The 43,577-nt window shown below is 41.2% G+C and carries 44 protein-coding genes, 1 tRNA gene and 1 pseudogene (1 of these 46 only partly in view); 32 read left to right on the top strand and 14 right to left on the bottom strand.

What is annotated here, in order from left to right:
• The first annotated feature begins 162 nt into the window (after positions 1-162).
• The 12 genes and pseudogenes from HM003_04310 to ftsY all read left to right on the top strand — a co-directional run bounded on the left by HM003_04310 (position 163) and on the right by ftsY (position 6,830).
• Positions 163-284 (top strand) — tRNA-Leu (locus HM003_04310).
• Positions 285-414: 130 nt separating this feature from the next.
• A pseudogene (locus HM003_04305) lies at positions 415-1,756 on the top strand (B12-binding domain-containing radical SAM protein).
• Between the two features lie 220 nt (positions 1,757-1,976).
• Positions 1,977-2,303 carry a ribonuclease P gene (locus tag HM003_04300; GenBank protein ID MBX5328560.1) on the top strand — a complete coding sequence of 109 codons (327 nt, stop codon included), beginning with the start codon at positions 1,977-1,979 and terminating at the stop codon, positions 2,301-2,303.
• Positions 2,300-2,581: a YhbY family RNA-binding protein gene (locus HM003_04295; GenBank protein MBX5328559.1), complete on the top strand. Its 282-nt coding sequence runs from the start codon at positions 2,300-2,302 to the stop codon at positions 2,579-2,581. Before HM003_04300 ends, HM003_04295 begins: the two co-directional genes overlap by 4 nt.
• Positions 2,582-2,638: 57 nt before the next feature.
• Positions 2,639-3,106 (top strand): 30S ribosomal protein S19e, encoded by a 468-nt coding sequence (locus HM003_04290; protein MBX5328558.1) that lies wholly within the window; start codon positions 2,639-2,641, stop codon positions 3,104-3,106.
• A 1-nt stretch (position 3,107) separates the two neighbouring features.
• Complete coding sequence (locus HM003_04285) at positions 3,108-3,440, top strand: DNA-binding protein (protein MBX5328557.1); 333 nt, start codon at positions 3,108-3,110, stop codon at positions 3,438-3,440.
• A 1-nt stretch (position 3,441) separates the two neighbouring features.
• Positions 3,442-3,597, top strand: coding sequence for a 50S ribosomal protein L39e (locus HM003_04280; protein MBX5328556.1), 156 nt, complete (start codon positions 3,442-3,444; stop codon positions 3,595-3,597).
• 270 nt (positions 3,598-3,867) lie between these two features.
• Positions 3,868-4,161: a 50S ribosomal protein L31e gene (locus HM003_04275; protein ID MBX5328555.1), complete on the top strand. Its 294-nt coding sequence runs from the start codon at positions 3,868-3,870 to the stop codon at positions 4,159-4,161.
• Between the two features lie 412 nt (positions 4,162-4,573).
• Positions 4,574-5,257, top strand: coding sequence for a translation initiation factor IF-6 (locus HM003_04270; protein ID MBX5328554.1), 684 nt, complete (start codon positions 4,574-4,576; stop codon positions 5,255-5,257).
• Positions 5,254-5,502: a 50S ribosomal protein L18a gene (locus HM003_04265; protein ID MBX5328553.1), complete on the top strand. Its 249-nt coding sequence runs from the start codon at positions 5,254-5,256 to the stop codon at positions 5,500-5,502. Before HM003_04270 ends, HM003_04265 begins: the two co-directional genes overlap by 4 nt.
• Positions 5,486-5,932, top strand: coding sequence for a prefoldin subunit alpha (locus HM003_04260; GenBank protein ID MBX5328552.1), 447 nt, complete (start codon positions 5,486-5,488; stop codon positions 5,930-5,932). Before HM003_04265 ends, HM003_04260 begins: the two co-directional genes overlap by 17 nt.
• A complete protein-coding gene (gene ftsY / locus HM003_04255; GenBank protein MBX5328551.1) occupies positions 5,925-6,830 on the top strand; it encodes a signal recognition particle-docking protein FtsY in 906 nt (301 codons plus the stop codon). Before HM003_04260 ends, ftsY begins: the two co-directional genes overlap by 8 nt.
• A gap of 4 nt (positions 6,831-6,834) precedes the next feature.
• On the opposite strand, the gene HM003_04250 is transcribed toward ftsY, so the two are convergent.
• A complete protein-coding gene (locus HM003_04250; protein MBX5328550.1) occupies positions 6,835-7,749 on the bottom strand; it encodes an ornithine carbamoyltransferase in 915 nt (304 codons plus the stop codon).
• 111 nt (positions 7,750-7,860) lie between these two features.
• Here HM003_04250 and HM003_04245 point away from each other — a divergent pair, with 111 nt between their 5' ends.
• From HM003_04245 to HM003_04220, 6 genes are all read left to right on the top strand, one after another.
• Positions 7,861-8,685: a D-tyrosyl-tRNA(Tyr) deacylase gene (locus tag HM003_04245; protein ID MBX5328549.1), complete on the top strand. Its 825-nt coding sequence runs from the start codon at positions 7,861-7,863 to the stop codon at positions 8,683-8,685.
• Positions 8,686-8,817: 132 nt separating this feature from the next.
• Positions 8,818-8,994, top strand: coding sequence for a protein translocase SEC61 complex subunit gamma (locus tag HM003_04240; protein ID MBX5328548.1), 177 nt, complete (start codon positions 8,818-8,820; stop codon positions 8,992-8,994).
• A 13-nt stretch (positions 8,995-9,007) separates the two neighbouring features.
• Complete coding sequence (locus HM003_04235; protein MBX5328547.1) at positions 9,008-9,496, top strand: transcription elongation factor Spt5; 489 nt, start codon at positions 9,008-9,010, stop codon at positions 9,494-9,496.
• Between the two features lie 2 nt (positions 9,497-9,498).
• Positions 9,499-9,987 (top strand): 50S ribosomal protein L11, encoded by a 489-nt coding sequence (locus tag HM003_04230; protein ID MBX5328546.1) that lies wholly within the window; start codon positions 9,499-9,501, stop codon positions 9,985-9,987.
• A 58-nt stretch (positions 9,988-10,045) separates the two neighbouring features.
• The gene (locus tag HM003_04225; protein ID MBX5328545.1) at positions 10,046-10,699 is read left to right on the top strand and encodes a 50S ribosomal protein L1; all 654 of its coding nucleotides are present in this window, start codon (positions 10,046-10,048) and stop codon (positions 10,697-10,699) included.
• A gap of 13 nt (positions 10,700-10,712) precedes the next feature.
• Positions 10,713-11,570, top strand: coding sequence for a 50S ribosomal protein L10 (locus HM003_04220; protein ID MBX5328544.1), 858 nt, complete (start codon positions 10,713-10,715; stop codon positions 11,568-11,570).
• 40 nt (positions 11,571-11,610) lie between these two features.
• On the opposite strand, the gene HM003_04215 is transcribed toward HM003_04220, so the two are convergent.
• Together HM003_04215 and HM003_04210 are read right to left on the bottom strand one after the other, a co-directional pair.
• Complete coding sequence (locus HM003_04215) at positions 11,611-11,973, bottom strand: hypothetical protein (GenBank protein MBX5328543.1); 363 nt, start codon at positions 11,971-11,973, stop codon at positions 11,611-11,613.
• 243 nt (positions 11,974-12,216) lie between these two features.
• On the bottom strand, positions 12,217-12,456 hold the full coding sequence (locus tag HM003_04210; protein MBX5328542.1) for a hypothetical protein: 240 nt from the start codon (positions 12,454-12,456) through the stop codon (positions 12,217-12,219).
• A gap of 183 nt (positions 12,457-12,639) precedes the next feature.
• Here HM003_04210 and HM003_04205 point away from each other — a divergent pair, with 183 nt between their 5' ends.
• Positions 12,640-12,963, top strand: coding sequence for a 50S ribosomal protein P1 (locus HM003_04205; protein ID MBX5328541.1), 324 nt, complete (start codon positions 12,640-12,642; stop codon positions 12,961-12,963).
• 43 nt (positions 12,964-13,006) lie between these two features.
• Here HM003_04205 and HM003_04200 read toward each other — a convergent pair whose 3' ends face one another.
• A complete protein-coding gene (locus tag HM003_04200; protein ID MBX5328540.1) occupies positions 13,007-14,011 on the bottom strand; it encodes a hypothetical protein in 1,005 nt (334 codons plus the stop codon).
• A gap of 32 nt (positions 14,012-14,043) precedes the next feature.
• Complete coding sequence (locus tag HM003_04195; protein MBX5328539.1) at positions 14,044-14,898, bottom strand: RNA-binding protein; 855 nt, start codon at positions 14,896-14,898, stop codon at positions 14,044-14,046.
• A gap of 120 nt (positions 14,899-15,018) precedes the next feature.
• Between HM003_04195 and HM003_04190 the strand changes: the two genes are divergently transcribed.
• Entirely contained in the window at positions 15,019-16,131 is a 1,113-nt protein-coding gene (locus HM003_04190) for a bifunctional phosphoglucose/phosphomannose isomerase (GenBank protein MBX5328538.1), read from the top strand.
• 5 nt (positions 16,132-16,136) lie between these two features.
• Here the strand turns inward: HM003_04190 and HM003_04185 are convergent, their stop codons facing one another.
• Positions 16,137-17,201, bottom strand: a complete 1,065-nt coding sequence (locus tag HM003_04185; protein ID MBX5328537.1) for an inositol-3-phosphate synthase — start codon at positions 17,199-17,201, stop codon at positions 16,137-16,139.
• Positions 17,202-17,850: 649 nt separating this feature from the next.
• On the opposite strand from HM003_04185, the gene glyS reads away from it, so the two are divergent.
• The 3 genes from glyS (at position 17,851) to endA (ending at position 20,926) form a co-directional block, all read left to right on the top strand.
• A complete protein-coding gene (gene glyS, locus HM003_04180) occupies positions 17,851-19,608 on the top strand; it encodes a glycine--tRNA ligase (protein ID MBX5328536.1) in 1,758 nt (585 codons plus the stop codon).
• Between the two features lie 84 nt (positions 19,609-19,692).
• Positions 19,693-20,352: a DUF47 family protein gene (locus HM003_04175; GenBank protein MBX5328535.1), complete on the top strand. Its 660-nt coding sequence runs from the start codon at positions 19,693-19,695 to the stop codon at positions 20,350-20,352.
• Positions 20,353-20,380: 28 nt separating this feature from the next.
• Positions 20,381-20,926, top strand: a complete 546-nt coding sequence (gene endA, locus HM003_04170) for a tRNA-intron lyase (protein MBX5328534.1) — start codon at positions 20,381-20,383, stop codon at positions 20,924-20,926.
• 124 nt (positions 20,927-21,050) lie between these two features.
• On the opposite strand, the gene HM003_04165 is transcribed toward endA, so the two are convergent.
• The gene (locus HM003_04165; protein MBX5328533.1) at positions 21,051-21,524 is read right to left on the bottom strand and encodes a hypothetical protein; all 474 of its coding nucleotides are present in this window, start codon (positions 21,522-21,524) and stop codon (positions 21,051-21,053) included.
• A gap of 2 nt (positions 21,525-21,526) precedes the next feature.
• Positions 21,527-22,798, bottom strand: coding sequence for an NDP-sugar synthase (locus HM003_04160; GenBank protein MBX5328532.1), 1,272 nt, complete (start codon positions 22,796-22,798; stop codon positions 21,527-21,529).
• Between the two features lie 117 nt (positions 22,799-22,915).
• Between HM003_04160 and HM003_04155 the strand changes: the two genes are divergently transcribed.
• From HM003_04155 to HM003_04135, 5 genes are all read left to right on the top strand, one after another.
• Positions 22,916-23,764, top strand: a complete 849-nt coding sequence (locus tag HM003_04155) for a geranylgeranylglycerol-phosphate geranylgeranyltransferase (protein MBX5328531.1) — start codon at positions 22,916-22,918, stop codon at positions 23,762-23,764.
• Positions 23,765-23,773: 9 nt separating this feature from the next.
• Complete coding sequence (locus tag HM003_04150) at positions 23,774-24,490, top strand: phosphatidate cytidylyltransferase (GenBank protein ID MBX5328530.1); 717 nt, start codon at positions 23,774-23,776, stop codon at positions 24,488-24,490.
• Complete coding sequence (locus HM003_04145) at positions 24,487-25,056, top strand: thymidylate kinase (GenBank protein ID MBX5328529.1); 570 nt, start codon at positions 24,487-24,489, stop codon at positions 25,054-25,056. Before HM003_04150 ends, HM003_04145 begins: the two co-directional genes overlap by 4 nt.
• A gap of 80 nt (positions 25,057-25,136) precedes the next feature.
• Positions 25,137-25,583 (top strand): ArsR family transcriptional regulator, encoded by a 447-nt coding sequence (locus HM003_04140; protein MBX5328528.1) that lies wholly within the window; start codon positions 25,137-25,139, stop codon positions 25,581-25,583.
• 74 nt (positions 25,584-25,657) lie between these two features.
• Complete coding sequence (locus HM003_04135; protein MBX5328527.1) at positions 25,658-27,514, top strand: hypothetical protein; 1,857 nt, start codon at positions 25,658-25,660, stop codon at positions 27,512-27,514.
• Positions 27,515-27,519: 5 nt separating this feature from the next.
• On the opposite strand, the gene HM003_04130 is transcribed toward HM003_04135, so the two are convergent.
• Positions 27,520-28,887, bottom strand: coding sequence for a cation diffusion facilitator family transporter (locus tag HM003_04130; protein MBX5328526.1), 1,368 nt, complete (start codon positions 28,885-28,887; stop codon positions 27,520-27,522).
• A 252-nt stretch (positions 28,888-29,139) separates the two neighbouring features.
• On the opposite strand from HM003_04130, the gene asnS reads away from it, so the two are divergent.
• Positions 29,140-30,432, top strand: a complete 1,293-nt coding sequence (gene asnS / locus HM003_04125) for an asparagine--tRNA ligase (protein ID MBX5328525.1) — start codon at positions 29,140-29,142, stop codon at positions 30,430-30,432.
• A 134-nt stretch (positions 30,433-30,566) separates the two neighbouring features.
• Positions 30,567-33,233, top strand: coding sequence for a bifunctional acetate--CoA ligase family protein/GNAT family N-acetyltransferase (locus HM003_04120; protein ID MBX5328524.1), 2,667 nt, complete (start codon positions 30,567-30,569; stop codon positions 33,231-33,233).
• Between the two features lie 87 nt (positions 33,234-33,320).
• On the opposite strand, the gene acs is transcribed toward HM003_04120, so the two are convergent.
• The 4 genes from acs to HM003_04100 form a co-directional block, all read right to left on the bottom strand.
• Positions 33,321-35,360, bottom strand: a complete 2,040-nt coding sequence (gene acs / locus HM003_04115; GenBank protein MBX5328523.1) for an acetate--CoA ligase — start codon at positions 35,358-35,360, stop codon at positions 33,321-33,323.
• A 160-nt stretch (positions 35,361-35,520) separates the two neighbouring features.
• Positions 35,521-36,183, bottom strand: a complete 663-nt coding sequence (locus tag HM003_04110) for an acetate uptake transporter (protein MBX5328522.1) — start codon at positions 36,181-36,183, stop codon at positions 35,521-35,523.
• Between the two features lie 73 nt (positions 36,184-36,256).
• Positions 36,257-39,082, bottom strand: coding sequence for a cation-translocating P-type ATPase (locus HM003_04105; GenBank protein ID MBX5328521.1), 2,826 nt, complete (start codon positions 39,080-39,082; stop codon positions 36,257-36,259).
• A 100-nt stretch (positions 39,083-39,182) separates the two neighbouring features.
• Entirely contained in the window at positions 39,183-41,231 is a 2,049-nt protein-coding gene (locus tag HM003_04100; protein ID MBX5328520.1) for a sodium-translocating pyrophosphatase, read from the bottom strand.
• Between the two features lie 530 nt (positions 41,232-41,761).
• On the opposite strand from HM003_04100, the gene HM003_04095 reads away from it, so the two are divergent.
• Positions 41,762-42,871 carry a 2-oxo acid dehydrogenase subunit E2 gene (locus HM003_04095; protein ID MBX5328519.1) on the top strand — a complete coding sequence of 370 codons (1,110 nt, stop codon included), beginning with the start codon at positions 41,762-41,764 and terminating at the stop codon, positions 42,869-42,871.
• Positions 42,872-42,876: 5 nt separating this feature from the next.
• Here HM003_04095 and HM003_04090 read toward each other — a convergent pair whose 3' ends face one another.
• Entirely contained in the window at positions 42,877-43,224 is a 348-nt protein-coding gene (locus HM003_04090) for a hypothetical protein (GenBank protein MBX5328518.1), read from the bottom strand.
• A gap of 167 nt (positions 43,225-43,391) precedes the next feature.
• Between HM003_04090 and HM003_04085 the strand changes: the two genes are divergently transcribed.
• Positions 43,392-43,577 carry the 5' end (the start) of an alcohol dehydrogenase catalytic domain-containing protein gene (locus tag HM003_04085; GenBank protein ID MBX5328517.1) on the top strand. Its footprint extends 840 nt past the window's final position, so 186 of the gene's 1,026 nt are visible here — the first part of the coding sequence; it begins with the start codon at positions 43,392-43,394; its stop codon lies off the right edge, out of view.

The following is a 43,577-nucleotide window of genomic DNA, read 5'->3' as shown; positions in this document are numbered from 1 at the left end:
TGGGATTTGAACCCACGACCGCCGACTTAGGAGGCCGGTGCTCTATCCGTACTGAGCTACCCGCCCACACAAGCATACCTACTCAAAATGTGAATTTTAACTTAATGCATGCACAGCACAAAAAACTTAAACTGCACAAAACAATCAACAATACGCGGTGCGGCGGGGGTACCCGAGCCAGGTCTAAATAGGCGTGGGTCAGAAAACACATAAGCCTAAGATAAGGGGGAGGACTTAAGATCCTCTGGCGTAGGCCTTCGTGGGTTCAAGTCCCACCCCCCGCACTATTTTTTGGAATCTTTTCATCAATAGAGTATAATTGCGGATTTTTGTGGCGGAATTTGCTTAACGTATTCTTTGAAGCTTTATAATGGTCTATTCGTAATTCTTTCACAGTTATGGAGACGAAGGAAAATGTCAAAGAAATTGCTACTTATCAATCCAGTTAAAACCAGCCGCGTAGGGTTAGCAGTGAATCCAAGCTCTCGCTTTCAACCATTGGGGCTGGGAATAATTGCCGCATTAACACCGCATGATTGGAAGGTCGAAATTGTTGACGAAAATTTCACTTCTTTTAGTTTTCAAGAAGCCGATTTAGTAGGTTTAACAGCTTTCACGGCAAACGTATGCAGAGCATATGAGATTTCTAGCCTTTACAGGAAAAGAGGAACACCAACTGTGCTGGGCGGGATTCACGCTTCAATGTGCCAAGAAGAAGCTTTGCAGTATGCAGATGCCATCGTAATTGGCGAGGCAGAAAGTGTTTGGGTTGATGTCATTTCTGATTTTGAGGCGGGTAAAATGCAGGAAATCTACAAGGGAGACTGGTTGAATTTACAGGAAATGCCTCAACCCCGCCGTGACTTATTCCATCCAAACTACATGGTTCGGTTCAGTTCAGACCTCACGAGGATGCCCAATGAATTGCGAGTTCTGTTCTGTCACAGTCTTCAATGGTCATAAATATCGCAAGCGTCCAGTGGAAATGGTTCTGGATGAGCTCCAAACGATTCCTCAAAAAATGGTTTTCTTTGTAGATGACAACATTATCGGCTTTGGCAAGGAAGATGAGGAACGAGCTATCGCCTTGTTCAAGGGAATGATTAAACGCGGCATCAAGAAGGATTGGTTCTGCCAAGCGTCCATCAACTTTGCCAACAATGATGAAGTGCTGGAATACGCGGCGAAGAGTGGATGCCGCATGGTTTTTCTCGGGTTGGAGGCAGAGAAGACAGACGCGTTAGAAGAAGTGAACAAAAGAATGAACCTAAAAGTTGGAGTAGACGCTTATGAAGAAACGTTTCGCCGCATTAATAAGCATGGTATTGCAGTGCTTGGAGCTTTCATCTATGGAATGGACGGCGACACATCAGAAAAGTTACACCAACGTACCTGATACATTCTAAAATCTGGAATTGACGTGATGCAAGTAACTTATTTGACGCCTTTGCCAGGAACCAAAACATTCAACAAACTTAAAGATGAGGGACGGCTGCTTTACACCAATTTTCCGTTTGACTGGATTTACTACGACATGACTGAAGTTACCTACAAGCCTCTCTCAATGAACCCAGAAGAACTCACAAAAGCCATGCAAGAAAGCACTCGCCAACTTTACAGTCACTGGGCAATTCGAAGAAAATTCATGAAGACATGGCGTGCCACTAAAAGCTTTACGACTGCAATGTGGGCTTACACCTCCAACAAAAACTATCGCAACGTGGCTTTTGGAAGAGAAAACAGACACAAAAATTAGAAAAATATCTCTGCATCACGATTGTTTCTTTTCATTTACATGTGGAAACTCAAAGTTCAACCTATTTATAAGGGGGGATACTCAACACAGAAAGCAAGAAGCAACCAACATTCTCATCCCACCAAATCAAACCTCTAAATGAACAGATGAATTTTGTTACGGAAAGACTAATCTCATTAAAACCGAAATAATCTCACTAAATAAGGTAACGTGTAAGCAAATGCACGACAACACTAAACACATCGCAACACAACGCATTCACACACTATTCCGTTTAGCAAAAGAAACCTTCCACGACGACCCACAATTAGCACAGCGCTACGTAAACATAGCAAGAAAAATAGCCATGACAGCCAAAATCCGCCTACCAACAGAATACAAACGACAAATATGCAAACATTGTAAAAGCTTTATCCTACCTGGCGTGAATTGCCGTGTGCGAATAAAACAGCAAAGAGAACCACACTTAGTAATAACATGCCTCAACTGTGGTAACCAAATGCGCATACCACTAAAAAACAAGAAAAAGGAGAAAACAAAAACATGAGCAAACTCAGCGCAGGCGCCAAACGCCGCATCAAACACAAACTAAGCAAAGAAAAACCCACAATATGGGTTGGCAAAAGCGGAGTTTCACAAGAACTTCTGAAAGAAATCGAAAAGCAACTTGACAAAAAAGAAATGCTAAAAATTAAACTACTAAAAACTGCATTAGGAGAAAACGAAGCAAAACAAGTCGCACAGCAAATAGCAGAACAAACACAAGCAGAGCTCATCGAAGTTAGAGGTCACACTTTCATCCTTTACAAACGTCACAAAAAGTGAAAGGCTTTATATTTGGCTTCCCGATTTACTGAAGGAAAAATCAGAGGAAAAAGAATCTTGGTAACCCCCCACGACGTTCCAGCATCAAAACTCATCGAAAAACTAGCCACATACCTAAAAGAAAACGTTGAAACAATAAACCCGCCAACATGGGCAAACGCGGCTAAAACAGGCTCACACGTTCAAAAACAACCACAAAACCCCAACTGGTGGTACATTCGCTGCGCATCCCTCCTAAGAAAAATCTACATCCATGGACCAATAGGCATAGAAAAACTACGCGCAGACTACGGCGGAAGAAAAGACTTCGGCGTCAAACCAGAACACGTGGTCAAAGCAGGTGGAACAATAATAAGAAAGGTCCTACAACAACTAGAAACTGCAGGTTTAGTTGAAACCTTGAAACCCAAAGGAAGAAGAATAACACGTGAAGGAAGAAAACTACTACAAGAAATCGCCGAAGAACTTTACAAGGACCTAACAAAAGAAAATCCAGAACTAGAAAAGTACATGAAAGGCGATTGAAATGTCAGATGAAGACGAACTTGAAGAACTTCGCAGAAGAAAACTTTTGGCTTTACAACAAAAACTAACCGAAGAACAGAGGCAAGAACAACTACAGCAACAGCTGGAACTGCAAAAGCAAGCATTACTAAGAAAAATATTAACTCCAGAAGCAAGACAAAGACTAACCAACCTAAAAATGGTCCGACCAGACTTCACAGACCAACTAGAACTACAGCTAATCCAACTGGCACAAGCAGGAAAGCTACCCATACCATTATCAGATGAACAATTAAAACAGCTACTCATACAACTCCAAACCCACAAGCGAGAAACAAAAATAAGGAGAATATAACATGGCGCGAAACAAACCAACAGCAAAAAAACGAAGACTAGCAAAAGCAGGAAAACAGAAAAAAGCCGTCCCATCATGGATAATGGCTAAAACAGCAGGAAAATTCAGAACACACCCAAAAAGAAGACAATGGAGAACCAGAAAAATAAGAGCATAGGAGGAACACAAATTGAAAGAGGAAAACAAGGAAAAACCAACAACTAAAGAGGAACAAGAAGAGCTACCCAAAACTTCTGAAGAAGAAGCCAAAGAAGCAAAAGAGGAAACTATCGAAGAAGTTGAAAGCGAAATAGAAGAGGAAAAAACAGAAGAAAAGCCTGAAGAACCCAAAGAAGCCGAAGTAACGGAAGAAGAAAAAATAGAAGAAACAGTTGAAGAAGAAAAAAAGGTAAAACCAGAAAAAGAAGAAAAACGCGAAGAAGAGGAAATAGTTGAAGAACGAATCTACACCATCCCTCTAAGCAGAGCATGGATTGCCACACCCCGAAAAAGAGCACCAAGAGCTATCAGAATAATCAAAAGTTTTGTAACAAAACACATGAAACTTGAAGCGCACAAAGAAGGAGAAGAGGAAGAAGAACCTAAAAAATTAATCCTTGATAACAAAGTAAACGAAGCTGTTTGGAGCAGAGGCATAGAAAAGCCCCCTAGAAAAATCCGAATAAGAGCCGCAAAAGACAAGGAAGGCAACGTTACAGTTTATTTGGCTGAAGGAGATTAACGAAGCACTCAACAACTGCATAAACCAACTTGTAATCCCAAATTATAGAAATATACGTCTTCAGTCCCAACAACCGTAACAAACATGTATCTAATTGAGAATAATTACGTGGGAGAAGAGGGAAGGGAAAGAAAAGGACGACTTTACGCCGTCCTAATTCACTGGGCTCTCTCCCATTCAATAATAGGCGCTGTTGTATATTTAAGTTTTTGTTTTTCACCGCTTCAACAATTTTTTGGGACACTTTCCAAAAAGTAAACATGCCATACGCTACAATGATAAAAGCACAGTAAAGCACTATTGAAATTTAATTCGTAAACAAATTCACATCGCTTCTTTATGGTAGCCTTTAAAAAGAAGCTACAAATAATTATCTTCGCCTAAACTCACCACGACCGAAGGAGATTATTGCTTGGCAATTTACCTATCCACCATTGTTGGAAGCGTAAGCATAGGCGTTTATTCGCTTGCGACAGATAAAATAGTCATAGTTCCCAGAATTGTCCCTTCAAAGAAGGCTGAACGACTTCATGAATGGTTAAAAGTCAAACTGGTACATACAACCATTGGCGGTTCAATTTTGGTCGGCGCACTTGCATGTGCAAACTCAAATGGGATTCTGCTTCCTCATTTCATTAAGGAAGAAGAACTTAACGCCATAAAATCAACGTTCGAGGGAAACATTACCATAATGGAAACAAAGAAAACCGCATACGGAAACCTAGTTCTAACCAACGACCATGGAGCAATCGTTGACCCAAGATTGAAAACACCCGAAATTCAGAAAATCTCAGAAACGTTATGCGTTGAAGTTGTAGCTGGTGAAATTGCTGGATTACCTTATGTAGGCTCGCTTGGAGTTGCAACGAACAAAGGTGTTCTGGTTCATCCAATGTTGAAAGATTCTGAACGTAAACTTTTGGAAGAAGTGTTAAAGGTTCCCGTTGAAGTTGGCACCATTAATTGTGGCATACCTTATGTTGGTACTGGTTTAATCGGTAACAGCTATGCTGCTGTGGCTGGAGCTATGACAACTGGACCCGAGATGTTTATAATTGGGAACGCACTGGATGTTGTGAAGGAGGAAACTGCATGAAAGTTTTCAGAGTGTCCGGCGAAATTCAAAAGCCAAACTTGAAAACTTCGTTCAAAAAAGAAGTTGTGGCAATGAAGCCAGAACATGCTATAGAAAAGGTTTATACAGAATTAGGAAGTAAACACCGCGTGAAACGTTACCACATAAAAATAGCAAATGTAGAAGAAATTCAACCTCAAGACATCGAGAATCCCTTGTTAAAAAAACTTGTTACTGGAGAAGAGGAACTTGGCGAACAAAAGTGAAGAAGAACTCCGCAAATTAAGCGTAGAAATCCGTGTTCTCGAAGCTAATGCAGAAACAGTCCAGTCAAGAATTAACATGGTAAACGCCGTTATAACCGACTTATCCTACGCGAGCATGACACTGGAAGGTTTAGAAAAAGAAAAAGAAAACTCTGAACTCATGGTTCCTATAGGTGGCAACTCCTACATAAAAGCAAGACTTGACAACCCGGATAAGGTAATAGTCGGAATGGGTGCGGGGGTATCAGTTGAAAAGACTTTACAAGAAGCAAAAGAAATAATCAAAAAGCGCCTTGAAAACTTAGAAAATACGAGAATGATGCTTCAGCAACAGCTCGCTCAAATAGCAGAGAGAATAGGCGAAGACAGAGAAAAATTTGAAGCTTTAGTGGCAACGCTCAGAGAGGAGAAAGCCAAAAAAGATGTTTGAGCGGCTTAAATCAGGATTGAAAGGACTTGTAAACAAAGTCACCACAACCGAGCTTAAGGCTGAAAATCTGCGCCCAATGCTTTCTGACTTCAAAATAAGCCTTATCGAAAACGATGTCGCTTTTCCCGTGGCAGAACGAATATGTGATGAAATGGAAAAACGCTTAGACGGCGTTCAAGTTAAGCGTCTTGAAGACCGCAAGAAAATTGTAGAAAAAAACTTACGCGAAGTGCTTTTAGAAGTTATGCTTACAAACAACAAAATAGACTTTTTTAAGGCAATTGAAGAAAAACGGAAAAAAGGCGAGCCTTTTGTGATAGTTTTTGTTGGAATAAATGGTACTGGAAAAACCACATCAATCGCTAAAGTTGCATGTCTACTGAATAAAAAAGGGTATTCTGTTGTTCTTGCGTGTAGCGACACGTATAGAGCTGGCTCCATTGAACAGTTAGAAGAACATGCAAAACGTTTAGGAATACGAATGATTAAGCACGAGTATGGTGCGGATCCTGCCGCAGTAGCCTACGACGCCATAAGCCACGCCAAAGCACACGGAATAAACGTTGTTTTAATAGACACGGCAGGTAGGATACAGACAAACAGAAACCTAATGAACGAACTTGCAAAGGTAAAACGTATTGTCAATCCCGACCTCACCATTTTAACTGTAGACTCGCTTACTGGAAACGACGCTGTAATGCAAGCCGAGGAATTTCATAAAAGTGTGAACATAGACGCGACAATACTAACTAAGGTTGATGCTGACGTTAAAGGTGGATCTGCTCTCAGCGTCACCTATGTAACAAAAAAGCCGATTCTTTTTATTGGCGTTGGACAAACTTATGATGATTTAGAAGAATTTAACCCAGAGAAATTCGTGCAAATGATCTTGAAATAATTTTTTACTGTTTTTTCAATAGTTTTAGTATTATCGCCTTTGCAGAGTAAAGCCTATTTTCGCTTTGTTCATATATAACTGACTTTGAGCTTTCAATAACGTCTGCGCTTATTTCGTATCCTCTGTGGATGGGCATGTCATGCATTATATAGGCATTGCTTTTCTGTAGTAACTCCTTGTTTATTTGGTAAGGCATCATAAGTTTTACGCGCTTTTCTTTTTCTGCTGCAAATTTAGGATCTAAAAAGAATTCCATGTCAACCCAAGTGTCTGTATAAACAAAATCTGCATCCTCAACAGCTTTCTTAACATCTAAGGTAGTTTCCCAGAGTCCAGTTTTCTTTGCCTTTTCCAAAAGTTCTTCGTCTCTTGATGGCTCGTTGAATATCGGCGTCACCGTGGTTATTTTTACTCCGGTTTTTGTGCATCCTTCAATAAGCGAATTACAGACATTGTTGTGAATGCCTATGTAAACCAATTTTGCACCTTTTAACTTTCCCTTTTTCTCTTTCGCCGTCATTAAATCTGCTATTGCTTGGCTTGGATGATATTTCTCGTCGCATCCATTTATTACTGGAACGCGTGAAGCCTTAGCCATAACTTGCAAGTCAGCGTTTTTCAGCAATCTCGCCATCATACAATCAACGTTACGCGACAAATATTGCACTTCATCGTAAATGTCTGCAAGGGCAAAGTTTGTTGTTCTCCAATCTATGTAAAGAGCGTGACCACCAAGCTGAGTCATCGCAACTTCAAAAGAAACACGAGTTCGGGTAGAAGTTTTTTGAAAAATCATAGCTAAAGATTTACCATCCATAGCATTTCGATATTTTTGCGGGTTACTCTTGACTTCTATGGCTCTGTCAATTATCTCTTCAAGTTGTTGACCAGTTAGCTCCTTAAAATTGATTAAGTGCATTTTTCCACCTTTATTTTTTGGACTTTAAAGGCTCAACCGACTTCAAAAATTATAAACTTTGTGGAAACATTTTTCTTCAAACAACAAGTGTTGTATCTCGGAAGTATGCTAATGATTTTGATTGTTGCTTCAAACAAAGATGTGGCAAGTCAAAACATTGCAGAGCAAATTCTGCAACACTATTCTTTCGAAAAAACTGCAGAAACTTTTCAGCAAAACCCAGTTTACGAAGCCAACTTAAGCCATAAAAAAGTCCAAATTGTAACATTAAACAACGAATCTGTTTATGCACAAAACATAACTGATTTTTTTCCAAATTCCGAACTCATACTCTTCGTCTCAAGGCACAGCAGCATCAGCGGCACTCCCACGTTGTCCGTGCACACTCCAGGCAATTTAGGCAAAGCAGATTTAGGTGGGCTTCCCAGAAAAGTTTCAGTTTCTCCGGCAAACGCTATACGCAATGCTTTAAAAGCTATGGCACGCTTAAAAAATGAAATGCAGCTTAATTATGAAGTTTCTTATGAATGTACGCATCATGGGCCGTCATTAGACGTACCAACAATGTTCGTCGAGTTAGGTAGTTCGCCTAAGCAATGGAGCGATTTGAGGGCTGCAGAAGCCATTGCGCATTCGGCGATAGCGGCTATTTCATGCTTCGGCATTTCCCAAACAAAGGCTGTTATGGGAATTGGTGGACCACACTACAACAACAAATTCACTAAACTGGCACTTGAAAAAGAAATAGCGTTTGGACATATAATTCCTAAATATGCTTTTCCAAACGTAGATTTGCCAATCCTAAAACAATGCGCAGAAAGAACCTTAGAAAAGGTTGAGTTTGCAGTTTTGGACTGGAAAGGAATAAAAGGCGAACATAAACCAAAACTGATTGAGATTCTTGAAGAAATGGGTCTTCCTTTTGAAAAGGTTTAGGCTTCCACGTTTTACGTAAGCGTTTCTCTTCAACGAGGGAAAAGTTAATAGAAATGTCTAGCTTATCCTATTAGAAACAGCAATCGTAGTAACGTTTATATTAAGAGTGATATGTTGAGGTTGCGATGAACCATGGGTTTAAGGTCGTTTCTTTCAGGATGCGCAAGAACACTGAAGCTTTCAGTGAAGCCCGGAAAAAGCGAGCTATGGCTATCAATAAAAATATGCTTCTTGGGCATAGGAGCTGTAGGATTAGTAGGTTTCGTCATTCATTTAGTTTCTTTTGCGTTGCAAGGAAGACTTGTGTAAGGAAGAAATTTTTATGGAAAAAAAGGAAGAAGCATTTCCAACGAAAATTTTTGCAGTAAAAACGACAACGGGACAAGAGAAAAATGTAGCCAAGCTTGTTGCCGCCAAAGTTGAGATGAACAAAATACCCATAAAAGCCATTCTGGTGCCTGAAGGCCTAAGAGGATACGTATTTATGGAGGCAGAAGGACCACATATGGTTGAAGAGGCAATAGCTGGAATAAGACATGTACGCTCACGAGTTCCAGGCGTTGTGAGTTTCACTGAAATTGAAAGATACATTGTAAGAAAACCGGTTATTGAAGAGTTAAGCGAAAACGACATTGTCGAAGTGACAGGCGGACCGTTTAAGGGTATGCGTGCAAAAATTACTCGCATCGATAAAACTAAAGCTGAAGTCACGCTTGAGTTGTTGGAAGCAACCTTCACTTTGCCAATCACTGTGCATTCCGACTACGTAAAATTAGTTGAAAAAGCCAAAACAGAAGGCGGTGAAACATAAAAATGGGCGAAAAAAAGGTAATAGAGCTACTCGTAAGCGGAGGACAAGCAACCGCGGGACCGCCATTAGGTCCGGCTCTTGGTCCTTTGGGCGTGAATGTTCTCGTTATTGTGAACAAAATAAATGAGCTGACCAAAGACTATTCTGGAATGAAAGTTCCTGTTAAAGTTAGTGTTGACCCTGAAACTAAAGACTTTGAGGTTAGTGTTGGGACTCCAACTGCATCGGCGTTGATTGTTAGCGAATTGAAAGTAGAGAAAGGTTCTGGTGCTCCTAATACGCAAAAAATCGGGAATCTTTCAATGGAACAGATTATTCGTATAGCAAAAATTAAACGTGAAGAGCTTTTGGCAAAAAATCTGAAATTAGCTACAAAGGAAATACTAGGAAGCTGTGTTAGCATGGGCGTCACGGTTGAGGGCAAGGATCCACGTGAAATCCAACGAGAAATTGATGAAGGCAAATATGACGAAATGTTTAGTAAGAGTTAAGCCTAAGAGAATATTTTTATAACCGCGTTATATTCCCTCATTGGCACGAGGCTCTAAGATGCCCTTAGACCAAAAAACTATCCTAGATGCAGTTAAAGAAGCAAAAGGAAAATCCGAGAAAAGAAAGTTTACCCAATCAGTAGAGCTTATTCTAAATCTTAGAGACATTGACATGAAATCTCCTGAAGGAAGAATTCAAGAACTTGTAGAATTGCCACATTCACCGCCGGAAAAGCCAAACAAAATATGCGTAATCGCATCTGGCGAATTGGCTTTGAAGGCGAGAAAAGCAAACGCAGACTTGGTAATTGAACGGGCTGAGCTTGAGGGTTTAGCGGGCAAGAAGCGTGACTTGCGTAAGATTGCTGATGGATATGACTTTTTTGTTGCTGAGGCTCCTTTGATGCCTTTAGTGGGCAAGATCTTTGGTCCAGTTTTGGGTCCTAGGGGTAAAATGCCAGTTCCAGTTCCTCCTACAGCAGACATATCAAGTTTGCTTGAGAAATACCGTAAAACTGTCATTGCAAAGATGCGAAATCAGCCGATACTACAGTGCCGCGTTGGAACGGAAAGCATGAAAGACGAAGAGTTGGCTGATAATATTCAAGCAGTTTTGAGAGCAGTTGAAGGGAAACTTAAAAAAGGAATGAAAAACATCAAATTTGCTTACATAAAAACTTCCATGGGTAAGCCCGTGAAGATTAAACCGTGAAAGAGGAAGACAAATGCCATCCCAACAGATTTTGCAGGAAAAAATCAGCGAGGTTGAGCAGATAACTCAGCTGGTAAAGAAACATAAAGTCATTGGAATCGCTAGTTTGCAGAAAGTTAGGGCTGCCCAACTACAAGAGTTAAAGAAGAAATTATCAGACAAAGCATACATGAAAGTTATAAAAAACACGTTAATGAAATTAGCTATTGAAAACTGCAAGGAAAAGCCAGAGCTGAAAAAAATCGAAGAATACTTAAATGGTTCAAACGTCTATTTAATGACTGACCTTAACCCGTTTAAGCTAGCTTTACTTCTTGAAAGAGGAAAAGTACGAACAACAGCAAAGGCTGGCGACATAGCTGCCTTTGACGTCATAGTTCCTGCAGGAAACACTGGTCAACCACCAGGTCCAATAATTAGCCAATTGAACGCGGTTGGTTTGCCAACAAGAATAGAAGCAGGCAGCGTTTGGATAAACAAAGATACATTGGTCGTCAGAAAAGGCGAAGTAATCTCTGAAAGACTTGCAAGCGTGTTGTCGAAACTTGGAATAAAACCCGTGGAAGCTGGGCTTTCAATGAAGGTGGTGTACGATGATGGCTTAGTAATAACTGCTGAGCAACTCCGAATAGATATAAATAGCACTAAAAAAACCGTCGAGGAATCTCATGTGGATGCGTTTGCATTATCGATAGCTGTAACTTATCCGACAAAAGAAAACGTTGTAGTGCTTTTGCAACTGGCGCATCAGAAAGCCTATGCACTTTCAATAAATGCAGCTGTTCCAACCAAAGATACAATTGCAGACTTACTTCGAAAAGCACATGCTGAAATGTTAAGTCTGGGAAAAAAGACTAACCAACCAGTTTAGTTTTTTCTTTTTTGCCTTGGTCAAGTCATTCTTTGTTCTCTTACTTATCGTACATGTAATGTAAGATTTCCAGCACAGCTACGCCAACTGTCACGTAGTAGGCGATGAATCCTAGGAAGGTGGTGTAAGCAAACACAAAGAAACCGAGCAGACCAGTAAATAGGCAGAGATAGAAAACTACAACTGCATGCAGTGGAGAGATTTTCTCAACTACGCGATGCTTTGGAAAATCTTCTATGAGCAGTATAAACCTAAGAGCGCTTGAATGGCGTATCCTTTTTATTGCATGTTTTAGATTGTTGGATTTGGTATGTCTCCCCAAATCGTCTTTACGTAAGGCGCTATTATCGCTGTTGCCAGAGTTATTATCCATGGAAGCCACTTTATCAGTTTGATTTTCCACAATAAGTTTCACCTCCTTTTTTGTTTGTTGCCGCCTTAAGTTTGTGTAAGGCTAAAGCTTGAGCTGATAGAAAATTCAAGTGAATTTGGCGTTTATTCAGTAAAGTTTCCAACAATTGGAAGTTTCACGCAAAAACTAGAGTTAGCTCCTTAAAACTACTTAACAATTATGAACTTAAAATATAGATTGAAGTTTCTGAAGCTATTATGTAGAATTTGCTGGGCAGAGAGATACCTTTTGGGCTTAAATCAATTTATCTAAGGCTTGAAATCCTATTAGATTAATCTGGCTTTTGCAACTATTGCATTGCAGAATTATCTTTTCCAAGCAGTCTTCGTTCATCACAGTTTCCAAAATAGTATAAATCCTGTCGGTTTTGTCATCTGGAGAGATTTGAACGCCGCATTTTGGGCATTTGAACTCTCCTTTTCCTCGAGTTCTGCTTATGTCGATAGTGTAGGATTTAGTTTCTTGCAACTTCATTCCTTCAGATTCTCTATTAGTAATTGGTTTCGACGAATCTAAATGCTTATCGGAAAATTCTTCTACTTGCTAAAAATTACAATGTGGAGATTGATTTGGGGCAGTTCTTAGACATTTGCATGCAAATGACAGAAAAGGTTTATATTTTAAAGCTTGGTATTTGAACCGAAAGGTGAAACGAGTATGGAATATGTTTACGCTGCCATGCTTCTTCACAAGGCCGGAAAGGAAATAAACGAGGAAAACTTGACGCAGGTTTTGACAGCAGCGGGCATAAATGTTGATGCTGTGAGGGTTAAGGCTTTAGTGGCTTCTTTAGCTGAAGTGAACATTGACGAAGCAATTAAGTCTGCTTCTACAATGATGGCTGCGCCTGCAGCTGCACCAGGTGTGGCGGCGCCAGCGGCAGAAGCTAAACCAAAGGAAGAAGAGAAGAAAAAGAAGGAAGAAGAGGAGAAAGCCAAGGAAGAGGCAGCGCTTGAGGGTTTAGGCGCACTTTTTGGCTAGAAACCTTTTTTGGAATCGCCGGGTTTCCTCTTTTAAATTTTCTTTAACGTTTTTGTGTTTTCCCAATTGCTTTTAAAATTACTAGTGGTAGCCAACCGCAGATAATCATTAACGTGCCTGGGAATGCTCTTAGTTCATAGTTCAGTATTATTGTTTCGAAGATGAAGAATGAAATGCACATTGCGGCAACTGATAAGATTGCGAATTTTTTGTCAAACTTTTTCATAGTTTGTATTCCTAATAATCCAGCAAAGAAAAAGTCGCCTAGGCCTAATGACATATAGATCATTCCCCATTCAGTTGTGATTGTAGGAAGAGTTGGCAATGAAATAAGTACTGGGAGTCTTAGGACTGAGACATGTCTTGCTGCGGAAACCATCGCGCCCGTGAATAACACGAGAATTATGTCCATAACTGTTAATAGCGTAGCAAAAATCAGCGTGGTTTTCCATGTGAATAATGTTCCTAGATAGAGAATTATTAAGACTGCAAAGACAATTCCATACATGTCAAGTAGATACGGAAACCATATTGGTGTTCTGCTGAAAAATACGTATAGGCATATGAATGATGCTGGCGGCAGCACTGCCAGATACCATCTTTCTTCTGTGCTAACTCTATTTTTCTCATATAATAATGCCACTAATGCAAAACTGGAGAGAGAGAAAAAGGCCAAGGCTCCATAAGCAACCATGATGTCTGTTCCGAAAGTGAAAATGCTAATCGTGGCGGCGGCGAAGCTTATTATAAGAAATGCTTTGAAAAAGAGTTGAGCCTTTGTTTTTGGGAGGTTTGAGAAAAGGTAAGAAAAAATGAACAGTACCATTGAGTAGGCAAAGAGAAACATCGTCATGATTGCCATTTGCGGTACAAACACCATTAGCGATATTGTTATACTCATTGCTGCGACGAGTACTATAGCATTCCAAGTGCTGAACTGTTTTTCTTCGAAAATGCCCTTGAACTTTCCTTCGATTTTCTTTTCTAAGAGCATAGCGGCTATTGTGACTAGGAAAAGTGTTATGGGCATGACGATGTCGAAATACATAAACGCACATATGCAAAACGTGCATTTAAACATTAAAAGCGAAAGTGTGTGTTTAAGATTGCTAAAGATGCAATGAGTGCTTCTTCTGTTCTAACCGTTTCTGTTCCTTGCGTCGGAATTGTGTTAATGGTAAAATCTACTACGTCATCCAAGTTGAATCCTTCATGTCTAACTATTTCATATAAGCCTTGAGTGGGTGCGCCGAACGCTACGAGAATTTTTTGTGCTGATCGCCATCGCTCTGAAATTTCTTCAGTGGCATCTGCAAACGGAGTGCCATATTTAGAGGTGGCGATGGTTAAATCGAAATTTCTGTTTTTTAATATTTTCACGAATGGTTGTGTTTCGGGGGTGATTGTGTATCCCCAGTAATGTGGTATTTCTTCGCGGCTTGCAATTTCAACTTGTGCTTGTTCGTTTATTTTGGTTATTTTTATGGTTATGCGCTTGTTTTTTGGTAATTGCTTATTTTGAATTATCGCTGGTTTTTCTACGCCGATGTCTATGAGTGTGTCATTTTCCTTGCTGGATAGTGTTACTCCTTCTCGGTATTCGCCGATTTTCAAATCTTTTGTTTTGCGGTTTAATGGGTGATGTGGTGTGCGTAATGGTGGAAGTATGCCAGCATAACGCAATGTTGGTTTGAGTTTGAACAGTCTTTTTCTTAGATACTGGGGTGTTTCCATGTAAGCAAGCAAGGTTGCGATTAAATCTATTTCATGTCTTTGGTTTGTTTCAGGATTATCTGGATAAACTATGATTTCGTCTACTTTGAAAATTGCGGCTGCTCTTCCCATAAGACCTATCTTTGATGTTTTTTCACGCAAATGAGGAGTGTCAGAAACAACCGAAGCTGGTATGGCGATTGAAATTTTTTTCCCGTTCAAACTGTGTTTTCCGCCTTTATTACTACTGGGTTAATCCTCAAATGGTTATTATTTATACATCTTCTGCTTAAAAGCTAAAAGCATATACCTTTCACATTTGACTGTGACGGGTGAAGGAGTTTGCCAAAAGCAACCATTTTGAATGATCTTGAGGAAATTAAACGGATTGATAAGAGCAATATGCTTTCTTTCTGTGTCGGCGCTCCTAAACATTATAGTGACGCTGCAAGGTTAGCTGAAACGATTTCTATCAGTTATCCAAAGCCCAAAGCAATCATTGTTGCGGGCATGGGCGGGTCCGCCATCGGCGGTGAACTTTTGAAGGATTGGGCAAGAGACCAATTGACTGTTCCAATCGAAGTTTGTCGGGAATATTCTTTACCTGAGTATGCAAACAAGAACACTCTGGTTTTTGTTGTGAGCTATTCTGGCGAAACTGAGGAATCATTAAGCGTATTTTTAGACGCAGTGAAACGAGAATGTATGAGTGTTTGCATAAGTTCTGGAGGAAAGTTGCTGGAATTTGCCGAAAAATTAAGTATTCCGCATTTGCGTGTTCCTTCTGGAATGGCTCCGCGCGCAACGCTTCCTTACCTTTTTGTGCCTCTGTGTATTTTGATGGAGAAAATCGGTTTAATCAAAGATGCTAAGCCTGAAATTTCTGAAGCTATCCATGTTCTGAAGCAGATTAGCGAGTCAAACTCGCCTAAGATTCCTTTAAATGATAATTTTTCTAAGAAGTTGGCATTAAACATCTGCGGCACTGTTCCGGTTGTTTATGGTTTTGGAATTTACCGTGCTGTTGCTCAGCGTCTCAAGCAGCAGTTTAATGAAAACAGTAAGGTTCCGGCAAAATGGGAGTTTTTCCCAGAACTTAATCATAACGAGATTGTGGGTTGGGAAAGAGTGGAGAAACTTGCGAAGTGCTTCTCTGTATTATTAATTCGGGACAATGACGAGTCGGAAGCAATGCGGCAGAGAATTGAAACTACGAAGGAATTGATAAGTAAGGAGTCATTAAAGGTTTTCGAAATTTACGGTCAAGGCAGAAGAAGCTTGGCGAAGATGTTGTCGACGGTTGTCCTTGGTGATTTTGCTAGTGTTTATCTGGCTGTTCTGCGTGGTGTCGACCCAACGCCGGTGAAAACTATAGCTTTTTTGAAGGAAAGGATGAAGCGGGTTGGAGTGAAGGAGAAGGTAATACGGGAACTGCAGAAAATTACTAGGCGTTAAGGCGTTTAAGCGTGCTTTTTCATGATGAAGTCTGCGAACATTTGCTCTGCAGTTTCTAGCGGAATAATTTGTGGTGGATGTTTAAACGCGTAGGCGCAGATTGGCAGCACGGTTCCTTTTAGCCTTTTGTCTAGCGCTATTTTCACCGCTCTTATTACATCTAACAATACAGAACCCGCATTTGGCGCGTCTACAGTCGAAAGTTTTAGGTCTATTTGCATTGAGGTGTTGCAGAAGTATAAGCCTTTTATCCAGAAGTAGCTGTCTCGTCTGTTCTCTAAAAAGTCAACGTAATCTGTTGAGCCTGCAACAACTTCAGCTTTGTATGGCAATGCGGTTTCTACAGATTTTGTTTTGACGGTGCGTTTTATGTCTCTTGTTCTTTCAAGAGTGTCCAAGGATTCTGTTCCTCCGCCAACATCAAGTTGGTATGTTTGGGCTATGCGAACGCCGTGCATTGAAAGGAGTTTTAGTAATGTTTTGTGTAGTGTGGTTGCGCCTACTTGGTCAATTAAATCGTCGCCTGCAAGTGGTAGTTCTGCTTCTTCAAAGCGTTTAGCCCATGCTGCGTCGCTTGCAATAAAAGCTGGTGTAGCGTTCACGAATGCGCAGCCAGCCTTTAAAGCTTGTTCGGCATACCATTTCGAGGCTTTTACTGCGCCGCTTGGAAGCAGATTCAGCATGATTTCTGCGTCGCTTTCTTTCAATACGTCTGCGATGTTTATTTCTGGTTGGTTGCTGATTTGGATGAGGTTTTTTGTGTATTCGCCGATGCCGTCCAATACTGGACCTTTGTTTACGATAACGTTCGAGTTTGGTATGATGGTTATTTTTGGGGCGTTGTTTGGTGCTGCAAAAATTGCTTCTGAAAGGTCTTTGCTGACTTTTCGGTTGTCTATGTCGAAGGCGGCGACAATTTGCACGTCTCTTGGGTGATAGCCTCCTATAAACAGATGACGCAGTCCAATGGCGCGGTCTTCTTTATCGCAATTGCTGTAGTATTGTATTCCTTGGATTAGGGCGGACGCGCAGTTTCCAACGCCGACGATGGCAACTTTTATTTTTGGCATTGTTGATTCCTCTCTTTTGCATTTGATATTTTGTGTCTTCTTTATAAAATGCTACGTTGCTTACTAATGAAACGAAGAAAAGATCGAGATGAATTTGAAGGCTGGTCCTTCTCTATTCTTGGCACTTGGTCCGTGCATTTTGTTCTGTTCTCTTATAATATCTTTTTCTTACATTAACACTTTTGGTGACCCTTTTCATTATTGTGATTATATTCGAAAACAGTACAGACCTTTTCGTTGATTTTGTGCTCTCTGAAAGTAGTAGCCCCCCTTATAAATAGGTTGAAATACAAGTTCTACGTGCGGTTTTTTAGTGATTTTGAAAGCTTTGAACTGAAACTTGTCCTGTATGGAATCGTTATCATGTTGGTGTTGTGTGGTATGTTGTGGAAATGGAATCAGACATTGAATGTGGCTATTGTGGAGTAGAATTCAACAGCAAAAAATGCGAAAGACCGTGTGATACTCGGATTCCAAATAGACGAGAATGGAAAAATACAGAATGTAAAAATTGTTGAAAATATAAAAGCCAGAATAGTCAATACTTGATGTTGTAGCGCAAACTGCTTGTAACCTTTTTGAAACTATTACAAATTTTAGTAAGCCTTAAAGTCTTTGAGTAAGTATCAATAGAGAAGGCTGAACACAATTGACTGGCAAGACTAAAAATTTGGACAAGTTCACTATAATTGACGAGTTAGCACGCCGACGAGGCTTCTTTTGGCAATCATACGAGATGTATGGCGGAGTAAGCGGCTTCGCAACTTACGGTCCTTTAGGCGCAAAACTAAAGCAGAACATCGAAAACAAACTTCGAGAACTCTTCGTAAACAAACTAGGCATCTTGGAAATAGAATCTCCAATAATTGCTCCAAGCAAAGTATTCGAAGCGTCAGGTCACGTGGACCATTTCAAAGAAGCTATGGTTGAATGCCTAAAATGCAAGAAACGATTCCGCGCAGATCATCTACTCCAAGAATTTGCAAGAATGACGGAAGCTGAAGCTGAAAAGCTAAGCCTTAAAGAATTGAAAGCCGCAATCAAAAAACATAACATTAAATGTCCAGAATGCGGCGGCACTTTCAGCGAACCCAAACTATTCCTAACAATGTTTAAAACCACGATAGGTCCATATTCGGGCGCGGTTGGTTATGGAAGACCCGAAGCGGCGCAAGGAATTTTTGTAGAATTTCGGCGTTTATACGAGATGGCTCGAGAAAAGCTTCCCTTCGGCGTTCTGCAAATTGGTCACGCGTTAAGAAACGAAATTTCACCCAGACAAGGGCTCATACGATTGAGAGAATTCACAATAGTGGATTTAGAATTCTTTTTTGACCCAGAAGAACCTGACTGTTTTCTCTTGAAAGATGTTGAAAATGAAAAGTTGCGGCTTTTGCTTGCTGAAACTAAACTACGGGAATCTGAAGAAATAACCGAAGTTACCGTAAAAGAAGCATTAAAGAAGGGTCTAATCAAGGCGGAGTGGCAAGCAGTTTTTATGGCTTACGCTAAAAGACTATTAATAGATTTGGGTGTTCCAACCGAAAAACAGCGTTTCATCGAAAAACTCCCTTGGGAAAGAGCTCACTATTCGCTTCAGAGTTTTGACCAAGAAGTTTACGTTGAACGTTGGGGTTGGGTGGAAGTTTCTGGACACGCTTACAGAACAGATTACGACTTAAAACAGCACATGAATTTCAGCGGAGAAGACTTGCAGATTTACAAAGAATATGCTAAACCCGTCGAGAAGGAACAGTTAATCATAAAGCCAGTGATGGCTAAGCTTGGTCCAACGTTTAAGTCTGAAGCCGCGAAAGTGGCAGAAATGCTTTCTAAAGCTGACCCAGAGAAAATTGAGGCTTCTCTGAAGAAAAACAAATACTACACGCTTGGAAAATACAAGATTCTCCCAGAAGACGTAACGATTACACGACAAAAGATTATTGAACGCGGAAAACGCTTCATCCCCCATGTTGTTGAGCCCAGTTTCGGCTCTGACAGGCTTGTTTATGTCACTCTTGAGTACGCTTACAATGTTAAGGATGATAGGGCTGTGCTGAGTTTCCCCCGTGACATTGCACCAATACAAGTCGGTGTTTATCCTCTTGTAAGCAAAGATGGACTGCCCCAAAAAGCATTGGAAGTGTATAACATGCTTCTCGGTGAGGGTTTCGCAGTTGAATATGACGAAGCGGGTTCTATTGGTAGAAGATACGCTCGTGCAGACGAAATCGGCGCAGCCTTAGGCGTAACAGTTGATTACGAAACACTAAAAAACGACACAGTAACTATTCGCGACCGCGATTCATGGAAACAAGTCAGAACCAAAATCGAGAACCTACCAGAGCTTCTGCACAAATATTTCAAGAAGAAAATCAATTTTGAAGATTTAGGCAAGCCACTCTAAAAGCACTGTTTACGTTACCTTTTTTAATGCTTCAGTATATCTAATGATAGGAAAATTTGCCCTGTTTTGCGGGCGGGAAAAACTTTGGTGCTTCCGGCAGAAACTGAAGAACGTGTAAAACGGCGAGCCTTGACCGTTTGCCAAGACCATTTAAGAAAGGTTTTAGACGTCACCCGAAAGGTTCCTCAAATGATAGACTGTTTTATGCGAAATGATAAGGAAAAGGCAAAGCAGCTTTTCACTGAAATCAGAAGCGGCGAAGAAGAAGTTGACAAAGCTAGACGACTGGTTTCGCAAGAACTTGCAGAGATAGGAGCTATTCTTCTTAGCAGAGAAGACTTTTTGAGGTTCACAAACTTGACAAGTGAAATCGCAGATTTCTCTGAGGGCATTGCCTTCCGTTTGGTTGAAATTATGGAACACAATTGGAACGTTTCGGGAGACATAAAGAAAGATTTGCTTAAACTTTCAGAGGCAGTTTTGGACGCTGTTGTTAAGCTTAGAGAGACAGTTATGGTCTTAAGTTATGGTCCCGCCAAAGCTATGGAAAAAGCTAAGGATGTTGAAGTTGCTGAAAGAACTGTTGATGAACTTTACCGCGAGTTTGAAATAAAACTTCTAAGCAGCAAGTTAGAGTTTCCCACGTTGATTCTCTTAAGAGATGTTCTGCAACTTCTTGAAGATTCAGCCGACAAAGCAGAAGACGCTGCCGACGCTGCACGAATCTTATCTTTGATTATGTGAGAGAGAGAAAAACGAAATGCCTAAGAAAATAGAAGTGGAGTTCATCGAAAACTTCTTAGTGGTGTGGGATTCCGTTAAGGGCTCGGAACTTTACAAGATGGGTTTTTATGGGAAACCCTTGGGAATTTCTAAACCAAAAATTCCGGAGTTCAATGTTCCGCTTGTTTTAGATTTGATGGAAGGTTTGTACCTCGCGTCAAAGGGAATCATAACAGTCTATGAAGGCGTTGACAAGAAGAAGGTTAGTCTCGTTAAGTTACGTCAAAGAGCTAGGCAATTATATGAGGATTTTGATGAAAAATATACTGTTTATCGGGATTTGCGTGATGATGGGTTAATCGTCACGCCGGGTATAAAGTTTGGATGCGACTTTGCTGTTTACAAGTATGGACCCGGTGTTGAACATGCACCGTATATGGTGTCTGTTAAAAGTGCTAAGTCTGAGATTACCGCCACTGATATTGTTAAAGCTGGAAGGCTAGCGACAACCGTCCGAAAAAGATTCATTATTGCGGTGCCGAACTTGGAAAAGGGAAAAATAAGATATTTGATATTCAAATGGTTCAAAGCGTAAATAAGCATAAAATTATGCTCATTGAAAGGTTTCCTCTTTTATTGAAAATAGATTTTAGAAGCATGATATTTTGATAGAATCGGAATGAAGCAAATTTCTCAACAAAATCGTTGAATGAACCGGTTTATGAGCGTTTTTCTAAAATAAACGTCAGCAATTCTTCTTCAAGTGTTGGTTTCTGCGGGTTCTCAATTATTTTTCCGACTTCTTTTCCTTCCTTAGAGAATAATATTATGAGTGGAATCTTATCCACTTTGAATGTTTCTACCTCAGGCGGTGATGGCGGGATTCTCCATTTTATAGTATGACTTAACGGGTCTTTCATTAATCCGCCGAAGATTCGGACTTCTAATCCTGTTGCTTCTGATATTAACGCTAGAACTGGGATGTTGGCGGCGCAGTCTTTGCACCATTCCGCTGAAAAAGCAACCACCACAAAATTGTCTGCAAATTTTTTAAGCTGGATTATCATTTCTTGATTCAATCTATAAGTTCGTTTTCTGGTGAAGAATTTTTCGCGGAACGGTTCTCCCAAACTATCCAAATATTCGTTTACTGAAATGGTTCTCTTTCTGATTTCAGCTAATTTGATGTCCATTTTTAACCTGGCATTAATGTTTGATTAGCGAATTCTCCTCTCACGTACTGGTGAGGGTAAATTTTTGTTGCTGTTAGTGTGCATCCTTCTGCTATTGTCACGTCATCTGCAATAACTGATACCCCATCTATCTTTGTCTGTTTTCTGGGGCTTGACAGAACTGTCACATGTCTTCCGACAATACTGTCTTTTATCTCCGCTTTTTCCTCAATTATGACCCTATCTAGAATTGCCGAATTCTCTATCACAGCATCCTTTCCTATCTTCGTATAATTGTCAACACACGAATTAACCAATCGCACACCGTCGCTTATTTCACAGTGCCGCCCGATTAGAACAGCGCCTTCGATTTCTATTTTTCCTTGTTTGATTTTTCTTATGATTTCTTGTCTTCTCTTTTGTGATTCGGAGCTTTCTCCTTGAACCCACACTCTTGTTTCTTCACTTATTCTTCCGCCAAAATCCTTTAAGGATGAGAAGCGTCCATTAAGCATGTCTTGCATAGCTTCCAAATAGCGTTTTGGACTGCCAACATCATACCAGCTTCCCTTCAAAGTGTACCCATAAACTGGTCTTCCAGTTTTTATAAGGTAGGGAATAAAGTCAAAGCCAAAATCTAGGCGATTTTTTTCTTTGATTATTTGCTTTACTCCTTTTTCTTTGAAGATTTTCTTTATTTCTGGCGAGACCATGTATAAGCCTGTGTTGGCAAGATTTGACGGGGCTTCTTTAGGCATTGGTTTTTCGACGAATCTTGAAATTTTCATGTCTTTGTTTATGTCAGCTATTCCGTAGCCTTCAACGTCAGCAACTTCCCGCAATGCTATTGTCATTGTTGCGCCTTTTTTTCGGTGAAATTCCACAAGTTCCTTCACATTTACGTTGAAGATGTTGTCGCCTTGCACCGCGAAAACTGGGTCTCTAACGTTGTAATATTCCATGTTTATTCTCGCTGAATCTGCGCTTCCTAGGTCGTCAACGTTGGGTTGGTATTTTATGTGAACACGTGGACTAATTTCGTATCTTGTGGAAAACCCATAGCCCGACTCGAAATAGTCATGTAAATCCCTATAATTCGTGTAGCCTTTCACTCCGAAAATGAAGTTTCGGATGCCTTGGCGGGCAAGAGATAGAAGCGAAAATTCTATTAACGGTCTATTCAAGAGGCGGATGCACGCCTTGCTGGTTTCCGCTGTAAGCGGTAATAAGCGTTTGGCTTTCCCGCCCACTGGAATTATCACTCTTAGTCTTTCTGGTGCGTAGTTGTCACGCAAAAGTTGTCACCAACTTCGGAAATGTTTATTTTACGTTCAACGTATTAAACTTTCGAATCTTATCGTGAGTTTTATAACTTTAATGAAGGCTTATGGTTTAGTGCAAGGCTTGAGAAAATGCAGAAATTCACTGGTTACCTGCGTTTGATGCGTCCAATTAATTGTTTAATGATGGGTTTCGCGGTAATAGTAGGCGCAGCACTAGCAAACCCAAATGTTTTAGGCACTTTTTGGCAAAAGCTTGCATATGGATTTGTCACCGGTTTTGCTTTAACCGCCGCTTCTATGGCTATAAATGACTATTATGATAGGGAAATTGACGCAGTAAACGAGCCGAAACGTCCAATCCCAAGCGGCTTAATCCAGCCAAAAAACGCCTTAATCTTTGCATTAACCCTGACAGCAATAGGTTTCATAATTGCGTTTTTAACAAACATCCTCTGTTTCTTAATAGCTATACTTGCATGGATACTCTTTGTAACCTACACCACTGTGGGAAAACGCAGCGGTTTACCAGGCAACCTCCTAGTAAGCACATGCGTATCGATGCCATTCATTTATGGAAGCGCCGTCACAGTGAATACTGTTGTGCCAAATGTTTTGATCTTTGTCTTAATGGTTTTTCTATCAAACACCGGTAGAGAGATAACTAAAGGGATAGTTGATGTTCAAGGGGATAGACTGCAGAATGTGAGAACTTTGGCTGTGCTTTATGGAGAGAAAAAAGCTGCCATAACTGCAGCTTTATTCTACCTTTCTGCAGTTTTGTTGAGTCCGACCCCATGGCTTTTGGGAAATGTTTCTTTTTGGTTCCTTCCCTTTGTTGCCATAACCGATTTTGGACTTTTGGCTTCCGCGTTCGCGCTCCTTCAAGATTTTTCAAAGGAAAATGCTAGAAAAATCAAAAACATTGTTCTTTTATGGTTTCTCATTGGATTGTTAGCCTTTATTGCCGGAGCCTTTTAGGGTGAAACATTGATTGACGATGAGATTTTTGCAAACATGCTTTTAATGCTTTTGTGCTATTTTTACATATTACTCATAATTTTTGTTTCTAGCAAAATGGACAAAATTTTAGGCTTACGGCGAAAGGCTTCTCGAAAATTCTTGCATATAATGATTGGAAACTTACCCTTTATAATCCCTTTTTTTACATCGAATTTTTATCCATTCTTGGTTGCAGTTCCATTCATACCCATAACATTTTTGGCATCCGCCTATTCGCCATTTAAAAATTTAAGCAACAAGATGAAGGGACTTACAGACATAACCGAAGAGGGGCATCAGTTGGGACTGGTTTTTTATGCTATATCCTACACTGTTTTGGCTTTGCTTTTCGCTTCTAAACAGTATGTTATGGTTTTGGCGGCAAGAATTTTACCAATGGCTTATGGCGATGCTGTGGCCTCTGTTGTTGGAGAAAAATTTGGCAAGAGGAAGTATGGAGTTTTTTCAGAAAAAAGTCTTGAGGGTTCAGCGGCTATGTTCCTTGCTAGTTTTAGCGTTTTAACTTTCAGCCTTTTCTATTTTTCTCTAATATTGCCATTTTCATTTTTAGACAAGCTTTTTCACGCAGTTGTTGTGGCTGCAGTTACAACCTTGGTTGAAGGATTTACCCCCCTAAGCTTTGATAATTTAACTGTGCCAGCTTTCGGTGCTTTAGTCTTCTTTCTTTTGAACGGAGGCGTATGAACTCATTGGTTTTCATAGTTATAGACGGTTTGGATGCGTCTGGAAAAAGCACTCAAGCCTTTAGACTTTACAATTTTCTAAAAAGTGGTGGAAAAAGAGTTTTCTTGCGTTTTCACCCGTCAAACGACAATTTTTTTGGAATCAAAGCAAAACAGTTTCTTTATTCAAAAGGCAAAAGCGCTCATTTTGCAGCAGCCCTTTTTTACATGGTTGACGTTATCCGCTCAATCCTCTTTTATTATTGGAGAAAATTTGACTACATAATTTTTGTCCGCTATTTAATGGGAACCGCCTATCTGCCATCACCATTACACAGAATTGCCTACCACTTCTTCGCTCTTGTTGTGCCGAAATCAAATTTCATGTTTTTTCTAGATGTTACTCCAGAAGAGGCATACAAAAGAATACAGCATGGGCGTAAAAGGCGGGAAATCTTTGAAAGTTTAAAAGAGTTAAAAAGGATTAGACGTAAAGCACTCTTCTTGGCGTTAATAGACGAATGGAAAATTGTAAACGCAAACAAGCCAGCAGCAGAAATAGCAAGAGAAATCAAAGATCAATTATAATCCGTATGGTCTGTTTTGTTCTAAAATTGGACTTATAAGTGTCATATTCTAGAACTATATTTTGAGAAGCGTGCTGCTTGTTGAACGAGGCTGAAGAGGCAAAGTTTGAATACGCGCTTAGAGGAAAGGCTTGGAAAGTATACTGGCTTCTTTTGAAAAGCGGTCATCCATTGAGTGTTCGAGAAGTTCAGAAAGCCCTGCGTTTCAGTAGTCCCAGCGTGGCGCAGCATCACCTTGAACAGCTCCGTGAGTTAGGATTGGTTGAGAAGCAGAATGTCGGCGGTCACTATTTCTTAGTCAACGAAGTCAAAATTGGCGTGCTTAGACACTTTGTCAAGCTTGGAAGATTATTGTTTCCGCGTTACTTCTTTTATGCCGTATTTTCCACCGTTTTTTACGCTCTTTTTCTTTTATTTCTCGTTCAAGGGATTACAAGAGAGAACTTGTTTATAATAACTTTCGGAGCCATTGTCTCGGTTATTTTCTGGTACGAAGCGTTTCGAGTATGGTCTTTACGACCGTACTAACTTTTGGAACATCGCGTTCCAAAGTATAGCATGAAATATCGCAGAAACTCTAACGTGTAGTAGGTGATTAATCAGTGGAAAGCAAAATTAAGAAACAAGCACTCCTCTATGGACTCGCTGCTATTCTGCTCGCCTCTATATTAACAGCAGTAATTCTTAACATCATTATCCCGTTTAAGTATACTCCCGGCGCTCCGCCGGTCTCCGCGCCACAGTCTCCTTTGCTCTCATCATTTCAATCCGAGGAAGAGTTGAAGAACTTCTTAAGAATGAATTCTAAGAATCAAGCGCCTTTTTGGATTTATGGACCTGCGGATGCTAGGTTCGCTAACTCGTTTGGCATACTATCTGAAAGCGGAATAGTGAAAAGTGCTGCTCCTTCGCATTCAACCACAAACATTCAAGTTGCTGGAGTAGACGAAGCAGACATTGTAAAAGTTGACGATAGAGGTTATATGTACACTTTGTCTGGTAATGCGGTTTATATCCTGAGAGCTTATCCTCCCGCGCAGGCTAAAATAGTTTCAAAAATAACCTTTGAGAATCTATATCCTATTGGAATTTTTGTCAACGGCGACAAGTTAGCGATTTTAGGGTCAGAATATCACTTTCCACTAGTTTACGATAAATATTACGTTGTTGACATCAAGACCTTCGTGAAAGTATATGATATTAAAAATCCTGACAATCCAACACTTTTGCGCGACCTTGTCATTTCAGGTAGCTACTTCAACTCCAGAATGATTGGCGACTATGTCTACTTCGTTGTCAGCGAAGCAGCTTATTTGATTAATGAAACGCTTTTCCTTCCAGAAATTAACTCTGACGGTAAAATCATACGAATTGCTCCCACCGAAATCCGATACTTTAATGGAACTGACGACTACTATCAGTATACAACATTCTTTGCTATGAACATGCAAAACATAACAGAGTCGCCAGTTTACTTGACACTAATGCTTGGAGGCACATGCAACATGTATGTCTCACTCAATAACATATATGTGACATATCGAGACTGGGACTGGAATGGTAATACTACTATCTATCGAATACGTGTGCAAGGTAGTAATATGACATGCGAAGCCAAGGGAACAGTGCCAGGGCATGAACGCAATCAATTTTCAATGGACGAATACAGCGACTATTTCAGAATCGAAACAACAACGTGGACACAGAACTGGACAACGCAAACAAACCTCTACGTACTAGACATGAATCTAAGCGTAGTTGGAAAACTGGAAGGACTTGCACCTGGTGAAAACTTCCATTCCGCCAGATTCATGGGCAATAGAGCTTATTTTGTAACTTTCAAAAAAACTGACCCATTGTTCGTGATAGACTTAAGCCAACCAGCCAATCCATCAGTTCTAGGAGAACTGCACATTCCAGGATACTCAGACTACTTGCATCCTTATGATGAAACACATCTAATCGGCATAGGCAAACATACAGTCGAAGCAGACGAAGGAGACTTTGCATGGTATCAAGGAGTAAAAATATCCCTCTTTGACGTCACCGACGTAAACAATCCAAAACAAATAGCAAACTACACGATCGGCGACAGAGGAACAGACTCGCTTGTTCTAAGCGATCATAAAGCATTTCTTTTTGATAAATCAAGAAATCTTCTAGCTGTACCCGTTTTAGTTGCAGAAATAGATGAAAGCGAATATCCTGACGGTGTACCCCCATGGGCGTCTGGAGAACCGGTCTGGCAAGGTGCTTACGTGTTTAGTGCATCCATTGAAGGCTTCATGCTCAGAGGAAATATTACACACTTAACTGCTGAAATGAATGTGTGGACCCCCAGCTACTGGGTGAAGCGGATACTCTACATCGAGGAAACACTTTACACGGTGTCTGACAAGAAAATTAAAATGAACAGTTTAGAAGACTTACATTTCATAAACGAAATCGAACTCCTTTAACCTTCTCATTTTTTCTCTGGTTCTATGTGAACAGTGACTATTGTTTCCGCAAATTTTTCCTTCAATTTTTCTTCAATGTAAGAAGCGAGTTCATGCGCATCTTTTATTGATGGTTTGCCGCTGAAGCTGCAGTCTATGTTGATATAGCGCCTTTTCTCAGCCACATAAGTTACTATTTTTTTAATTTCAAAAGTTTGCTTGTACTTTTCCATGGCATGAGAAACAATTTCTCTTATTTCATTCTCATCTACTGCTGAGCCTTTCCGCAGTTCAGCATCAAACGGTTCTATGTGAACGGTTATGTTCTTAACATCCCTTATCCCTTTACTGACTTTCTGTTCAATTTTGTCCGCTATTTCATGAGATTTTTCAATAGACATCGCGGGGTCTACTTGTGCATGCAAGGTTATGTACAGTTTTCCTCCAGTGCATGTCACGTTTATTTCATGGGCTTCCTTTACGCCTTCAACTTCAGTTGCCAATTTCTCCACAAGTTTTTCAGTTCGTCCTTCCGCTTCCAATGGTTCAATGTGGATTGTGACGTCGGCGTTTCCCAGAGAACTTTTGATGTCTGTTTCTATCTTTGAGGCTAATGCATGCGCTTCTTCTAGGCTCATATAATCTGGCACTTGCACTGTAGTTTCTACAAATGTTTTCTCGCCTGCCCTTCTGACTCTCAAGTTCTCGCATCTGCAGACTCCTTTTACGCTGAGTATTTCTTTCCTAACTTTTGTTGCAACATCCCTTGATATGGCATCGCTTAACTCCATTCCGCTGCTCCAGACTAATCTGACGCTTAAGTAGCCTATTATAGTGCTAAGAACTATTGAAGCTAATACATCTCCTTGAAATATTCCAACCGTTGCCAGTCCAAATCCGAGAAACGCAATGATTGTTGAACCTAAATCCGCTAGAGCATGGTATAGTCCTGCTTTAACTGTTACGCTTTCATGTTCCATCTTATGCAATATTGTAACTCTTAAGATGTCTATGCAGAAAGTGTAGGCGATGGCTATGAAACCCGCAAACTCCCATTCTGAAACCAGATATGGCTTATTTTCCAGAAGTTTCAAAACAGCTTCAAACATCAAGAAAACTGCTGTAACAGAGAGAATTATTCCACCGATTAATCCGCCGATGGATTCGATTTTTTCGTGTCCATACATGTGTTCCTCGTCGGGCGGTTTAAGCGAAGCTCTTGTAGCAATCACGAGCACAAACATGGATATGGCATCTAACAACGCGTGAGCACCGTCGCTTAAGATTGCTAAACTCCCAACAATAAAGCCCAAAATAACTTCAACAACAACCACACTCATTATTGCAACTGCCGAAATCTTCAGAGTCAGCAGCTTCTGATTGTGCTTTCCCATAATATGCATTCTTCTTCATGTAGTATTGCCAAAAGTTAGAGATTTAAGAATTGTGTGACAACAACCTATTGTCCACCTTACTTTTAACGAGAAAGTTAACATTGAAAACGAAACATTTAAAATTAAAGACGCAATTAGGGTTGTAAGGTGCTAAACTTGCACGGTGAACGTTTTAACTTCACCTGAAAAAGCTGAATCTTCTTTTGGATTTATAAGCATATACCCCGTAAGTTTTGAAGAAGGTGCTTGCGCATGAGCGTTAGTGACATATTAGACGGAAAACTAACTGAAAAAGAAGTTGAAATAAAAGGTTGGCTAGTTACAAAACGTTCCGGCGGCGGCGTCCAGTTTTTGATGGTGCGAGATGGCACTGGAACCATACAAGCCACAGTTCACAAGGACGAAGTCTCCAAGAAAGTTTTCAGCGACACTGACAAACTAACACAAGAATCATCCATCAAAATTAAAGGCTTAGTTAAAGAGGATAAAAGAGCACCAGGCGGCTACGAAATAAGAATCAAGGATTTACAAATTATCCATTTAGCAGAACAGGAATATCCATTAGGCAAGAAGGAACATGGCATCGATTTCTTACTTAGCTTTCGACAATTATGGGTACGAAGTCCTAGGCAAGTTGCTATATTGAAAGTGAGAGCTGAAATCGTGAAGGCATGCAGAGATTTCTTGGACGAAAGAGGCTTCACCTTAACAGATTCTCCGATTCTCACTCCCGCCGCCGTAGAAGGCGTTGCAACTCTTTTCGAGGTTCCATATTTCGGCGACAAAGCATTCCTAACACAAAGCGGACAGCTTTATGTTGAAGCTACAATCGCCGCGTTTGGCAAAGTTTACTGTTTTGGACCAACCTTCCGAGCTGAAAAATCAAAAACACCACGGCATTTAACGGAGTTCTGGATGCTTGAGCCTGAAATGGCATTCTACACTTTTGAGGATAACTTGAAGCTTCAAGAAGAATTGGTCACATACATAGTGAAAACAGTCCTGGAAAGAAGAAAGCGAGAGCTTGAAGCCTTAAAGAGAGACTTAAAGCCTTTGAAAAAAGTTGAGCCTCCTTTCGAAAGAATCAGCTACACGGAAGCAATAGAGATGCTGCAGAAAGCCAAATGTCCAATACAATGGGGAGAAGACTTGGGAGCGCCTCATGAAAGATTCATTTCCTTGAAATTTGAAAAACCCGTGTTCGTTCACAGATACCCAGCAAAAGTCAAAGCCTTCTACATGCAACCTGACCCGAAAAATCCTGAAGTTGCGCTTTGCGCTGATTTGATGGCTCCTGAAGGTTACGGCGAAATAATCGGAGGAAGCGAAAGAATTCACGATTTAAAACTGCTCGAACAAAGAATAGAAGAGTTCGGCTTGCCCAAGAAAGCGTACGAATGGTACTTAGATTTAAGAAGGTACGGCTCAGTGCCCCACTCCGGGTTTGGATTGGGACTTGAAAGAACTGTAATGTGGATATGTAAACTAAAGCACATACGGGAAACGATTCCCTTCCCTAGGACAATCACTAGAATTTATCCCTAAAACTATAAAATGATGATAAGAGAAGTGGTCTAATTTTTTCTGGTATGGGTCATTTAGGAATACTTTAAAGAATATGTATCGTATATACTAACACATGTGAAGGGCGCATTCTGCAAAGAATGGAGGACGTGAGGGTGGGCACTGAAAATCTCGACAAAATCTTCAATCCTAAAAGAATCGCAGTGATAGGCGCAAGCGACAAAGAGGGCTCAGTTGGCGCCAGACTCATACAAAATTTGGTCGGCGTAGGCTACACCGGAGTAGTTTACCCCGTTAACCCTTTCAGACCCACAATTCAAGGAATCACCGCATATCCTAGCGTCACCAAAATCCCGTGGCAAATAGACCTTGCAGTAATTGCAACTCCAGCGCATACGGTTCCGCAAATTATAGAAGAATGTGGAAAAGCCGGTGTAGCGGGAGCAATCATTATTTCGGCTGGTTTTAGAGAAACAGGAAAAGAAGGAGAAGCACTCGAAAACCAAATTCTTGAACTCAAAAATAAATACAACATGCGAATCATTGGACCCAACAGCCTTGGAATAATGCGACCAAAAATCAAACTAAACGCTACATTTGCAAACAAAACAGCTGAACCTGGAAGAATAGCATTCATTTCTCAAAGTGCAGCATTATGTGCTTCAGTGCTAGACTGGGCTGCTGAAGCAAACATTGGTTTCAGCGCTGTAGTCTCAACTGGCTCAATGATTGACGTAGATCTTGGGGATCTTATTGATTATTTCGGAAATGATGTTCAAACACGAAGCATCATACTCTACATTGAATGTGTCACAGACGCGCGGAAATTTATGAGCGCCTCAAGAGGGTTCGCCAGAGCCAAACCTATCGTAGTAGTAAAAGCAGGACGATTTCCCGAGAGTGCAGAAGCAACAGTATCTCATATCGGCGCCCTCTGTGGAGAAGACGCTATTTACGACGCGGCTTTTAGACGTGCTGGAATTGTTCGTGTTGAAGCGATAAATGACCTCTTTAGCTGTGCAGAAGCGTTGGCAATGCAATCAAATCCTAAAGGACCAAATCTTACAATAATCACCAACGCTGGTGGACCAAGCATAATCGCAACTGATTGTCTCATTGCGCGAGGTGGGCGTCTCTCACAGTTAAGCAGTGAAACTGTTCAAGCTTTGCGAAATGTTTTGCCATTGTATTGTCGCGCGGCAAATCCCATTGACATTTTAGAAGAAGCCACCGTGGACAGGTTTAGGAAGGTTATGGAAATATGTTTTAAAGATCCGAATAGCGATGGCTTCTTGATTGTGTATACTCCTCAAGGGGCGGCTAATCCTCTTGCGACAGCAAAAATGATAATCGAACTTTCTAAACAAACAACAAAGCCAGTTCTTACGTCATTTATAGGTGAAGGTGACTGCCGAAGGGCTAGGCTGTTACTGCAAAAGAACAGCATCCCAGCGTTTAGCACGCCGGAGCAAGCTGTTTCTACATTCATGTACATGTATAGCTACACTCAAAACTTGGAGCTTCTCTATCAAACTCCTGAAGAGCTTCCCATTGAGTTAACTATTCCTGCTTTTCTTAAAGAGATTTTGCGAAGAGCTTTTAGCGAAGGGCGAAAAGTTCTGACTCAATCAGAGTCTCTGCAGTTTCTTGAGGCATATCAGATTCCAACAATAAAAACTATGACTGCAAGGACTCCGGAGGAAGCTGAAGTTGTGGCTTCTGTGTTAGGGTATCCAATTGTCATGAAAGCCCTTTCGCCACAAATAACCCATAAATCCAAAGCAGAAAGCGTCATACTCAATGTTTGGTCGCCAGCTGAGGTTAAGATGTTTTTTAACGAATTGGCGCAAAAAGTAAAAAGCTACAGCCCTGAAGCCGAATTTCAAGGTGTCGTAATCCAGCCTATGGTTCGGAAACGAGGATACGAACTGTTGATTGGTTCTAAGAAAGACCCTCAATTTGGCGCCGTGATAGTTTTTGGAATGGGTGGTGTAGCGACAGAATTATTGCAAGATATAAGCATAGGGCTTCCGCCATTAAACCAAGTTCTCGCAAAGCGACTCATGGAGAAGACTAAAATTTACCAGCTTTCTGAGTCGAGCGGCTTTCGTACTAATTTTAAACTTCTCGAGGAGATTTTAGTGAAGTTTTCACAGCTTGTGATGGATTTTCCGGAGATAAAGGAGATTGATGTGAATCCTTTACTTGTCGATGAGAATAGCGCTGTAGCTGTTGACGCCAGAATAGTTATAGAAACTGAAAAAATGCTGCATGAAATCTCACCTCATGAACATCTCGTGATAGCCCCTTACCCTAAGAAATACGTCACTCAGTGGACATTAAAAAATGGAACCCCCGTGGTTCTTCGTCCAATAAAACCTGAAGATGAGGCTCTATTAAACGAACTTTATTGTTCCTTATCTGAAGAAACGATGCGTCTCCGGTTTTTCCAAGTTTTTAAGGAGGTTCCTCATAAAACCTTAACGCGTTATTGTAATATAGATTATGACCGTGAGATTGCCATTGTTGCGGAGATGCAGAAAGACAAAAGAAGCATAATTGGTGTTGCCCTGCTCACTTTGGAGCCTGGTGGAAAACGTGGAGAGTTTGCTGTTGTAGTAGGAGACCAATGGCAAGGGCTTGGGCTTGGTTCCAAACTGCTCGATTACATTATTGAAATTGGCAGAGATATGAAGTTAAAAACGATATTCGGTTACGTAATCTCGGATAACTCTAAAATGATTAACATGTGCACCAAAAAAGGGTTCGTGATACAACCGTTTGACAGTGAGCTTTCCATTGCGACATTAGAAATAGCTTAGCACTTCTCTTGTGGATTTTTGAAAAGTAGAATTAAGAAAAATTTTGGAACTTGAAGTTTGATGTTTAGTTGTTAGGCAGTTTTTCTTTTATTTGCGTTCGAGGGCTGCTTTTACTGATTCATAGGCTTTCTTTGCTTCTTCTACAGCTACGCCATCTTCCAGCGTACTGACATCTCCGAGAGTTGCTCCTGCAATTATCGCTTTTAATAGACGTCTCATTATCTTGCCGCTTCTTGTTTTTGGAACGGAATCTACAAAGGCTATTGTGGTGTCTGATGCTACGAGTGGACCAATTGTGCTTCTTAAATGCATTTTTAATTCGTTTGCAAGTTCTTGGCTTGGAGAATATCCCTGTTTAAGCACTGTGAAAATAAACGGTGTCTGCCCCTTTACTGGGTCTTCTTTGCCGACGCATGCTGATTCTGCTACGGCTGGATGTTTAATCATTGCCGATTCGATTTCTGCTGTTCCGATTCTGTGACCTGCAACTTTGAGGACGTCGTCCGCTCTTCCCAACACCCATATGTATCCATCTTGGTCTTTGATAGCGAAGTCTCCAGTGTAGAAGTACATTTTACCCTTGAATCTTGACCAGTAAACGTCTATGTATCTCTGGGGGCTTTTGTAAAGTGTCATGAGCATTCCTGGCCATGGTGAAGTTATGGCTAAGTATCCTCTCACTCCAGGTTTGCATGGATTTCCGTCGTCGTCAAGAACTTCCATTGTAACTCCTGGTATTGAATAGCCGTTTGTTCCCGGTTTGAGTGGGAATATTTTTCCTAATCCGGGGAAGTGTCCTGTTAGCATTTGTCCTGTTTCTGTCATCCACCATGTGCTTGATGCGACTATGTCTTCTCTGCCGATGTTTTTGTAATACCATTTGAATGCTTCTGGGTTGATGGGTTCGCCAACGGAGTGGCAGATTCTTACTGTTGATAAATCGTATTTTTTGACGAGCTCTTCTGGGAATTTCATTAGCATTCTGATTGCTGTTGGCGTGGTGTAGAAGATTGTTACGCCATATCGCTGGATTATGTTCCACCATCTGTCTGGTCCCGGACAGTCTGGTGCTCCTTCATACATTACGGATGTCAAACCTGCCATGAGCGGTCCGTAAACAATGTATGAATGACCGGTAACCCATCCGATGTCCGCTGTGCACCAGTAGATGTCGTCTTCGCGCACATCAAATATGAGCTTCATTGTTGTGTACAGGGCGACTGCGTAGCCACCTATAGAATGTTGTGCTCCTTTTGGGGCGGCGGTTGTGCCTGACGTGTAGAGTATATAGGAGAAATCTTCTGAGCCGCATTTTTCGACTGGAATGTTTACATTTTGTGGCACATCTTTGATGAATTCATGGTGCCAAACGTCAATGTCGTTATTCCATGGAATGTCTTGTCCTGTTCTTTTGACTACGATGACTTTTTCGATTTTGCATCCGTTTTGTGCGCATATTTTTACGGCTTCGTCGACGATGGGTTTCAAGCTTATTATGCGTCCTCTTCTATAGAACCCGTCTGCCGTAACTATGATTCTGGCGCCGCCGTCTATTGCTCTAGTGGCTAGTGCATCTGCGCTGAATCCACTGTAGACTATGCTGTGTTTTGCTCCTAGTCTTTGTGCGGCGAGCATGTAGAATGGGAGTTCTGGAATCATCGGTAGATAGAATGTTAGAATTTCTCCTTTTTTGACCTTCAATTTCTCCTTCAAGGCATGGCTAATAACGTTTGATATTCTGTGAATGTCATAATATGTGAATTTTCTAACTTCTTTTGGCTGCTGCAGGTTTTCGTCCCATGGCTCTCCTTCCCATATTAGAGCTAACTTGTTTTTTCTGCCTTGTGCTAGTTGCCAGTCTGTGGCTAAGTACGCCAGATTTGTTTCGCCACCGACAAACCATCTGTAGAATGGCGGGTTGCTGTCGTCTAATACTTTGTTCCATTTTTTGAACCAGAAAATCTCGTTTGCCCATTTTTCCCACCATTCTTCCTTTGCCTTTTTGTCTTTTACTGTGTTTTCGTACCATTCTTTGAAGTCTTTTTTATCCCAGACTCTGTCTTTCCAGCTAGGTGGGATTATGTCGGTTTCGAATTCTTTGTAAACTTCTACTGATTCTTTAGACATTCTACTTCACCTTTTAGAGCTTGGTTAATTGGTTCTTTTTAGGAAAATTTGTTATCGTATATATGCATTTAGGTTCTTTTGAGAAGGAATTGTTGTTGTTTGGCTTTCAGATTTATTTTTGCGCTAATTTTTATTTTTTTGGTAAAAAATGTGGAAGCAGTTATTGATTTACTGGGCAGATTGGCAACACTGTTTTTCCGTGCGCTTCGTTTAGCACCTCTGCCAATGCTAGGTAAACTGCACTGAAACCGCAAATGATGCCTTCAGCTCCGATTATGCGAGTGAATAGTTCTATTTGCGGGTCTGTGGGCGATATTGTTGTGTAAGCGAGGACTGCTGACTTCGCCGCGAGTAGAAAGAAGAGTATTGCAAGGCTCATGAAGACGAATTGTAGTGCACGGTTGGTTTTCAGAGTGCCGAAAAACATGATGAATGTGAATATTCCCCACATTAGGAAATAAGCCATAAATGCTTCTTGGCTGACGAACCAAGGTGTATTGTAACCTGAAATGTATGGAGCGTAGGATGTGAAGGGCCAGACTCCTCGGGCGGCTACACTTGTCGTTCCCAGCCAGTTTAGAGTTACGAAAGATAGCCAAAAGAGTCCGTAGGATGTGAATGCTGTTGTTCCGAACGTGTTGCCCTTTTTATATTCCAATACACCCGCAATAATCTGTGCTAGACCGCCGTAGAATATGCCCATTCCTAGAATCATGCTGTCGATTGGGCCTAAGCGGGCATTGTGGACGAAGTTTAAGAGAACGGTTGTCATTCCGAAGCCTAATAGTCCGAGTGGTGCTGGGTTTGCTGATTTTTCGTTCATGTTGTTCACGTCTTTTTATGTTGAGTGTGGAACGTTTTTTGAAACACCTTTTCATATAAGCTTTTCTAGACGATTATTTCCATTTCCAGATTTTTCTGTTCATTAAGAATTCTGGAAGGATGAAGAGTCCCCAACTGGCTACCCCTATTACGTAGGCTAGGTCTGTTAGGCTTAGCGGTGACAAACCAAACATTTTTGCTGTTATTGGAATGTAAGTTATGCCTAGAGTGGCGGCTATTGAAACGATTTCAGCTATTACGAAGAACTTGTTCTTGAACGCGTCTCTTCCCATTCTCCACACACTTCGAGTTTCAGAGCGGCAGTTCCAGACAACGAACAATTCGAACATTGCAGCTTGCACGAAAGCTGTTGTTCTTGCTTCTTGCAGAGTTTCTGGGGTTCCAAATCCGTGGGCTGGCCACACATAATATTCAAGGCAGAAGACGAGTATTGTTCCAGTAGCTTGCAGTATGAATGACGCTATAACAAACCGACCCATTCCATGCAATATTCCTTCTTCTGGCTTGCGGGGCTTCCGGTCCATAACATCCACGTCTGGAGGGTCTGTGGCTAACGCTACCGCTGGTGCGCCGTCGGTGACGAGGTTTATCCACAAAATCATGGCTGGAAGCAGAGGCAACGGAAACAGTTCCGGGCTGAATATGCCTCCTAAAATAGCGAATGACCCAATGACAAGTAACTCGTCAAAATTGCAGGCGATTAGGAATCTGGCGTATTTGCGGATGTTGTCGTAGATTACTCTTCCTTCCTCAACCGCCTTAACTATGGTTGCAAAATTGTCGTCTGTAAGCACAAGGTCTGAGGCTTCACGTGTGACATCTGTGCCTGTTATGCCCATTGAAACGCCTATGTCTGCAGCCTTAACTGCTGGTGCATCGTTGACTCCGTCGCCCGTCATTGCTACAATGTGTCCTTTAGCCTTCAAGGCTTTTACAATTTTCAACTTATGCTCTGGCGAAACTCTCGCGTACACGGCAACGTTTTCCACGATTTTTTCGAAATCTTGGTCGCTCATAGCATCTAATTCTACACCAGTGAGAACTATGCTATTTTCTTTCATCATTCCGATTTCTTTCGCTACTGCTACAGCCGTGAGTTTGTGGTCACCAGTTATCATTACAGTTTTTATTCCAGCTCTTTCGCATTTCTTGTTGGCTTCGATTGCTTCTTCACGTGGTGGGTCAATCATTCCTTCCAGACCCACGAAAACCAAGCCTTCTTCAACAGTCTTCTCGTTAAACTCATTAAGTTCTACTGGTAGTCGCTTGTATGCCATGGCTAAGACACGTAATGCCGAGCTTGCCATCTGCTCATTTACTTCTAAGATTTTCTTCCGCTTAGCTGCGGTTAGTTTCTTTTCTTCATAGTCTTCGAGAATATGGCTGCATTTTTCAAGGACTATTTCGGGAGCACCTTTCATAAATGCAACCTTTTCTTTTTCCGGCGTTAAGTGGACGGTTGTCATGCGTTTTCTTTCCGAAGTGAAGGGAATCTCGCTTATGCGTGGATACTGCGTTGTTAACTCTCTTTGAGCGAAGCCAGCCTTGGCTGCAGCGACTATTAAGGCGCCCTCAGTTGGGTCGCCTATAACTATCCATGACCCATTGTTGTTCTGTTCAAGCTGGGCGTTGCTGCAAAGCGAACCTATTTTAAGAAGTGTTGAGGGTCCGGTGTCATTTGTTGGATTGATTAGTTTTCCGTCTTGTTGAAACTCACCTTTTGGTTCATAACCAACTCCTGAAACGTCCACAAACTTACTGTTAGCATAGAGCTTGCGAACAGTCATTTCTCCCTTTGTTAATGTGCCTGTCTTGTCTGAGCAAATGACCGTGACGGCGCCTAAACCTTCCGCGGCAGAAAGCTTTCTGATTATGGCGTTGCGTCTTGCAAATTCTCTTGCGCCCAGAGCAAGGCTAATCGTGACTATTGCAGGCAGTCCTTCTGGAACCGCGGATACTGCCAATGAAATTGAAGACATAAAAGCTTGTATAAAACCTTCTAGGTTTAATACTCCGCTACCATGCCACAGCGTTGAAGCCACTTCGAAGGCTTCTAATGCAAAAATTATCACACAGACAGCCACCACTACTTTGGCGATTTTCTTGGCGAAAGTGTCAAGTTTCCTCTGCAAGGGGGTTTCTTCTTCCTCTTCTTCTTGAACAAGTTCCGCTATCTTTCCAAATTCGCTTTGCATACCAGTTGCTGTAACTACCGCCTTGCCTCGACCATAAATGATGTGGGTAGCAGTGAAAACCATATTGCGTCTGTCGCCTATTGGCGCTTCTGGCGGCAATATCGCTTTAGCATCTTTGTTTACAGGTGTTGACTCTCCTGTCAAAACAGCCTCGTCGGCTTTTACCTCGATACTCTCTATTAATCTCGCATCCGCCGGCACAAGGTCTCCTGACTCCAAAACTAGAATATCACCGGGAACTACTTCTCGAGCCGGAATTATGGTTTCTCTTCCGTCGCGTAGTACGCGTGCTTTAGGTGCTGCAAGTTTTTTCAAGGCTTCTAACGCTTTTTCTGCTCTATATTCCTGAACAAAGCCAGCCACAGCAACCAAGACTACTATTATGGCTATAACAATTGAGTCGGCATACTCTTCAAGAGGCTCTTTAGGTAACTCGCCAGGCATTAAAGGTCGTTGCAACTCGTAATATCCGACTATTGCAGAGAAAATCGCCGCGGCTATAAGAAGTAAGATGAATATATCTTTAAATTCGCTCAAAAACATTTGAAGCGCAGTTCTTCTTTTCTTTTCTTTCAGTTCATTGTATCCAAACTTTTTCAGTCTTTCCTGCGCTTCTTGAGAAGTTAGACCTTTGCGGTTCGTATTTAGAAGACACATAGCTTCATCGATTTCTGTGGCATGCAACGGCTTTGACGTGACCTACACCTCTTAGGTTTTGGTTGTGACTATGAATAGACGCGGGCATGACTATAAAAAAATTGTGTGAAACTTAACACATTTTTCACTAGTGTATTAATAGTAAGATTAAGGGAGCGAAAACTGATGCGACGAGAGACATTACTGTAATCATTGTGTTCAATGAAGGCCCCGCCGTGTCTTTGAAGGGGTCGCCAACCGTGTCGCCCGTGACCGCCGCCTTGTGTGCTTCTGAGCCTTTACCACCAAAAGCGCCAGCTTCAATATACTTTTTGGCGTTGTCCCATGCTCCACCAGAATTTGCCATGAACAAAGCGAATATTATTCCTGTAATGATGCTTCCAGCCAAGAATCCCGCAAGTGCTTCTTTTCCCAAAGTTGACACAACCACTATCGGGGCTATTATTGCCAAGGCGCAAGGCAATATAAGCTCCCTCAAGGCTCCTTTAGTAGCTATGTCAACGCATTTGGCATAGTCAGGTTTCGTTTTTCCTTCCATAAGTCCAGGAATTTCTTTAAATTGGCGTCGGATTTCTTCAACCATTCTTCCAGCATTCTTCCCGACAGCTAAGATGAGCATTGCAGAAAGTAAAGGCGGCATCATTGCCCCAGCGAAAATGCCCACCACCACTTCTGGTTTCATTAAATCTAATGTTGGAATATCTACAAGTGTTAGGTAGCCATGGAAAAGTGCAAGGACTGTTAAGGCTGCAGCTCCTATTGCGAAACCTTTTGTTATTGCCTTTGACGTATTGCCTGCAGCGTCAAGCTTGTCAGCAACTTCTATAACTTCTTCGCCTAACCCTGATTGTTCAGCTATGCCTTTAGCGTTGTCAGAAATCGGTCCGTAAGCGTCAGCGGATATTATCATTCCGACAATTGAAAGCATTCCCAGAGCTGAGACAGCGATTCCGTAGAAGGGTTCGACTCCAAAGGCACTTGCAAGATACCATGAGGCTAAAGTGGCGGCGCATATACCCATTATTGGTGGAACAATGCTCATTATTCCGTAAGAAAATCCTGTCAGTATGTTTATTGCTGCGCCGCTGGTGGAAGAAGAAGCAACTTTCTGCGTTGGTGCTCTGTCAATTGAAGTGAAGTAATCAGTTGTGATTCCAATGATCATTCCAGCAATTAACCCAGCCAATGTAGGAAGAAAAACGCCAAGCCACATATTTCCACTTAACCCTGAAAAATACGTAATAATCAGAAGGAAGATTGCAAAGAATAAGCATGTTGAGAAAGTTCCTCTGTTCAATGCAGCTCCTGGATTGTTAGCCACAGTAACTTTTACAAAAAGGGTTCCTACTATCGACGCGAAAACTCCAACGGCTGCTATCAGAAGCGGAAGTGTTGCAAAGATTCCACCTCCAATTTCAGCGCCAATGATTACTGCTGCAATGACGCTTGCGATGTATGAGTCGATCAAATCTGCACCCATGCCCGCAACGTCACCGACATTGTCGCCAACATTGTCTGCAATAACAGCTGGATTTCGTGGGTCATCTTCTGGAATCCCCAATTCCACTTTCCCTACAAGATCTGCACTTATATCTGCTGTTTTTGTGTAGATGCCTCCCCCTGCCTTTGCAAAAAGCGCGAGCGCGCTGGCTCCGAAGCTGAAGCCTAAGACTATGTTTGCGGCTTCTCCTTCAGTCCAGCCTAGCACTACATTATAAATGTAGAATAGTAGGCTGATTCCGAGGAGGGCTAAACCTACCGTTGCTAAACCCATAACTGCTCCGCCGAAGAATGCTACTGGAAAAGCTTTTTTCAAGCCGGATTTTGCTGCATTTGCTGTTTTTACGTTTGCCTTGACGGCTGCCATCATTCCAGCGTAGGAGGCTACTGCTGTGCACAATGAGCCAAATAGGTAAGCTATTGCAATACTTGCTCCGTGAAATATGCTTTGGGTTATTCCGAAAAGTATTCCGAGCACTGTGGCCATGACTAAAACGAATACTGTGAGAGTTAAGTTTTGTCTTCTTAAATATGCCTTTGCTCCTTCCTTTATTGCCTTAGCTATCGCCTCCATTTTTTCTGTGCCGCTTTCTTGGTTGTTAACATAATGATAAAGATAAGCTGCAAGAGCAACAGAAGCCAAACCAGCTAATGGAGTTATAAGGAACCATTCCATGCGTATCCCTTCTGGTTCTTTTTATTCTAAACCGTCTAAAATCTATATATCTCATTAATAAGCTTAACGCAGATTTGAATTATGTTTAAGAGAGAACGTATTAAGCCGCATTGAAAGTGAGCAGTTTCCCTCTACTTCCTCTAAATTTGGATGCGTGTTAGTCGATTCCCTTATCCAATATTTTAAAGGCAGTTTTCATGAAAATCGGTTTCCTTGAAAGTCTTTCTTGTAATTTCATGTTCTCTTCCCCGAACCTCAAAATAAGTTTTCAAACATTTCTAAACTAGAAAGATACAATAAAATACTGTACAACCACAAGCATATGCATGTTAAACAAATTCTTGAACATACAAATCTCCCCGAACAACTTAATATATTAATTCTTAATTCTACACCAGAATAGTCCAAACAACAGAAGAGGTAAAGATGTTGCTAAAAGCAAGTTTCAAATACATTTAAAAAAAGACTTTGTTATTTCTGCAAGCAAAAATAAATAAACTGGCTAAAATGCCTGAAAAAGTGGAATCAATATGGTTACAAAGATTGTCATGCCAAAACTTAGTTTAACAATGAAAGAAGGTACCGTAGGCAAATGGTACAAAAAGGAAGGAGAGGTTGTGGAGAAAGGCGAGCCAATAGTTGAGATAATCTCTGAAAAAGCCACATACGACTTGGAATCACCAGCCTCTGGAGTGTTGCGGAAAATTTTAGTAGAAGAAGGCGTTGACGCTCCGGTTAATGCTGCTCTGGCTTTTATAACAAGTCCAGATGAAGCGTTTTCTGAAGAGCAAATTCGCGCAGAAGCACCGCAAGACGCTGGAGAAGTAGGTGAGAAGGTTTTGGCTTCGCCGGCCGCGAAACGTTTGGCAAGAGAGCATGGAATAAATCTATCGCTTGTTAAGGGCAGCGGACCTGAAGGAAGAATAGTTGAGGAGGATGTTAAAAGATTTTTGGAAGAAAGTCGAGGGCTTTTGCCAAAAATTAGGCAGGTTATTCCGTTAAGTGGTTTCAGAAAAACATCCGCTGAGAGGGTTTCAACAAGCTTCAAAACAGCTCCGCACAGTACAGTAGTAATGGAGGTTGATGTTTCTGAAGCTGAAGAATTGCATAACAGACTTCGAGTGTCCTACACAACGATTATTATAAAAGCCGTTGCAAAAGCATTAATTGAGCATCCACTGTTGAATTCAACGTTAGATGGAAACCAAATAAAAGTTTTCGAAGATGTAAACTTGGGCGTTGCCGCTGCAACTGAGTATGGTTTAGTTGTTCCAGTCATCCATAACGCTGACAAGAAGTCTTTACAAGAAATCGATGCAGCTATAAAAGGATTAACGGAGAAAGCCCGACAAGGAAAACTATCCAAAGAAGAACTAACAGGAGGAACATTCACAATTACAAACCTCGGCATGTATGACGTCGAATTTTTCACACCAATAATCAATCCACCAGAAGCAGCCATACTTGGCGTAGGAAAAATAACAGAAAAACCCGTTGTGATTAATGGAAAAGTCGAGGTCAAGCCGAGAATGATGTTGAGTCTTTCTTATGACCACAGAATCGTCGATGGCGCTCCAGCCTCTGAGTTTCTGCGAAAAATTAAAGAGAAAATTGAAAGGGCTTCAGAGTTAGAAAGCTAAAAAGGCTAAGATTCTTTATTCTCTATTTTCTCGGCGGTTTCTTCTACTTCGCGTAAGCTTTTCTTGACAAGCTTTAATTTTACATCTTTTATCAGCGTTACTCCACGACTTGAAAGAATAGAACCTGCCCAAACCAGTATAACAAAAATGAAGAACACAAGACAAGCGTTACTGAAAATTGTAGCCGCCTTTACGTAACTATCTGTTTCTCCAGGTTGAATGGGTATAAATTTTGGGATTTGCCAACCAGCCAAAAACATTACGAGTGCCAGCACTGCTGGGAGAATTATGAAGATTAATCCGATTATAAGAAAAGTGTATCCGGAGATTTTCTCTATTTTTTCGGCTTTCATGGAAAATCACTTGTTTTCCTTTTATAAAAACTTTTTACTCAGCAACATTTTTTTGCATGAAAATTGAAATTATCCATTGCTTGTGTCTTTGAATTGACATTTTTATATGCTAAAGCGTATTTTGGAAAGTCTTAAGTGTTCAGCGATAGAAAGACAAGTGAGTCAAAATGAAGGTTGCCATGTACTATAGCCCACAAGACATAAGAATAGAGGAAATGCCTACGCCAAAAATACGGGAAGACGAAGTTTTGGTAAAAATGAAGGCTTGTGGAATATGCGGTTCAGACCTTATGGCTTGGTATTTGAAAACTCGCGCTCCACTTGTTCTCGGGCACGAACCTGCTGGTGTAATT

It is taken from the genome of Candidatus Bathyarchaeota archaeon A05DMB-5 (assembly GCA_019685655.1).
Lineage (GTDB): Archaea > Thermoproteota > Bathyarchaeia > Bathyarchaeales > Bathycorpusculaceae > DSLH01.
The sequence above is the reverse complement of the archived record's forward strand: the minus strand, read 5'-3'. Positions and strand labels throughout refer to the sequence as shown.

What these genes read in the sequence shown, in the direction of transcription:
- HM003_04205 (MBX5328541.1), top strand. Translation starts at nt 12,640, where the DNA reads ATGGAATATGTTTACGCTGCCATGCTTCTTCACAAGGCCGGAAAGGAA.
- HM003_04245 (MBX5328549.1), top strand. Translation starts at nt 7,861, where the DNA reads ATGATTTTGATTGTTGCTTCAAACAAAGATGTGGCAAGTCAAAACATT.
- HM003_04165 (MBX5328533.1), bottom strand. Translation starts at nt 21,524, where the DNA reads ATGGACATCAAATTAGCTGAAATCAGAAAGAGAACCATTTCAGTAAAC.
- HM003_04285 (MBX5328557.1), top strand. Translation starts at nt 3,108, where the DNA reads ATGTCAGATGAAGACGAACTTGAAGAACTTCGCAGAAGAAAACTTTTG.
- asnS (MBX5328525.1), top strand. Translation starts at nt 29,140, where the DNA reads ATGAGCGTTAGTGACATATTAGACGGAAAACTAACTGAAAAAGAAGTT.
- acs (MBX5328523.1), bottom strand. Translation starts at nt 35,360, where the DNA reads ATGTCTAAAGAATCAGTAGAAGTTTACAAAGAATTCGAAACCGACATA.
- HM003_04145 (MBX5328529.1), top strand. Translation starts at nt 24,487, where the DNA reads ATGAACTCATTGGTTTTCATAGTTATAGACGGTTTGGATGCGTCTGGA.
- HM003_04225 (MBX5328545.1), top strand. Translation starts at nt 10,046, where the DNA reads ATGCCCTTAGACCAAAAAACTATCCTAGATGCAGTTAAAGAAGCAAAA.
- HM003_04110 (MBX5328522.1), bottom strand. Translation starts at nt 36,183, where the DNA reads ATGAACGAAAAATCAGCAAACCCAGCACCACTCGGACTATTAGGCTTC.
- HM003_04235 (MBX5328547.1), top strand. Translation starts at nt 9,008, where the DNA reads ATGGAAAAAAAGGAAGAAGCATTTCCAACGAAAATTTTTGCAGTAAAA.
- HM003_04130 (MBX5328526.1), bottom strand. Translation starts at nt 28,887, where the DNA reads ATGGGAAAGCACAATCAGAAGCTGCTGACTCTGAAGATTTCGGCAGTT.
- HM003_04100 (MBX5328520.1), bottom strand. Translation starts at nt 41,231, where the DNA reads ATGGAATGGTTCCTTATAACTCCATTAGCTGGTTTGGCTTCTGTTGCT.
- HM003_04095 (MBX5328519.1), top strand. Translation starts at nt 41,762, where the DNA reads ATGGTTACAAAGATTGTCATGCCAAAACTTAGTTTAACAATGAAAGAA.
- HM003_04185 (MBX5328537.1), bottom strand. Translation starts at nt 17,201, where the DNA reads ATGCCAAAAATAAAAGTTGCCATCGTCGGCGTTGGAAACTGCGCGTCC.
- ftsY (MBX5328551.1), top strand. Translation starts at nt 5,925, where the DNA reads ATGTTTGAGCGGCTTAAATCAGGATTGAAAGGACTTGTAAACAAAGTC.
- HM003_04265 (MBX5328553.1), top strand. Translation starts at nt 5,254, where the DNA reads ATGAAAGTTTTCAGAGTGTCCGGCGAAATTCAAAAGCCAAACTTGAAA.
- HM003_04090 (MBX5328518.1), bottom strand. Translation starts at nt 43,224, where the DNA reads ATGAAAGCCGAAAAAATAGAGAAAATCTCCGGATACACTTTTCTTATA.
- HM003_04250 (MBX5328550.1), bottom strand. Translation starts at nt 7,749, where the DNA reads ATGCACTTAATCAATTTTAAGGAGCTAACTGGTCAACAACTTGAAGAG.
- HM003_04295 (MBX5328559.1), top strand. Translation starts at nt 2,300, where the DNA reads ATGAGCAAACTCAGCGCAGGCGCCAAACGCCGCATCAAACACAAACTA.
- HM003_04240 (MBX5328548.1), top strand. Translation starts at nt 8,818, where the DNA reads ATGGGTTTAAGGTCGTTTCTTTCAGGATGCGCAAGAACACTGAAGCTT.
- HM003_04220 (MBX5328544.1), top strand. Translation starts at nt 10,713, where the DNA reads ATGCCATCCCAACAGATTTTGCAGGAAAAAATCAGCGAGGTTGAGCAG.
- HM003_04210 (MBX5328542.1), bottom strand. Translation starts at nt 12,456, where the DNA reads ATGAAGTTGCAAGAAACTAAATCCTACACTATCGACATAAGCAGAACT.
- HM003_04230 (MBX5328546.1), top strand. Translation starts at nt 9,499, where the DNA reads ATGGGCGAAAAAAAGGTAATAGAGCTACTCGTAAGCGGAGGACAAGCA.
- HM003_04200 (MBX5328540.1), bottom strand. Translation starts at nt 14,011, where the DNA reads ATGTATTTCGACATCGTCATGCCCATAACACTTTTCCTAGTCACAATA.
- HM003_04300 (MBX5328560.1), top strand. Translation starts at nt 1,977, where the DNA reads ATGCACGACAACACTAAACACATCGCAACACAACGCATTCACACACTA.
- HM003_04280 (MBX5328556.1), top strand. Translation starts at nt 3,442, where the DNA reads ATGGCGCGAAACAAACCAACAGCAAAAAAACGAAGACTAGCAAAAGCA.
- HM003_04155 (MBX5328531.1), top strand. Translation starts at nt 22,916, where the DNA reads ATGCAGAAATTCACTGGTTACCTGCGTTTGATGCGTCCAATTAATTGT.